This window comes from Streptomyces sp. NPDC059787 (assembly GCF_042732315.1).
Classification (GTDB): Bacteria; Actinomycetota; Actinomycetes; order Streptomycetales; family Streptomycetaceae; genus Streptomyces; species Streptomyces atrovirens.
Map to the genome: position 1 here is coordinate 1 of NZ_JBHWHX010000010.1, position 43057 is coordinate 43057.

Genomic DNA, 43057 nt, shown 5'->3' on the forward strand with positions numbered 1-43057 from the left:
GGACCGGCCCCCGCGGTGCGTTGTACGAGGCGGGCCGTCGGGAACGGCGTTATCGTCGCCGGGTGACGAGTCATCCCGGTGACAGCGACGACGGCTCCGCGGCGGAGCCGGAGCCGCTGGTGTGCGCCCGCTGCGGCATCCGCGCCGAGGGGCCGCGGCCGACCTGGACCTTCTCCGTGGAGAACGGCGCCCGCCGCCACTACTGCGAGGCGTGCTCCCGCGACAACCTGCGGGCGATCGAGGGCCGCCTGGACTCGCAGTGGTGGTAGCGGCCGGCGCGCGGAGCGCCCGCCGCGTCCGTCATGCCCGGGCGGCCGGTTCCTCCGCCGCCGGTTCCTCCGGGACGAAACCCGGCAGCCACTCCTCCAGTTCCTCCCGCAACCGCACCGTCGCGCCCAGCTGACAGAGCACGCCGATCGTGCTCAGGGTCACCCGGTGGATCAACAGGTAGGCCGGAGGAAGGTTGAGCTGCTTGGCCAGCTGGGAGGCGGGAGAGCGGGGGTCGGCTATCCGGGCCGCCTGGCTCCGCATCCAGCCGCGGGTGAAGGTGAACTCGTCGGCCGCGGCCGGCTCGATGATCGGCAGAAGGTAGTCGAGGACGGTGTCGGGGTCCAGCTCGATCGACTCCTTGACGAAGCCCTCGGCGCAGAGCATCTCGTAGACGGCCTCCGCCTCTCCGTCCAGCGTCATCCGCAGGGCCTCGCCGATGGGCTCGGGCAGCCCGCCCGGGAGCCGGTCGACGGTGCCGAAGTCCAGCACGCCCAGGCGCCAGTCGTCCTCGCCCAGCGGCCCGCCGGGCAGCAGGCGGAAGTTTCCGGGATGCGGGTCGGCGTGCAGCAGACCGGTGCGGGCGGGACCGGAGAACAGGAAGCGGGCCAGGAGCTGACCGGCCCGGTCGCGCTGTGCCTCCGTGCCGTCCGAGATGATCTCCGACAGCGGTATGCCGTCCATCCACTCGGTGATCAGCACCTGCTCGCACTGGTGGACCACATCCGGCACGACGACGTCGGGGTCGTCCGTGAACTCCTCGGCGTGGGCCCGCTGGGCCTGGGCCTCGAGGCCGTAGTCCAGCTCTTCGGAGACCCGGTCCTTGAGCTCCGTGATCAGCGGCTTGACGTCCATGCCGGGGATGAGCGGACCCAGCAGACGGGCGAAGCGGCTCAGCTGGTTCAGATCGGACAGCAGGGCCTCGCCGGCGCCCGGGTACTGCACCTTGACCGCCACCTCGCGGCCGTCGTGCCACACCGCCCGGTGCACCTGGCCGATCGAGGCCGCGGCGGACGGCTTGTCCTCGAACTCCAGGAACAGCTCCTGCCAGCCTTCGCCCAGCCGCTCCGCCAGCACCGAGTGGACGGTACGGGTGGGCATCGGCGGGGCTGCCTCCTGCAGCTTGGTCAGCGCGGCCCGGTAGGGACCGGCGACCTCCTCCGGCAGGGCCGACTCGAAGACAGACAGGGCCTGGCCGAACTTCATCGCGCCGCCCTTGAGCTCGCCGAGCACCTTGAAGAGCTGCTCGGCGGTGCGCTGCTGGAGCTCGCGGCCGACAAGCTCCGCGGACTCGCCCACGATCCGCTTGCCGAGTCCCCAGGTAGCCCGCCCGGCGAAGCCGAGCGGGAGTGCGGCCAGTTTGGCGGTCCGGGTGACCGCTTTCCGGGGAAGATCAGACATGCGCCCTCCAAGTCCCTGCCGGCCGCTTCGCGTCCGCCTTGCGGCGCCACTCCTCCGACGGCCCGTGCACGGCCATTGTCTCGTGCGACCCCCCGTCCCCGGGGGTGTGTTCTCCCTTACCTTTTTCCGGACCTTTGCGTACGGCTCCGCACGGACAGGCCGGGTGCGGCCGGACCGGACGCGCATGCCAGCGCAGAGCGGGGAGGGAGACCTCCCAGCGTGCGCCGGCGCTGGACGGAACCCGGCCGTCCAGGAAGGCGAGCGCGTGGGAGGCCGCCAGCCCGGCCACCGTCGTGGCCAGCGTCAGGTCGCAGGCGCCCACCCGGCGCTGCCGCCCGGAGCGCCACTGGGCGGCCAGACGCGACCAGGCCGGGTCCCGGTCGGTGCGGCCCTGCTGGAGACAGCCCGCACAGCTTGTCTCGCCGGGCAGGACCAGCGGACCGACCACACCGGTCCCTTCCACCACACCGGCGTAGAGATGGGGTGTGCCCGAGGACACGAGGGTTTCGGCGGCCGCCGGATCGGGCGCGTGCACGGCGACGTCGTCCCGTGGGGCGAGGACTACCAGGCCGAAACCGGGGTCGCCCCCTTCGAGAGGAGACCGGGCGGTCCGGCGCGGCGGGCGGTCCGGGGCGGCCCGGCGCACCGCCCGGCGGGCCGCCTCGTCCCTGCGGTCGCCGACGGCCTCGGCGGGCAGCCCGCCGGGCGCGACGTCCCATGGCTCGACCTGCCCGACGTCGCGCACGTCGACCTCGCCCACTCCGGCCCCCGACAGCAGCGCCGCGAGGGCGGCGCCCACCCGGCCCGCGCCTCTCACCTGCACCCGCGTACTGCGGCGCGCCGCCAGCCGGCGCAGCGGATCGCCCGGTTCGGAGGTGGTCAGGGCGAGGGACGCCAGGTCCGGACGGAGCCGGTCGAGGACCTCCGGTTTCTCCCGCAGGGTCTCGGCGGCCGGCCCGCCGCCCCGCGAGTCGTCCAGCAGCCCGGCCCGCGACAGCCGGCGTACCAGCCGGTCGACATGACCCTCGGGCAGATCCATGCGCCGTGCCTCCTCCCGCAGGAGCTCCAGCCCCCGGGTGCCGTTGAGCAGGTCGAGGAAGCTGCCCGTGGCCGTGTCCACCGGGCCCAGCGTCAACGCGTGTGCCGGCGTCATCCCGAACTGCACGGTGTTGAGATCGCGCCATCCGCGCCGCAGCGCGGGCTTGACCATCGGATGCATGATAGACCCCCGTATGTCCCGGATCATCCCCGTTGGGCGGTCGAGTCCTTCACGGCTCGTCCGACGCATGCCAGCATGCCGGGACGGGCCGAAGGCCGCCGAAAGTTGTCCACAGGCGGCGGGATTCATCGTACAAATCCGGCGCCCGGTGGGGGGATCGCCGTGGAACCGTCCCGGAGCCAAGACTTCCCCGTGTGCAGCGGGTACCGTCGGGGCGTGCCCGCCGACCCACTGCACCGCGCCGGAAAGTCACAGCGCAGCACGACGAGCCAGCCGACGAACGGCTCACGGGCGAGCGCGATCGAGGTCCGCAGGAGCACCCGCCGCCGCAGAACGGTCTCCGCGTACCGCGAGGGCGATCGCACCGTCGTGCTCATCCCCGCCCGGATGTCCGAGGCGGAGGAGCAGCGCTGGGTGACCGTCATGCTCGACAAGCTGGCCGCACAGGAGAGCAGGCGGACACTCGGGGACGCGGAGCTGACCGAGCGCGCCCGGCGGCTGTCCGAGCAGTACTTCGGCGGGCGGGCCCGGCCCGACTCGGTGCGCTGGGTCACCAACCAGAACACGCGCTGGGGCTCGTGCACCCCGTCCGAGGGAAGCATCCGGCTGTCGCACCGGCTGCAGGGCATGCCCGAGTACGTCGTCGACTACGTCCTCTGCCATGAGCTTGCGCATCTGCTGGTGCCCGGGCACGGTCCGCGTTTCTGGCGGCTGCTGGAGGCGTATCCGAAGACCGAGCGGGCCCGTGGCTACCTCGAAGGGGTGGTCGCGGCCGAGCGGCTGCCGCATGTACCGGGTGCGCGCGATGTGTGAGCACCGCCCGAGGTGAGCGCACCGTAGGCCTGTGCGCGCGTTGTGTACCGGGTCTGTACCGACTTCATCCGGTGTCGGAGTTTGCCGTTAGCCTGGCGCGACGCACTCACATTCGGGATGGGGGACGGTCGTACGTATGGCCAGGGAATTCCAACGCGGCCACAAGGCCAGGATCAGTGACCTCACGGCGGGGACGGATCTGTACGTAGGCGTGCAGATCTCCGGCCCGGGGCTGACCTTCGACATCAGCTGCTTCGGCCTCGACGCCGACGAACGGCTCTCCGACGACCGTTACTTCATCTTCTACAACCAGCCGAAGTCCCCCGAGGAGTCCGTTCAGCTCCTGGGCGCCCAGGCGGGCGACACCGAGTCGTTCCGCGTGACGCTGGACCGGATCCCGCAGCAGATCAGAAAGCTGTCCTTCACGGCGACCCTCGACGGCGCCGGGCAGATGTCGCAGGTCGGTCCCGGGTACATCCGTATCGTCGCGGGCGGCGAGGAAGTGGCCCGGTACCCGTTCAGCGGCTCGGAGTTCTCCACCGAGCGGGCCGTGATGCTGGGTGACTTCTACTTCAAGGACGTCTGGCGGTTCGCCGCCGTCGGACAGGGCTTCGACGGCGGGCTCGACGCGCTGCTGCGGAACTTCGGCGGCGAGGTGGCCGAGGACGAGCCGGCCGCCCCCCAGCAGCAGCCGGGGACCGACGGAGCCGCGCCCGGTTTCGCCCCGCCCGCCCAGGCCGCCGCGCCGCCCGCGTTCGGCGTCCCCGGCGGCGCCGCGCCCGCCCCCGTCCCGGCCCCCGCGCCTGCTCCGGCCCCCGCGCCCCAGCCCGCCGCACAGGGCTTCGCGCCGCCGCCGGCCCCCGCGCCCTCCGCACCGCCGGTGCACACCGCGCCGACCATCGTCGCCCCCCTGCACACCCCGTCCGGCGGCTCCCCGGTGCCGCCCCCGGCCCCGGCGCCGGCACCCTACGGCCAGCCGGGCCAGCCGCCGCCGTACGGCCAGCCCGCCCCGCCGCCCCAGGGCTACGGACAGCCGCAGGCACCGCAGGCCCCCGCCCCGCCGCCCGGCTACGGACAGCCCACGCCCCCTCCGGGCTACGGCCAGCAGCCCCCGCCCGGACCACCGCCGGGTCAGCAGGCCCCGTACGGGGCTCCCCAGGCCGCTCCCCAGGGCGCACCGCAGAGCCCCGGCGTGCTCGGCGCGCTCCAGCAGTTCAAGGAGACGCCCACCGGCCAGCGCTGGACGCAGCAGAACAAGAAGCTCGTCCGCGCGGACCTCGGCATCGGCGGGCAGCCCGTGCTCGCCCGGCAGGGCAGCATGGTGCTCTACCAGGGCAAGGTCGACTTCAGCTACAAGGGCGCCGGCTTCTCCGGCCGCATCGTCGGCAACGCCACCGGCCAGGAGATGCAGCTGATGCGCTGCACCGGCCAGGGACAGGTGTTCTTCGCCGAGAACTCCACGATGCTGCACCCGATCGAGCTCCAGGGCGACGCCGTCTGCGTCTCCGCCGAGAACGTCCTCGCCTTCGACGAGAGCCTGCAGTACGAGGTCCGCCGCATCGAGGGGCACGGCATCCCCGGCGGCGCGCTGTTCACGATGCAGTTCCAGGGGACCGGCACCATCGTCGTCAAGACCCACGGCACGCCCGTGGTGCTGCCGGTCACGCCCACCACGTTCGCCGACTGCAACGCCGTGGTCGCCTGGTCGGCCGCCTCCCAGGTGGTCGTCTCCAGCCAGGTGCGGATGCGCCGCAACTCCTACCCAGGCGACACCGGGGAGAGCGTGAACCTCCAGTTCAGGGGCGCTCCCGGCAACTTCATCGTCGTCCAGCCGTACGAGATCTAAAGGGAGCCCGTCATGAACCAGCCACTCGCGGGCTACGCCCCCGCCCCCGTCACCGCCCGCATGGAGAACCACGGCAACCACATGGCGAAGATCGCCATGCAGACCGGGAACGACCTCCTCGCGCGTGTCGGGTCGATGGTCGCCTACGAAGGGTTCGTCCAGTACGAGCCCAACCCGCCCGCCGTGCGCCAGATCGCCAAGGACTGGCTCACCGGCGAGGGCGCGCCGCTGATGAAGTGCTCCGGCGACGGCCTGCTCTACCTCGCCGACTACGGCGCCAACGTCGTCGTGATCAACCTCAACGGCGACGGCATCTCCGTCAACGCCACCAACCTGCTCGCCTTCGACGCCCATCTCACCTGGGGCGTGGAGCGGGTCAAGGGCCTGGCGAAGTTCGCCGGACAGGGCCTGTGGAACACCAGGATCTCCGGGCAGGGCTGGGTCGCGCTGACCTCGCGCGGCAAACCGATCGTCGTGGACTGCGGTGGCGGCGACGACGAGACGTACGTCGACCCGGACGCCCTCGTCGCCTGGTCCCCGAACCTCAAGGTGAAGGGCAAGCGCAGCTTCCGGGCCCAGTCGCTGATCGGCCGCGGCAGCGGAGAGGCCTACCAGATGGCCTTCTCCGGTCAGGGCATCGTCGTCGTCCAGCCCAGTGAGGACAGCACCGACCGTCTCCGGGTCCGGGGCTGAGGGGGAGCAACCACACCATGCAGAGCCCGCTTTTCGCCTTCAACGACCAGCAGACCCAGGAGCGCTGGAGCCTGCAGAACCAGCAGATGCTCCGCGTCGCCCTGGAGGGCCACGACGACATCCTCGCCCGCAAGGGCACCATGGTCGCCTACCAGGGACTCGTCGAGTTCGACGCCGAGTTCCAGAGCAACAGCGCGTCACGCGCGCGTGCGCAGACCGGTGAGGGACTCGATCTGATGCGCTGCCACGGGCAGGGCACGGTCTACCTCGCCAACCTCGCCCAGCGCATCCACGTCATGGAGGTGGACCACGACGGGCTGACGGTCGACAGCAGCTATGTGCTCGCGATGGACTCCTCGCTGCACCACGAGGTGATCGCCGTCGACAGCCTGTACGGCATCTCCGGCTCCGGGAAGTACCAGCTCAACATCACCGGCAACGGCAGGGTCGCCCTGATGACCTCGGGCATGCCGCTGCTGATGCAGGTGACGCCGGACAAGTACGTCAACTGCGACGCCGACGCGATCGTCGCCTGGTCCACGTCCCTGCGCGTGCAGATGCAGGCCCAGACCCACTCCTCCGGGGTGTGGCGGCGCCGTGGCAGCACCGGTGAGGGCTGGGAGCTCAGCTTCATGGGCAGCGGCTTCGCGCTCGTCCAGCCCAGCGAACTGCTGCCGCCGCAGAACGCCCAGATCGGCTCGGGCATCGCCGCCCAGTACGGCGTGGGACAGCAGGGGGTCCGCGGCCAGAACCAGGGCAACGCCTGGAGCTGAACGCACCGGTAAGGGGCGGCCGCAAAGGCGGCCGCCCCTTACCCCTGTGTCAGACGCCCAGTCTCGTCCGGGTCGCTTCCACCAAACGGGTGACCGAGGTGTCGGCCACGTCCGCCACCTCGTCGTACGGGAACCAGCGCAGGTCGAGGGATTCGTCGCTGATCGCCTCGACGGCTCCGGACGGAGCCAGCGCCGCGTACTGGACGTCCAGATGCCAGGCACACGGTGTGTGATGACGGTCCAGACGCACGGGGCCACCGGGGACCAGGGTCAGTCCCGCGATGCCGGACTCCTCCGTCGCCTCCCGCAGGGCCGCCGCCGCGAGCGAGACGTCACCCGGCTCGCAGTGCCCGCCCATCTGGAGCCACATCCGCAGCTTCCGGTGCAGGGTCAGCAGCACCCGGCCCCGCTCGGGATCGATCACCAGGCCGCTCGCCGTAATGTGACCGTCCGCACAGGCCTTCCACATGCCGTCCGGATGCACCGCGAGATGGTCCAGATAGGTCTGGCGCAGTCCGGGCTGGTCCTCGTACCCCTTGAGCACGAGGACCGCGTCGTCGTGGAGGCTCACTCGGCGTCGTCGCCCTTGTTCTTGCCCTCGTCCTCGTCCTTCTTCTTGAGGTCGGGCTTCCCGCCGGCGGCCTCGCCGAGCATCTTGTCCAGCTCGGAGAAGTCGATCTGCTCGCGGTGCACGAAACCGTCCGGATCGTCCAGGTCGGTCGCCGTCGGCAGCATGTCCGGGTGCGCCCACAGGGCGTCCCGGCCGTCGACCCCGCGCGCGTCGGTGAGCGAGGCCCACAGGCGCGAGGCGTCGCGCAGCCGGCGCGGGCGCAGCTCCAGACCGATCAGCGTGGCGAACGTCTGCTCCGCCGGGCCACCCGAGGCGCGGCGGCGGCGCAGCGTCTCGCGCAGCGCGTCGGCCGACGACAGCCGCGGCTTGGCCGCGGCGTGCACCACGGCGTCCACCCAGCCTTCGACGAGGGCCAGAGCCGTCTCCAGACGGGCCAGGGCGGCCTTCTGCTCCGGCGTGTCCTCCGGCTGGAACATGCCCTGCTGGAGGGCCTCCTGCAGCTGCTCGGGGTTCTGCGGGTCGAACTGGCCGACGACGTCCTCGAGCTTGCCGGTGTCGACCTTGATCCCGCGCGCATAGCCGTCCACGGCACCGAACAGGTGCGAGCGCAGCCACGGGACGTGCGCGAACAGGCGCTGGTGGGCGGCCTCGCGCAGGGCGAGATACAGCCGCACCTCCTCCTGGGGGACGCCCAGGTCCTTGCCGAACGTCTCGATGTTCAGCGGCAGCAGCGCGGCCCGGCCGGCCGGGCCCAGCGGCAGGCCGATGTCGGACGAGCCGACGACCTCACCGGCGAGCACGCCGACGGCCTGCCCGATCTGCGTGCCGAACATGGCGCCGCCCATGGAGCGCATCATGCCGATCAGCGGGCCGGCCATGGCCTGCATCTCCTCCGGCAGCACATCGCCCATCGCGTTCCCGACGCGCTCGGCCACCGGGTCGACCAGCTCCCGCCACGCCGGAAGGGTGGCCTCCACCCACTCCGCGCGGCTCCAGGCCACGGCGGAGTTGGCGCCCGACGGCAGGGAGGTCGCGTCGTCCAGCCACAGGTCGGCCAGACGGACCGCCTCCTCCACGGCCCTGCGGTCGGCGGGCCCGACGCTCGCGTCCTTCGAGCCCTCCGCGGTGCCCTGCGAGACGGTCTGCCGGGCGATCTGCTTGGCCATGTCCCAGTTCACCGGCCCGCCCTCGTAGGAGAGCATCTGGCCGAGCTGCTGGAACGCCGCGCCCAGGTCGGTGGGGTTCAGTGACCCGAACATCGCGGCGAACGGATTGTCCGCGCCAGGGCCGCCAAAGCCTCCGGCTCCGGGCATGCCGAAGCCGAACGGGTTGGCCGGGCCCTGACCACCACCGCTCTGCGGGTCCTTCTTCTTGCCCTCGTCGCCGTCGTCCGGCTCCTCCGGCGGAAGGCCGAATCCGAATGGGGTGTCACTCACGGGTTTCCTCGGCTGGTAGGGCCACCGGTTCTTTCCGGCGGCACGGCTGCCCGACAACACCACCCAGCGTAGACACCTGAAGCGGTTCGGGCCTCGGTGCTTCGCCGACAGAAGGCCTGCGGCAGGATGGATGCCACCTGGTACGTACGCGTCGCTTGCGCCCGTACTGAAGACAACCGCTGGAGACGCCCGGTGAGTTCCCCAGATCCACAGGTTCGCGCAGCGCGAAACAAGTCAACCGGTCCCGCGGCGCGCGGCCCCGTCGTCGCGGTCACCGGTGCCGCGTCCGGCATCGGCGCGCTGCTCACCGCGCGGCTCGCCGCCTCGGAGGAGATCAAGCAGGTCATCGCCATCGACGAGCGGCGCGGTGAGTGCGCCGAGGCGCGCTGGCACATCCTGGACGTACGGGACCCGGCCATCGCGGACAAGCTGCGCGGGGCCGACGCGGTGGTCCATCTCGCGCTCGACCTCGATCTGGAGACCGATGCCGCAGCCCGGACGGCCTACAACGTGCGGGGCACGCAGACGGTGCTGACGGCCGCCGCGGCCGCCGGGGTGCACCGCGTGGTGCTGTGCACGTCGACGATGGTCTACGGGGCGCTGCCGGACAACGAGCTGCCGCTGTCCGAGGACGCGGAGCTGCGGGCCACGGCGGAGGCCACGGGGGTCGGTGACCTCCTGGAGATCGAGCGGCTCGCGCGCCGGGCGCCCAGGGCGCACCCGGGGCTCAATGTCACGGTCGTGCGCCCCGCTGTGCTGGTGGGAGGCACCGACACCGCGCTGACCAGGTACTTCGAGTCGCCCAGGCTGCTCGTGGTGGCCGGGTCGCGGCCCGCGTGGCAGTTCTGCCACGTCCAGGATCTGTGCAGCGCCCTGGAGTACGCCGTCCTGGAGAAGGTCGACGGTGAGCTGGCCGTCGGCTGCGACGGGTGGCTGGAGCAGGAGGAGGTCGAGGAGCTCAGCGGGATCCGGCGGATGGAGCTGCCGTCGGCGGTCGCGCTCGGCGCGGCGGCCCGGCTGCACCGGATCGGGCTCACCCCGTCACCGGCCGGGGACCTGGCCTACACGATGTACCCCTGGGTGGTGAGCGGGAGCCGGCTGCACGACGCCGGGTGGCGGCCCGCGCACACCAACGAGGAGGTGCTCGCGGAGCTGCTGGAGGAGGTGTCCGGCAGGCACACGGTCGCCGGCCGGCGACTGGGGCGCAAGGACGCGACGGCGGCGGGCGCCGCGGGAGCGACGGTGGCCCTGCTGGGCGCGGCCGCGGTGGTACGGCGGGCACGCAAGGCCCGGCGCCGGATCTGACGCGCCTGCTGCAGGAAGCCGGCTCCTGCGGAAGCTCCGAACGGGCACGCGCGCGTGCCGGGTGATGACACTGTTCCGCGTTGTCGCCGGGGTGGGGCACGATGGAGACATGGCATCCACGCACGATCACCCGGGTGAGCAGGCCGCACAGGACCCGATCAAGCTGATCTCGATCCGCGACACGCCGCTGTCCGTGGACGAGGTCCTCCACGCGGTCGGGGACGACGCGGCCGGCGGGACGGCGCTGTTCGTCGGGACCGTGCGCAACCACGACGAGGGCGCCGACGTCGACGAGCTCGGCTATTCGTGCCACCCCAGCGCCGAGGACGAGATGCGGCGGATCGCCGAGAAGGTCGCCGCCGAGTACCCCGTCCGGGCGCTGGCCGCCGTGCACCGGGTGGGGGACCTCCGGGTCGGGGACCTCGCCGTGGTCGTCGGCGTGTCGTGCCCGCACCGGGGGGAGGCCTTCGATGCCTGCCGGAAGCTGATCGACGACCTCAAGCACGAGGTGCCCATCTGGAAGCACCAGCGGTTCTCGGACGGGACCGAGGAATGGGTCGGCGCGTAGCGCCGTCGTTGAGGGGTGGGGGTCGGGCGACGGGACCGAGGAATGGGTCGGCGCGTAGCGCCGTCGTTGAGGGGTGGGGGTCGGGCGACGGGAGGGCGGGTGGGCGCTTGCTGAGGCGCCCATGACAGGCCCCCGGACCTCCGGTTGCGTAACCCCACCCCTGGCGTGAGCGTTGTCACTGCGGATGGTTAATCTGCTGATCAGTCAGTGTTGCGGACACTCATGGGGTTGGGAGGTCGGCATGGCGGCGCTCGCCTGGTTGCTGATTCCGCTGGTGGCCGCGATCGGAGCGGGACTGTGGGGCAGTTGGGCCAATCGCACCCGCAAGGTGCGGAGCGACGGCCCCGAACTCATCGGTTACGCCCGGTTCCGCGAGGCCATGGAAAGGCCGCGCTCGGGTAGCTGAAGGTCAAAGAGCAGCAGGTCACGGCGTACGAAGCGAGCAGGGCCGCCCGTCCGGGCGGCCCTGACGGTGCGCTGACAGGCCTGTCCCGTACTGTCGAGGCATGCCACGCCGCACCGCGACGATGCTCGCCTCCACCCTGATGCTGATCGCGCTCCTGTGCGCGGGAGTGTTCATCCCCGTGCCCTACTCGGAGATGTCCCCGGGGCCGACGGTGAACACGCTGGGCGAGCACGACGGTGAGCCGGTGCTGCAGATCTCCGGGCGCAAGACCTATCCGACGGACGGTCACCTCAACATGACCACGGTGCGGGTCACCAGCGCCGACTACCGGATGAACCTCGTCGAGGCCGTCTACGGATGGCTCGCGCACGACAACAAGGTCGTCCCGCACGAGACCCTCTACCCCGACGGCAAGACGGAGGAGGAGTCCACCCAGGAGAACGCCGAGGAGTTCAGCCAGTCCCAGGAGAGCGCCAAGGTCGCGGCCCTGAAGGAGCTCGACGTTTCGGTGAAGTCCTGGGTGATCGTCTCCACGGTGGTCAAGGGGTCCCCGTCCGAGGGCAAGCTGCACGCGGGCGACGTGATCAAGAGCGTCGACGGCGAGGCGGTGAAGGAGCCGACCGACGTCGCCGAGCGGGTGACCGAGCACAAGCCGGGTGAGGACGTCGTCTTCACCATCGTGCCCGCCAAGGAGCAGGCCGCCGCCGAGAAGGAGAACCGGACGGCGACGAAGACCGAGAAGGTGACGATCACCACCACGGCCTCCGAGGACGGCGGCGAGAAGCGCGCCGTCGTCGGGATCTCCGCCGGGACCGACCACACCTTCCCGTTCAGCATCGACATCAAGCTCGCCGACGTCGGCGGGCCGAGCGCGGGCCTGATGTTCGCGCTCGGCATCTACGACAAGCTCACGCCGGGCAGCCTGACCGGCGGCGAGTTCGTCGCCGGCACCGGCACCATCGACGACGACGGCAAGGTGGGGCCGATCGGCGGGATCGAGATGAAGACGGTCGGCGCGCGCAACAAGGGCGCCGAGTACTTCCTCACACCCGCCGACAACTGCGCGTCCGCCGCCAGGGACACCCCCGAGGGCCTCACCCTGGTGAAGGTCGACACCATCGACGACGCCCTGGGCGCCCTGGGGGACATCCGCTCCGGCGACACCGCGGACCTGCCGAAGTGCACGGCCTCCTGACCGGCCCCGCTACTCCTCGAACGTCGCCGTCAGCGCCTGGGCCAGGCCCGGCACCAGCTCGGAGCCGGTGAGGACCTCCGTGGCGGAGTCCTTCTCACGCAGTCGCAGGGCCGACTCGCGGGTCCCGTCGCGCAGCACCGCGACCGTCATCCGGACCTCCTGACGCTCCGGGTGCCTCGCCACCCACTTCGTCAGCGCGGCCTCGTCCAGGTCCTTGGGAACCTGGGCCTCGGCCGACGGCGGCAGCATCAGCCGCTCCACGGTCAGGGCACAGCCGGTCACCGCGTCGGGCCAGGCGATGGTGCCCAGGAACTCGTCGAGCGGCTTGCCCGTTGGAATCTCGTCCTGCTCGATCGGGGTGAGAGCGGTTGTCTCCTGTTCGTCGCCCAGACCGAGCCGGTCCGCGAGCGAGGGCTGTTCGGCCCGCAGCCGGGCGGTGTCGACGAGGGCGAACAGGCGGGCGGGCTGGTCCCAGCCGAGGCCGGAGACGTACTCGTCGATCTCGAGCACGGCCCGGGTGAGCGGGTTGGCCGCCATGGGTGTGTTGGACATGGTCACAATCCTCTCTCGTTCCTGGCCGGAATCGGGAACCGAGTAAAGCGTGAGTAAGTTGCATAGGTGTGGGCCTGCGATCACGGGGGACCACACACGGTCCGTGAAGACGCGGGCCTGACGAATCAACAGCGAACTTCGAGGTGCCTACCTTGGCTTTCCAGATGCCGGACCGCGGCGGAGGCCCGACGGGGCCACGGATCAGAGTGGGCCGCCCGTCCCGGCGGGTTCGGACCCTGCTCATGACACTGGGCGTCCTGGCCGTCCTCGGCATGGTGTTCACCATGTTCGCGGGCTTCTGGACCGACTGGCTGTGGTATCGCTCGGTCAACTACTCGTCGGTGTTCACGACGACCCTGTGGACCAAGATCGGGCTGTTCTTCGTCTTCGGTCTGCTGATGGCCCTCGCGGTCGGCTTCAACATCTGGCTGGCACACCGCATGCGGCCGCCGCTGAGCGCCATGTCGATGGAGCAGCAGAACCTCGACCGGTACCGGATGGGCATCGCCCCGTACAAGAAGTGGCTGCTGCTCGGCATCACCGCGCTGGTGGGCCTGATCGCCGGCGCCTCGGCGTCGAGCCAGTGGCGGACCTGGCTGATGTGGGTCAACGGCGTGTCCTTCGGCCAGAAGGACCCGCAGTTCAAGCTCGACGTCTCCTTCTACGCCTTCGACCTGCCCTGGTACCGGTTCCTGCTCGGCTTCGGCTTCGCCGCCACGATCCTGGCGCTGATCGCCGCCGCGCTCACCCACTACCTGTACGGCGGGCTGCGCATCACCAGCCCGGGCGCGCGCGCCACGGCCGCGGCCACCGGACACCTGTCGGTGCTCCTCGGTGTCTTCGTCGCCCTGAAGGCGGTCGCCTACTGGCTCGACCGGTACGGACTGGCGGTGAAGTCCAGCGACTTCAAGGCCACCGACAGCTGGACGGGCCTCAGGTACGTCGACGCCAACGCCTATCTGCCGGCCAAGACGATCCTGTTCTGCATCGCCGTGATCTGCGCGCTGCTGTTCTTCGCCACCCTGTGGCGGCGCACCTGGCAGCTGCCCGTGATCGGCTTCGGCCTGATGGTGTTGTCGGCGATCCTCATCGGCGGCCTGTACCCGGCGATCGTGCAGAAGTTCCAGGTCCAGCCGAACGAGCAGGCCAAGGAAGCGCCGTACGTCGAGAAGAACCTCAAGGCCACGCGTGAGGCCTACGGCATCGACGACTCCAAGGTCACCGACTACCCGGGCACGAGCCAGACCGAGGACAAGACCCAGCTGCGGGACGACGTCACCGACACGGCGAGCATCCGGATCATGGACCCGAACATCGTCTCGCCGACGTTCCAGCAGCTCCAGCAGATCAGGAACTACTACGCGTTCCCGACCAACCTGGACGTCGACCGGTATCCCATCGGCGGCAAGGAGCAGGACACGGTCATCGGTCTGCGCGAGCTGAACCTGGACGGCATCCCCAAGCGGAACTGGATCAACGACCACTTCCGCTACACCCACGGATACGGTGTCGTCGCGGCCGAGGGCACCAGCGTGGACTCCGGTGGCCGTCCGAACTTCATCGAGTCCGACCTGCCGTCCCAGGGTGAACTCCCGGAGTACGAGCAGCGCGTCTACTACGGCGAGCGCACCACCACGTACTCGATCGTCGGCGGTCCCCAGAAGGAGATCGACTACTCCGACGACAGCGGTGAGAAGACGTACAGCTACAAGGACGACAGCGGGGTCAACCTCGAGAACCCGATCAACCGGGCCGCCTACGCGGTCGCGTTCAGCGAGCCGCAGATCCTGTACTCCGGGGCGATCGGCGAGGGATCGCGGATCCTGTACAACCGCACGCCCAAGGAGCGCGTCGAGGCGATCGCCCCGTGGCTGACCATCGACGGCGACGCCTACCCGGCGGTCGTGGACGGCCGTATCCAGTGGATCGTCGACGCCTACACCACCACCAACGGCTATCCGTACGCGTCGCGGACGACCCTCGGCGACACCACGGCCGACTCGCTGACCGCCACCAACGACCAGCGCGCGGTGGTGGCCCAGCAGAACCAGGTCAACTACATCCGCAACTCGGTGAAGGCGACCGTCGACGCGTACAGCGGCGAGGTCAAGCTCTACCAGTGGGACACCCAGGACCCCGTCCTGAAGACCTGGATGAAGGCCTTCCCGGACACGGTGCAGCCGAAGACCGAGATCTCCAGCGCGCTGATGGCTCATCTGCGGTACCCGCAGGACCTGTTCAAGGTGCAGCGCGAACTGCTGACCCGCTACCACGTGAAGGACGCCACCACGTTCCTCTCGGGCAGCGAGGTGTGGGAAGTACCGGACGACCCGACCAACAAGACGGGCGACGCGGTGCCTCCGTACTACCTGAGCATGAGGATGCCCGACCAGCAGGAGCAGACCTTCTCGCTCACCACGACGTTCACACCGAACGGTCGTGACAACCTCAGTGCCTTCATGGCGGTGAACGCCGATCCTGGCACCGAGGACTACGGCAAGATCAGAGTGCTGAAACTGCCGACCAGCACCACGGTCTCCGGACCCAAACAGGTCCAGAGCCAGTTCAACTCCGAACAGGACATCGCCGAGTCGATCAGGCTGCTGAGAGGCGGCGACTCCGAGGTCGAGTACGGCAACCTGCTGACCGTCCCGCTCGACGGAGGACTGCTCTATGTGGAGCCGGTCTACGTACGCGGTGGTGGACTGAAGTACCCGCTGCTGCGGAAGGTGCTGGTGACCTACGGAGGCCAGACCGCCTTCGAGGACACCCTCGACGAGGCTCTCGCCAAGGTCTTCGGAGGTGAGGGCACGACCACCGAGCCACCACCGGGTGAGGACGAGGGGACCGGCGAGGAGGAGGGCACGACGCCACCGCCGACGTCCGACAACCCCACGGTCCAGGAGGCGCTGAACGACGCCCAGAAGGCCTTCGAGGCCGGCCAGGAAGCCCTGAAGAAGAACGACTGGGAGGCCTACGGCAAGGCGCAGAAGGACCTGGAGGACGCGCTGCGCAGGGCCGAGGAGGCCCAGTCGGCCGAAGGGGGCGGTGGCGCCGGCGGCGGGGACAGCAGTCCCAGTCCCGACCCGAGTCCGAGCAGTTAGCGAGCAGGCTGGTCAAACGCCCGTCCCGCGCCGTGCTACGGTTGCAACGCAACGGCGCGGGGTGGAGCAGCTCGGTAGCTCGCTGGGCTCATAACCCAGAGGTCGCAGGTTCAAATCCTGTCCCCGCTACTCACGTCGCGAAGTCGGCGACATCAAAGGCCCGGATTCCTTGAGGAATCCGGGCCTTTGCGATGGGCGAACGCATGTGCCTGGGCGGGTGACGGCCGTGCCGCCGACGGGAGTTGGCCGATCTGTGTTTGACTTGTCTCTCTGTGGGCATGTCGACAAAACGCTGTAGTGACCTCAATGGCTGCGGTATACCAGGTGTACCCAGGTTGCAGGTGGTGCGACGATGGATGTTATGGGGGACAAGGCAACTCTGTTCGGGACAGGGCGTTTTGTGAAGTCCTCCTCTCAGGAGGAACCCCGGGACGAGACGGGGGAGGCCGCCGACGAGGCGGCCGAGGAGCTGCGTCAGCGGCTCGCCGCCGAGGCCGGCGACGTCGAGGCGATGAGCGTCCTCGGCGCCATGCTGCTGCGCCGCGGTGATCTCGACGGGGCCGAACCCCATCTGCGTGCCGCCACCACCGCGGGCGACCGTGCCGCCGCCAACAACCTGGGTGTCCTGCTGCACCAGCGGGGCTACGCCGACGAGGCCGCCGGCTGGTGGCGGATCGCCGCCGTGGCCGGCTCCACCGCGGCGGCCCACGCGCTCGGCCGTCACCACCGGGAGCGCGGGGACGAACCCGCCGCCGAGTACTGGCTGCGCCAGTCCGCGGAGCAGGGCCACACCCTCGGCGCGTACGCCCTCGCCGACCTGCTGGAACACCGCGGGGACACGGCCCGGGCCGAGCGCTGGATGCGGGCCGCCGCCGAGCGTGGGCACCGGGAAGGGGCGTACCGGCTGGCCCGCGCGCTGGACCGCAGGGCCGCGCGGGAGAGCGACGACGACGCTGCCGCGCTGGTGCGGGAGGCCGAGCAGTGGTACCGGCAGGCCGCCGCGCGGGGACACCGCCGGGCCGCGCTGCACCTCGGGGCGATCCTGGAGCGGCGCGGCGATCTCAAGGAGGCCGGCCGCTGGTACCTGACCTCCGCCAAGGACGGCGAGACCCGGGCCGCCTGCGCGCTCGGCTTCCTGCTGCGCGACGCCGGGGACACCGAGAACGCCGCCGTGTGGTGGCTGCGGGCCGCGCAGGACGGCGACGGAAACGCCGCGAACGCGCTGGGCGCGCTGCACGCGGAGCGGGGCGAGACCCAGACCGCCGAGCGCTGGTACCGGGCCGCGATGGACGCCGGTGACATCAACGGCGCGTACAACCTCGGGCTGCTCTGCGCCGACCAGGGCCGGACCGCCCCTGCCGAGCAGTGGTACCGCAGGGCCGCGTACGCCGGTCACCGCGAGGCGGCGAACGCGCTGGCGATCCTGCTGCTGCGGGCCGGGGACGAGACCGGTGCGGAGCCGTGGTTCTCCAAGGCTGCGGAGACCGGCAGCGTGGACGCCGCCTTCAACCTCGGCATCCTGCACGCGGGCCGGGGCGAGGAGCGGTCCGCGCTGCGCTGGTACGAGCGGGCGGCGGCCGCCGGGCACATGGAGGCGGCGCTCCAGGTCGGGATGGCGCGGCTGCGGGAGGGCGAGGAGGGCGAGGCGGAGCGGTTCCTGCGGTGTGCGGCGGGCGGGGGGAGCGCGGAGGCGGCGTACCGGCTGGCGACGGTGCTGGATGCCCGTAGGCCGCCGGAGCCGGCGCACGAGCTGGGGGAGCCGGTGAACCGGCGCAGTGAGTGCGAGGAGTGGTACGAGCGGGCGGCCTCGCAGGGGCATCGGCGGGCGCAGGTGCGGGTCGGGATGCTCGCGGCGGCGCGGGGGGATGTCGTCGAGGCGGCGCGGTGGTACCGGGAGGCGGCGGAGGCCGGGTCGCGGAACGGGGCGTTCAATCTGGGGTTGCTGCTGGCTCGTGAGGGGAGCGAGCCGGAGGCGGTCGTGTGGTGGACCCGGGCGGCCGATGCGGGGCACGGGCGGGCGGCGCTGCGGCTTGCGCTGGTCTGTGCACGGCGGGGGGAGCTCGCGGAGGGGCAGCGGTGGGCGGAGCGGGCGGCTGCGCTGGGGCCTCCGGCGGTTACGGAGCGGGCGGCGCGGCTGCGGGACGCGTTGCGCGAGGAGCTGTCCGCGTGAGGCAGTGCTGGACCGAGCGGGGGTGGGTTCCGCGGCCCGGCGTTTGCGGGGTGCCGCTGCGCCCACCCGTGCCGCCCCAGCGGCACGATTGCCGGCAGTTGCGCGCGGTGGGGTGGTGGCCGTCTCAGCGGCACGATTGCCGGCAGTTGCGCGCGGTGGGGTGGTGGCCGTCTCAGCGGCACGATTGCCGGCAGTTGCGCGCGGTGGGGTGGGGGCCGTCTCAGCGGCACGACTGCCCGCAGCTGCGCGCGGTGGGGTGGTGCGGCTGTCCGTTGTGGCGTGCGGGAACGGATTTGCTTCTGTCGGATGTCTTGACGTAGTGTTTCATTCATCGACGCGGGGTGGAGCAGCTCGGTAGCTCGCTGGGCTCATAACCCAGAGGTCGCAGGTTCAAATCCTGTCCCCGCTACTGAAGGCCGAGGGCCGGAATCCGACAGGGTTCCGGCCCTCGGCTTTTAGCCCCGGCATCCATCGGATGCCGGGGCTTTCGTTCAAGCGTGTGTGTGCCGCCTACGCCGCCGCGCAGTTCGGGCAGACTCCGCGGTACGTCACCTCGACGTCGGAGACCGTGAAGCCGAAGCGCTCCGTGTCGGGGAGGTCGGCCAGCGGGTTGCCGGTCGGGTGGACGTCGCGGATCGCGCCGCACTGCGCGCACACCAGGTGGTGGTGCGGGCGGTGCGCGTTGGGGTCGTACCGCTTGGCCCGCTTGTCCGTGGCCACCTCCAGCACCTCACCGAGCGAGACCAGCTCGCCCAGGGTGTTGTAGACGGTCGCCCGGGAGATCTCGGGCAGCTTGGCGACAGCCCTGGAGTGCACCTCGTCGGCCGTCAGGTGGACGTGTTCGCCGTCGAGGACCTCGGCCACGACACGGCGCTGCGCGGTCATCCGCCATCCACGTCCACGGAGCCGTTCCAAAAGGTCACTCATAGGCACCAGCCTAACAGCAGGGGGACAGGAATCCCGAACGGGTGTGACTTTGGAGCCTCACTTGACTTAGACATTGTCCATTGTAGGATCGGGATCGGATTTGGCCAAGGCACAGGTTGGTCAGTGATGACGCAGGAGGCGCACGTGACGCAGGGACCGCTTACTACGGAGGCCGGTGCTCCGGTTGCCGACAACCAGAACAGCGAGACCGCGGGCGTCGGTGGCCCGGTCCTCGTGCAGGACCAGCTCCTCCTGGAGAAGCTGGCCCACTTCAACCGTGAGCGCATCCCGGAGCGTGTGGTGCACGCCCGCGGCGCCGGCGCCTACGGCACCTTCACGGTGACCGCCGACGTCACGCAGTACACGCGGGCCGCGTTCCTCTCCGAGGTCGGCAAGGAGACGGAGACCTTCCTCCGCTTCTCGACGGTGGCCGGCAACCTGGGCGCCGCGGACGCCGTGCGCGACCCGCGCGGTTTCGCGCTGAAGTTCTACACCGAGGAGGGCAACTACGACCTCGTCGGCAACAACACCCCGGTGTTCTTCATCCGGGACGCGATCAAGTTCCCCGACTTCATCCACACCCAGAAGCGCGACCCGTACACCGGCTCGCAGGAGGCGGACAACGTCTTCGACTTCTGGGGTCTGTCGCCCGAGTCCACGCACCAGGTGACCTGGCTGTTCGGTGACCGCGGCATCCCGGCGTCGTACCGCCACATGGACGGCTTCGGCTCGCACACCTACCAGTGGAACAACGAGGCCGGCGAGGCCTTCTGGGTGAAGTACCACTTCAAGACGGACCAGGGCATCAAGAACCTGACCGCCGAGGAGGCCGAGATCCTCGCGGGCAAGGACCCCGACTCCCACCAGCGGGACCTGCGCGAGGCCATCGAGCGCGGCGAGTTCCCGTCCTGGACCGTCTACGTCCAGGTGATGCCGGTGGCCGAGGCGGCCACGTACCGCTTCAACCCGTTCGACCTGACCAAGGTCTGGCCGCACGCGGACTACCCGCTGATCGAGTTCGGCAAGCTGGAGCTCAACCGCAACCCGCAGAACATCTTCGCCGAGGTCGAGCAGTCCATCTTCAGCCCCGCCCACTTCGTGCCGGGCATCGGTCCCTCCCCGGACAAGATGCTCCAGGGCCGCCTCTTCGGGTACGGCGACGCCCACCGCTACCGCGTCGGCATCAACGCCGACCACCTGCCGGTGAACCGCCCGCACGCCACCGAGGCGCGCACCAACTCCCGTGACGGCTACCTGTACGACGGCCGCCACGGGGGCGCGAAGAACTACGAGCCGAACAGCTTCGGCGGCCCGGCCCAGACGGGCCGTTCGCCGTGGCAGCCCATCGCGGTCACCGGTGTCACCGGCGAGACGGTCACGCCCGTCCACGCCGAGGACAACGACTTCGTCCAGGCGGGCAACCTGTACCGGCTGATGACGGAGGAGGAGAAGGAGCGCCTGGTGAACAACCTGGCGAACGCCATCTCCGGGGTCACGCGCGACGACATCGCCGAGCGCGCGATCAACAACTTCCGTCAGGCGGACGAGGACTTCGGCAAGCGGCTGGAGGCCGCGGTCCAGGCCCTGCGCGGCTGATTCCAGCGCTGGACCGCTTGTCGGAACCCGGGCCGGACCCCCTCGCGGGGTCCGGCCCGTTCCGCATGTCACTACGCCGGTACCCGCTGGGCCGGCTGCCGCTGAGGTGCCCAGCAGCGGATGATGTCGCGGACCGAGACGATGCCGGCCGGCCCGCCCCGGTCGAGGACGATCAGATGGCGGAAACCGCCGTGGGCCATGGCGGTGGCGGCCTCCTCCAGGGTCCAGGACGGGGCGGCGAACACGACGTCGGTGGTGGTGTGGGCGTGGGCGCGCTCGCTGTCGGGGTCCTGGCCGAGCCCGACGGAGTTGAGGACGTCCCGTTCGGTGAGGATGCCGATGCCGGTGCCGTCGGGATCGAGGACCACGGCCGCGCCCACCCGGCGGGCGGACATCAGGGCGGCGGCCTGGCGCAGGGTGTGGGCGGGGCCGATGGTGAGGACCACGGTGCTCATGGCGTCACGGACGAGCATGGATGGAGCCACCTCCTACCGGAAAACGCGAGGTCGCGGGCGTAGGAGCCCGTTCGTTCGCGATTTCACAAGTTCACAAGTGGGGGAGCTCTCAGAGTGACAGGCAAAGCGGGGGTCAACAAGGGGGCGCGTGCGGCCGATCGGGGGCGCGCACGCTCACCCCGTGCCGCTCAGTAACGCTGGTTGAGATACCCCAGCAACTCGTCGTGCAGCAGCCCGTTCGACGCGGCCGCGTTGCCGCTGTGCGGTCCCGGACGGCCGTCGAGCCCGGTGAAACTGCCGCCCGCCTCCGTGACCACGATCGCGTTGGCCGCCATGTCCCACAGTGACAGCTCCGGCTCGGCGCACAGGTCCACCGATCCCTCGGCGACCATCATGTACGGCCAGAAGTCGCCGTACGCGCGCGTGCGCCACACCTCGCGGGTCAGATCGAGGAAGCCGTCCAGACGCCCCTGCTCCTCCCAGCCGCTGAGCGAGGAGTACGCGAAGGAGGCGTCGGAGAGCCGGGAGACGCGGGAGACGTGCAGCCGGGAGGCCGACGACAGACTGCGGCCGGCGAAGGCGCCGTGCCCCTGCGCGGCCCACCAGCGACGGCCGAGGGCGGGGGCGGAGACGACCCCGACGACCGGCTGGAAGCCTCCCTCGCCGGCCTCCATCAGGGAGATCAGCGTGGCCCACACGGGCACCCCGCGCACGTAGTTCTTGGTGCCGTCGATCGGGTCGATCACCCAGCGCCGGGGCCCCGTGCCCTCCACCCCGTACTCCTCGCCCAGGACCGCGTCCCTCGGGCGGGCGCGCTTGAGGTGGCCGCGGATGAGTTCCTCGGCGGCCTTGTCCGCCTCACTCACCGGCGTCATGTCCGGTTTGGTCTCCACCTTGAGGTCGAGAGCCTTGAACCGTTCCATCGTCGCGGCGTCGGCGGCGTCCGCCAGGACATGGGCGAGACGCAGGTCGTCGAGGTAGTCGGGCATGCAACGAACGGTATCTGCCGAGATCGGTGCGGGGCCACCGGGGGCGGGTCCCGCGAACCCTTGACAGTGCCCGACGGCGCGTCAAATCTAACCGCAGGGTCGGCCGCTCGCCCCGAGGGAGGCGAAGATGCCTGCAGCGCGGGAATCTCTGCTGGACGCCGCTTACACGGCACTGGCGCGTCGCCCGTGGTCCGCGGTGCGGATGGTGGACGTGGCCGCCGCGGCCGGGGTCTCCCGCCAGACGCTGTACAACGAGTTCGGCAGCAAGGACGGCCTCGCCCGGGCCCTCGTCCGCAGGGAGGCCGACGGCTACCTCGCAGGCGTCGACCGCGCCCTCACCGGCCACTCGGACCCGCGCGACCGGCTGACCGCGACCGCCGAGTGGACCACCGCCAGCGCCCGTGAGAACACCCTGGTCCGCGCCATGCTCACCGGCTGCTGGGGCGAACGCCTGCCCGCCCCGGGCCTCCCGGCCGTGACGTCCGGGTCCGCCGTGCCCGCGCAGCGCCGCGCCGACGGCCCGCTGCCCTCACCCACCGACTTCGTCGCCCTCGTCCGCGACCGTGCCGTCGCCGTCCTGGCCGGCCCCGGCATCCCCCGGTCCGACACCGCCGACCTGGCCCGCTCCTGCGAGCTGGTGGTCCGCCTCGCCCTGTCCTGCGTCACCGCGCCCCCGGCCGACACCGGCGTCGCCGACCTGGTGCGCGGCGCCCTGCACCGGCCCCCGGCGGTGCCGTAGCGGGGCTCAGTGCGCGGACCCCGACAACTGCAGTCCGATCACACCGACGATCACGAACGTGATCGACACGATCTTCAGCGTCGACACCAGGTCCCCGAGGAACACCATCCCGTAGACGGCCGTCCCCGCCGCGCCGATGCCCGTCCACACCGCGTACGCGGGCCCCACGTCCAGCTTCTTCAGCGCCAGGGTCAGCAGCCCGAAGCTGCCCAGCGCGAACGCGCAGAACGCGATGGTCGGCCACAGCCGGGTGAAGCCGTGCGACAGCTTCAGACACACGGCGAAGCCGGTCTCGAGCAACCCGGCCACTATGACCAGCAGCCACGCCATGTGTCGTCCTCCCGCATTCCCCACGTACAGTGACCGCTTCGTCAGGTTCGACAGGTTCGGGTCCGGCTCGGTGCGATTATGCACTTACCGCCCGGCGGCCACGACAAACAACGCGGAGGTCAGTCGCCCTCCGTGCGCTCCCGCGTCGCCAGCAGCCGCCGCAGCGAGTACAGCCGCGCCGGATCCGCGTGCCCCTCGGCCACCCACGCGTCCAGCGCGCAGTCCGGCTCGTCGTGACTGCACGCGCGCGGACAGCCCTCCGTGCCCGGCTCGAGATCGGGGAAGGCGTGGATCACCCGGGACGGGTCGACATGGGCGAGCCCGAAGGACCGCACCCCCGGCGTGTCGATCACCCAGCCCCCGGCGCCCGACAGCGGCAGCGCCAGCGCGGACGTCGTCGTGTGCCGCCCCCGCCCGGTCACCGCGTTGACATGTCCGGTCGTACGCCGTCGCTCCTCGGGTACCAGCGCGTTGACCAGCGTCGTCTTGCCGACCCCGGAATGCCCCACGAACGCGGTGATCCGGCCGTCCAGCTGCTCCCGCACCCGGTCCGCCGCCTCGCCGCTCTCCAGTTCCGCGCGGCTGGTCACGACGTACGGGATGTCGAGGTCGCCGTACAGCTCCAGCAGCTTGTCCGGCGGCGCGAGGTCCGACTTGGTCAGCACCAGCAGCGGCTCCAGGCCGCCGTCGTACGCCGCGACCAGACAGCGGTCGATCAGCCGCGGACGGGGTTCGGGGTCGGCGAGGGCGGTGACGACGGCGAGCTGGTCGGCGTTGGCGACGACGATCCGCTCGTAGGGGTCGTCGTCGTCCGCGGTACGGCGCAGCACCGACGCGCGCTCCTCGATCCGTACGATCCGTGCGAGTGTGTCCTTCTTCCCGGACAGGTCGCCGACGAGCGCCACCCGGTCACCGACCACCGCCGCCTTGCGGCCCAGCTCACGGGCCTTCATCGCCAGTACGACCCGGTCCTCGACGAGGCAGGTCAGCCGGCCCCGGTCGACGGTCAGGACCAGGCCAGGGGCCGCGTCCTCGTGCTTGGGCCGGATGTGGGTGCGCGGCCGGTTGCCCTTGCGGTTGGGGCGGGAGCGGATGTCGTCCTCGTCGGTGTGCTTGCCGTAGCGGCGCATGGTGAACCCCTACGCCCCGAGCATCCCGGTCCACAGTTCGGGGAAGTCCGGCAGGGTCTTCGCCGTGGTGGCCACGTTCTCGATCTGCACGCCCTCGACCGCGAGGCCGATGATCGCGCCGGCGGTGGCCATGCGGTGGTCCTCGTAGGTGTGGAAGACGCCGCCGTGCAGCCGGCGCGGGCGGATGTGCAGACCGTCGGCGGTCTCGGTGACGTCGCCGCCGAGCTCGTTGATCTCCTTGGTCAGCGCGGCCAGCCGGTCCGTCTCGTGCAGCCGGAGGTGGGCCACGCCCCGCAGGGTCGACGGGGAGTCCGCGAGCGCCGCCACGGCCGCGATGCCGGGCGTCAGCTCGCCGACCTCGCCGAGGTCCACGTCGATGCCGTGGACCGACCCGGAGCCGGTGAACACCAGCCCGAACTCGGTCAGCTCGCAGGAACCGCCCATCTCGGTGAAGATCTCCCGCAGCCGGTCACCGGGCTGGGTGGTGCGGGCGGGCCAGTCCGGGATCACGACCTTGCCGCCGGTCACCAGCGCCGCCGCCAGGAACGGCTGGGCGTTGGACAGGTCCGGCTCGACGGTCAGGTCCCGGCCCAGCAGGGCGCCCGGCGTGACCCGCCAGACGTTCGGCTCGCCGCCCGACTCGGGGGTGTCCACCTGAGCACCCACCGCGCGGAGCATGTCGACGGTCATCCGGATGTGCGGCAGGGACGGCAGCGTCGCCCCGGTGTGGCGGACCTCCACGCCCTGGTTGAAGCGCGGCGCGGACAGCAGCAGGGCGCTGACGAACTGGGAGGACGACGACGCGTCGACCTCCACGGTGCCGCCGTCCAGGGCGCCGCCGCCGTGCACGGTCATCGGCAGCGCGCCGCGGTCCTCGTCGTCGATCCGGGCGCCCAGGTGGCGCAGTGCGTCGATGACGCCGTTCAGGGGACGCTCGTACGAGCGGGGGTCGCCGTCGAAGCGGACGGGGCCGTCGGCGAGGGTGGCGACCGGGGGCAGGAACCGCATCACCGTGCCGGCGTTGCCGACGTCGACGGTGGCCGGGCCGCGCAGGCCCGTGGGGAGCACCCGCCAGGCCTCACCGGTGCCGTCCGGGCCGACGCCTTCCTCGATCTCCACGCCCATCGCGCGCAGGGCGCCGGCCATCAGCAGGGTGTCGCGGGAACGCAGCGGGCGGCGCAGCCAGCCCGGCTCGGAGGCGAGGGCGGCGAGGAGGAGGGCACGGTTGGTGACCGACTTGGACCCGGGCACGTGGACCGTCGCGTCGACGGCTCCGCTCGCGTGCGGGGCGGGCCAGAGGGCGGTGTGCGCGGGGTTTTGGGCCATGGGGCCCACTTTATAAGGAGGGCCGGGGGCAGGCCGTCTTTCGGGTGCGGCTGCGTGGGGGCTTGTCGCGCCCACGGGGCGGAGCCGCATGTCGGTACGGCCCCGCGCCCCCAAGGGGTGGCTGCCGGCAGCCCCACTGCGCGGCGGAGCCGCGTACTGACACAGCCCCGCAGACGAGCACACCGTGCTTCCCTGCCCTACAGCCCCAAGAGCCACCTGCCGCCGCCCAGCAGTGCGCACAGGGAGACCGCGTGGAACAGGAACAGCCACAGGCCCGCCGGGACGTGGGTCAGGCGGGAGAGCTGGTCCGCGTCCGAGTCGGGTGCGCCGCCGTGGGAGCGTTTGGCCTGGAGTTCGAAGGCCGGGCGTACTCCGCCGAGGAGGAGGAACCAGACCACGGCGTACGCGAACGCCGCCTGCACCTGGGGGCCGGTCAGCCAGGACACCAGGACGAACGTGCCGCCCGTGACCAGCACCGACATCGCCCCGTACGCGTTGCGGATCATCACCAGCATCGCCAGCAGCAGCACCGTGGCCAGCCACAGCAGCAGCGTGATGCGGCCCGCGCCGAGCAGCGCGGCGCCGCCCAGGCCCAGCAGCGGGGGAGCGGTGTAGCCGGCGGCGGCCGTGAGGATCATGCCGATGCCGTGCGGTTTTCCGCGGCTGACGGTCAGGCCGCTGGTGTCCGAGTGCAGACGTATCCCCGTCAGCGTGCGACCGGTGAGCAGCGCCACCAGCCCGTGCCCGCCCTCGTGGGCGATCGTGACGGCGTTCCGGGACAGCCGCCACAGCCCCTGCGGTACGACGACGGCGGCCGCGGCGACCAGCGTGGCGACGACCACCCACACATCCGGATCGGGCTGGGTGCCGGAGACCTCGTCCCAGAGGGAGGCGAGTGAGGCGGACGCGGTACTGACCATGCTTTCCATCTGTTTCCGATCGCTCCCTCTGCGCGTGGAGTCTGGCAGTGTTGCACGTATGTGCGGACGGTATGCAGCGAGTCGCAGGCCCGAGGATCTCGCGGGAATCTTTGAAATCGACAAGTGGGAGCCGGAGGAGACCCTGGAGCCCGACTACAACGTGGCGCCGACCAAGGAGGTCTACGCCGTCCTCGACCGTGCCCTGAAGGACGTGGCGGACCCGCACCCGGTTCGGCAGCTCCGGAAGCTGAAGTGGGGCCTGGTGCCCTCCTGGTCCAAGACGCCCGAGGGCGCCGCCCGGATGATCAACGCCCGCGCGGAGACCGTCCACGAGAAGCCGTCCTACCGCCGTGCCTTCTCCTCCCGGCGCTGCATCCTGCCCGCCGACGGTTACTACGAGTGGGTCACCGGCAAGCAGGAGCGGGACCTGGAGGTCGAGGGGAAGAAGAAGCGGCCCCGCAAGCAGCCCTACTTCGTGACGCCGGCCGACGGCTCGGTGTTCGCCATGGCCGGGCTGTACGAGTTCTGGCGGGACAAGACGCTGCCGGACGACCACCCCCGGGCCTGGTGGGTGACGTGCTCCGTCATCACCACCGAGGCGGAGAGCAGCCCGCTCGCGGTGTCACCGGCGGACGGCCCGCACACCCTCGCCGAGATCCACCCGCGGATGCCGCTGATGCTCACGCCGGACCGCTGGGACGCCTGGCTCGACCCCGCCCGCACCGACGCCGGCGAACTGCGCGAGCTGCTCGCCCCGCCGCCCTCCGGTCTGATGCGCGCCTACCCGGTCCCCACGGCCGTCAGCAACGTCCGCAACAACGGACCGGAGCTGCTGGAAGAGCTGGCCGCGCCGGAAGAAGGCACACTCTTCTGACGTGACCCCCGACACGACGGACGCGACGGACGCGACACACACGACCGAGACCGTGGAGACGGACGCCGGCACCGCCCGCATCACCTGGCATCGTGCACCTGACCGCGCCCGCCTCGTCCTCGCGGTGAGCCACGGCGCCGGCGGCGGCATCGAGGCCCGGGACCTGAGGGCGCTCGCCGCCGGGCTGCCCGCACACGGTGTGACCGTCGCCCTGGTCGAACAGCCCTGGCGGGTGGCCGGCAAGAAGGTGGCCCCCGCGCCGAAGACCCTCGACACCGGCTGGCGCGGCATCTGGCCCGCGCTGGCGAAGCCGGGCCTGCCGGTGATCTCGGGCGGGCGCAGCGCCGGCGCCCGCGTCGCCTGCCGCACCGCCACGGAGCTCGGCGCCCACGCCGTACTCGCCCTGAGCTTCCCCCTGCATCCGCCGGGCAGGCCCGAGAAGTCCCGCGCCGAGGAACTGCTCGGCACGGGGGTGCCCACGCTCGTCGTCCAGGGCGGCAACGACCCGTTCGGCAGGCCCGTGGAGTTCCCCGGGTACGGGAGGGGCCGCGCGACGGGGGTCCCCCCGGGCGTTCGGCCCTGGGGGAGCGTCGGCGCGAGGGCGGTGGTGGGGGACGGGTGGGCGTACGAACTGGTCGAGGTACCCCACGGCGATCACGGCTTCGCCGTGCCCAAGCGGGCGGACCTCACGCAGGAGGAGGCCGTGACGGTGGTCACGGACGCGGTCGTCAGGTGGACCGGCACACTCGGGTGAGGCCCGGGAATGCCCGGACGGCTCCCGCTGTTGGGACGGACGTACATGCCGGTCAACGGCATCGCCGTCGTAGGAGAGGAAGTCCGCCGCATGGGTTCGACCTTCTGCCCGCCCGTCTCCCGCCACCGCCCCGTGGACGGGCTGCGCCCGGCAGAGTCTGCTTCGAGCCGCAGCAGCAGCCGCCCCGACCTGGACTGGACGGTGCTGCACGCGGCCAGGACCGCCCCTATTCGGGCGGCGGGTGGACCGGATCGTCGTCTATCCTCCGATTCGGGTGAGACCGCCTTCGGTCTCACGACAACTCTGGAGGAGGTGGGTCCGGTTCCCGGTACCGACGCAGGGACCGAACACGGCCAGGCGGAGCAGCCCGAGGGCCAGGGCAGTACGGGCGCGGAGTCGACCGCGGAGCGCAGCGCGCGCTTCGAGCGGGACGCGCTCGAGTTCCTCGACCAGATGTACTCGGCCGCCCTGCGCATGACGCGCAACCCGGCCGACGCGGAGGACCTGGTGCAGGAGACGTACGCCAAGGCGTACGCGTCCTTCCACCAGTTCCGTGAGGGCACCAACCTCAAGGCGTGGCTGTACCGGATCCTCACCAACACCTTCATCAACTCGTACCGCAAGAAGCAGCGCGAACCCCAGCGCAGCGCGGCCGAGGAGATCGAGGACTGGCAGCTCGCGCGCGCCGAGTCGCACATGTCCACGGGTCTGCGCTCCGCGGAGTCGCAGGCGCTGGACCACCTGCCCGACTCGGACGTCAAGGAAGCGCTCCAGGCGATCCCGGAGGAGTTCCGCATCGCGGTGTATCTCGCCGATGTGGAGGGCTTTGCCTACAAGGAGATCGCGGACATCATGGGGACACCCATCGGTACGGTGATGTCCCGGCTGCACCGTGGCCGCCGCCAGCTGCGCGGCATGCTGGAGGACTACGCGCGTGAGCGCGGACTGGTCCCGGCCGGCGCCGGAGAGTCGAACGAAGCGAAAGGCTCGGGGTCATGAGCTGCGGAGAGCCGCACGAGACGGATTGCAGCGAAATCCTCGATCATCTCTACGAGTTCCTCGACCGTGAGATGCCGGATTCCGACTGTGTGAAGTTCGAGCACCACTTCGAGGAATGCTCGCCGTGCCTGGAGAAGTACGGGCTCGAGCAGGCGGTGAAGAAGCTGGTCAAGCGCTGCTGCGGACAGGACGACGTGCCGGGCGACCTGCGCTCCAAAGTCATGGGCCGGCTCGACCTGATCCGCTCCGGCCAGGCCGTCCCCGACCAGGACATCACGGCCTCGCAGACCGCACCGCAGGAGTCCTGACACTCCGCGGTTCCCCGGCCCCTGTGTCACTCGAACGTGCTAATCCGCGGGTTATCGGCCCGTGGAGGCGCCCCCCGCCGTCCTAGGCTCCTGAGCCTGGCAGGTCGGGTGTCGACGGGCACGGTCGGGGAGGGGCACATGGAGGCGTTACCGGCACGGGTCCGCGCGTATGTCGCCTGTGTCACCGTGCTGGGCCTGCTCTGTCCGCTGTCGCTGGTTCCCTCCGTCCCGGTGTCCCCGTCGGGCGGTGCCCGCTTCTCCTGGTGGGCGGTCGCCCTGCTCGCCACGCTGTACGCGGGCTGCGAGCGCCTCACCCGGTCGCGTCCGGTCGCCGCCCCGCACCCGGGCGGAACCTTTCACCCCGTCCTGCTCGCCGGGGCCTTCCTGCTGCCACCGCCCGTCGCGGCGCTGGTCGCACTCCTCGGGGCGCTGCTGCTCCCCGTGGAACAACGCCCGTACCTGGCGCGCAGGCTCTGGCGGACCGGCAGGCTGGTGCTCGCCGTGTGGGCCGCGAGCCGGGTCCATCTGGCGGTCGGCGGCCGCGACGCGGTGGCGGACTGCGACGTCCCGGCCGCGCTCGGCACGGCCGGGGTCGCGGTGCTGGTGTTCTGCCTGGTGCTCACCCTGCTGGACGGCGGCATTCCGGCGTCGGCGCCCGGTGTGCTCCCGCGCGGGAGGCGGATCCCGGCGCCGGCCGCCTGGTGGCGGCTGTTCCTCGGGTCGCTGGCCCCGATCACCGTGCACGGCCTCGCCGGACTCATGATGGCGCTGCTGTGGCGCAGCCCCTACGGTCCTGTGGCCGCGCTGCTGGTGCTGCTGCCGATGGGCGTCTCGTGGTGGGCGTTCGCCCAGTACCACCGGGAGCGGGCCGCCCATCAGGCGACGATCCGCGCCCTCGTCCAGGCCGTCGACATCAAGGACGGCTACACGCGCGGGCACAGCGAACGCGTCGGACGGGCGTCCATGATGATCGCGCGGGAACTCGGCATGGACGACGAGCGCGTCGAGGTGCTCCGCTTCGCGGGCATCCTGCACGACGTCGGCAAGCTCGGCGTGCCCACCCGGCTGCTCACCAAGAACGGCCCGCTGACCCCCGAGGAGCGCCGGGTGATCGAACTGCACCCCGAGTACGGGCACGAGATGGTGCGGGGGATCTCCTTCCTCGGCGAGGCCCGCGCGGCGGTGCTGCACCACCACGAACGGCTGGACGGCACCGGCTACCCCTACGGACTGGCGGGCGGTCAGATCCCGGAGTCCGCGCGGGTGGTCGCCGTCGCCGACGCCTTCGACGCGATGACCTCCACCCGCTCCTACAGCAGGGCACGACCCGTGCCCGTGGCGCTGGAGGAACTCAGGCGGTGCGCGGGCGCCCACTTCGACCCACGGATGGTGGCCGCGCTGGTCCAGGCGATCGGCCGGTCCGGCTGGCACCCGGCAGTAACCGCCGACGAAGCACGACCCGCCCCCGACGACCCCCGGCCCACCGCCGGTACCCCCGGACCCGCTACGGGCGATATCCGATCGGCCGCCGATGGCACGCGGTTCGTCTCCGGTGACACGCGGCTGATCGCCGATGCTTTCCGGCCTGCCACGGGCGATATCCGATCGGCCCCCGACGGCACTCGGTCCGCCGACGGTGGCCTGCCGTCCGCCCTCGATGGCACTCGGTCCGCCGACGGTGGCCTGCCGTCCGCCCTCGATGGCACTCGGTCCGCCGACGGTGGCCCGCCGTCCGCCCTCGACGGCACTCGGTCCGCCGACGGTGGCCTGCCGTCCGCCCTCGACGGCACTCGGTCCGCCGACGGTGGCCTGCCGTCCGCCCTCGATGGCACTCGGTCCGCCGACGGTGGCCTGCCGTCCGCCCCCGATGGCACTCGGTCCGCCACCGGTGGCATACGGCCCGCGGCCGTTCCCGGGCCCGCCGGCCGGCCCGGGGCGCGCCGATGAGGCCCCGGCTCCACACCGTCGTGCACCTGTGCGCCGCCGTCCTCGCCGCCGGTTCCCTGGGCAGCACGCTCTACGACGGCGTCGAGGACCGCGGTACGGCCCTCGCCTTCGGAGTGCTCATCGCCGTCGGCGAGCTCACCCGGCGCAACGGGACGCGGATCAGGGAGGCCGCGCCGCTCGCCGCCGCGGGTTCGCTGTCGTACGCGCTGCTCGGCGAGACCGCGGGCCTGCCCACCCACCACGGCGCCGCCCAGGTCGTCACCGTGGTGCTCGCCGCCTCCCTGCTCGGCAGCGTGCCGCACGTCGGGCGCGGTGAAGGACCCGCCCTCGACCCGTCGGCCCGCAGGGTGCTGACCGTCGGGTTCGCCGCCGTGTGCTTCCAGCCGCTGTACAACCGGGGCACCTTCGACGGCTGGGGCGGCCCCGCCCACGCGCTGCTCCTGCTCGCCCTGCTCTCCCTCACCGCGCTGTGCGACGCCGTGCTCGCCGCCGCGCTGGCCCACTCCCGCACCGGATGGCCCTTCCTGCCGACGCTGCGCGACGAACTGCGGGCCGTACCCGGCATCGGGGCCGCCGTCATCGCCACGGGCGCGGTGATGGCGCTCGGGGTCGCGGTCGTGGGGCTGTGGGCGCTGCCCGTCTTCTCCGTGCCCCTGCTGCTCGCACAGCTTTCCTACCGGCGGTACGCCGCCGTGCGCGCCACCTACCGGCAGACCATCACCTCCCTCGCGCGGGCCACCGAGATCGCCGGATGCACCCCGGCCGGGCATGCCCGCCGGGTCGCCGCGCTCAGCCGTGCGGTGGGCCGGGACCTCGGGCTGACCGAACCCGAACTGACCGTGCTGGAGTACGCCGCCCTGATGCACGACATCGGCCAGCTCAGCCTCGTCGACCCGGTCCCCGACGGCGCCACCGCCGTCCTGCCGGTCACCGAACAGCGGCGGATCGCGCTGCTCGGCGGCGCCGTGGTGCGCCAGACCGGGGTGGACCCGCGTGTGGCCGCGATCGTCGAGCGCCAGGCCGACCCGCACCGGGAACAGCCGCTCGCCGCACGTATCGTCCGGGTGGTCAACGCGTACGAGGAGAAGTCCCGGGAAGGAGGGCCCGGCGGGCCGCTGACCGCGCTGGAGGAACTGCGCCTGGGAACCGCCGGGGAGTACGCGCCGGAGGTGGTCGAAGCACTGGCCCGGGTGCTGTCACGGAACACGGAGGGGACGCGTGAACACCAGGGCCGAGCGTGGCGAGGGCCACGAACAGGACTGTCTGACCCCGGCCGAGGCTGGGTAACCCATGGGTAATGAGCGCCCTCGCGGCCGTACGTGGTTGGATGCGAAGAAGAGGGTGTCCGGGGGCGCGGACAGGTACGGCCAGCCCACCGACGGAACTGGCAGGCGGGAATCGTGAGGATCTTCGGCAAGGGACGGCACCGGCCCTCCGCCTCCTGGCGGCAGGCCACGGACCGTGCGTTCACGCTCATCGGCGACGGCCGGTACGAGGACGCGGGAGCGCTGCTGACCCGCGCCGCCGACCTGGAGCCCTGGTTGTCGGAGTCCTGGTTCAACCTCGCGCTGCTGCACAAGTTCCGGCACGACTGGGAGCAGGCGCGGTCGGCCGGTCTGCGGGCCGTGGCGCTGCTCGACCGCGACACGGGCGCTCCCGACTGGTGGAACGTCGGCATCGCCGCCACCGCCCTGCAGGACTGGCCGCTGGCCCGGCGGGCCTGGCAGGCCTACGGACTCAAGGTGCCCGGCCCGGCCACCGACTCCGGCGAGCCCCTCGGCATGGAGCTGGGCAGCGCGGCCGTACGGCTGTCCCCCGAGGGGGAGGCGGAGGTGGTGTGGGGCCGGCGCCTGGACCCCGCCCGGATCGAGGTGCTGTCCATTCCGCTGCCGTCCTCCGGGCGCCGCTGGGGTGAGGTCGTCCTGCACGACGGCGTGCCGCACGGGGAGCGGAGCACCGTCGCCGGGCACACGTACCCGGTGTTCGACGAGATCGAGTTGTGGGCGCCCTCGCCGGTGCCGACCTGGGTGGTGCTGCTGGAGGCCGCGACCGAGGCCGACCGGGACGCGCTGGAGCAGCTGGCCTCCGACGCCGGGTTCGCGGCCGAGGACTGGTCCTCCTCCGTACGGCTGCTGTGCCGGATGTGCTCGGAGTCCCGGATGCCGTCGGACGAGGGGGAGGGCGAGCACCTGGATCCGCACGATCACAGTGAGCCGGGGCATCCGGGGCCGCTGGGGCATCGGACGGACGGGCAGTTGTGGGTGCCGGAGAGGGAGTGTGGCGTGGCCGCCCCTGCCTCTCTTGTCCGGGGGTTGCTCGACGGGTGGGTCGCGGACAGTCCGGACTCGCGGGACTGGCGGGATCTTGAAGAGGTCTGCTGAGGTCGTTGACCGCGTGCGGTCCGTTGTGGTTGATCGCGCCCACGCGGCGGAGCCGCGTACCGACACGGTCCCGCGCCCCTGAAGGGGGGCTTCACCGTACCCTTGTCAGATCACAACCCCGGTTTTACTCAGGAAGGCGTACGTCGGTCATGGCTCAGCAGGACACCGATCAGCAGCACGCGGGCGTGCTCCCCGTCGACGGCGAGGGATACGTCATCGACACGGAGGACTGCGAGGAGCGCGAGACGGCGTGGCGGGAGCGCGGTACCTCGCGCCCGATCACCGTGGTCGGCAACCCGGTGCTGCACCAGGAGTGCAAGGACGTCACGGACTTCGGCGACGAGTTCCAGCAACTGGTCGCCGACATGTTCGCCAGCCAGCGCACCGCCGAGGGCGTGGGCCTGGCCGCCAACCAGATCGGCGTGGACAAGAAGGTCTTCGTCTACGACTGCCCGGACGACGAGGGCGTGCGGCACGTCGGCGTGATCTGCAACCCCAGGCTGGTCGAACTGCCCGCCGAGCAGCGCCGGCTGGACGACAGCAACGAGGGCTGCCTGTCGGTGCCCACGGCGTACATGCCGCTGGCCCGCCCCGACTACGCCGAAGTGACCGGCCAGGACGAGAAGGGCAACGCCGTCCGGGTACGCGGCACCGGCTACTTCGCACGGTGTTTGCAGCACGAGACCGACCACCTCTACGGCTACCTCTACATCGACCGGCTGTCCAAGCGCGAACGCAAGGACGCGCTGCGGCAGATGGCCGAGAACGAGCCGCGTTACCCCGTGGTGGCCAACGACTGACCGGCCCACGGGGCCCCTCCCTCTCCTCACGAACGGCGTCCGATCGAGCACCTTTTCGATCGGGCGCCGTTCGTTCGTGCGACCTCCGTAGTGGTGAAAGAAGCAAATCCGTTCCCAGAACGGTCAGTTGTGGTGCTGAATGGAGGTGCGGGGATACGCACGGCGTGCGCCCGGCTCGGGGGCGGGCGCACGCCGACTGGCGGCAGAGAGGGGATTGTTCGTGCATGCTTTGTCACACGGCACCACATCGACACCGACCACCATCGCAGTTCCACCGGCGCTGTCTCTTCCGGTGATCGAGGCGGTGTTTCCCCGGCAACTCCACCCGTATTGGCCCCGACTTCAACAGGCGACCAGGGCGTGGCTGCTCGAAAAGCGGCTCATGCCGGCGGACAAGGTGGAGGAATATGCCGACGGCCTGTGCTACACCGATCTCATGGCGGGCTACTACATAGGCGCCCCCGACGACGTCCTGCAGGCGATAGCGGACTACAGCGCGTGGTTCTTCGTCTGGGACGACCGGCACGACCGCGACATCGTGCACGGCCGTCCCGCCGCCTGGCTGCGGCTGAAGGACCGGCTGCACAGGGCCCTCGACAGCCCCGGTGACCACCTGGACCACGAGGATCCGGTGGTGGCGGGACTCGCGGACAGCGTGGAGCGGCTGTACGCGTTCCTGCCGGGCGGCTGGAGCGACCGGTTCGCCCGGCACTTCCACGAGGTGATCGAGGCGTACGACCGGGAGTTCCACAACCGTACGGAGGGGATCGTCCCCACCGTCGAGGAATATCTGGAACTGCGCCGGCTCACCTTCGCGCACTGGATCTGGACCGATCTCCTGGAACCGAGCGCGGGCAGTGAACTGCCGGACGGGATACGAAAGCACCCCGCCTACCGGAAGGCGGCACTGCTCAGTCAGGAATTCGCCGCCTGGTACAACGACCTCTGTTCCCTGCCGAAGGAAATAGCGGGCAGTGAGGTGCACAATCTCGGCATCAGTCTTATCACCCACGAGGGACTCACGCTCGAAGAGGCAATCGCGGACTTGAGGCACCGCGTCGAGGAATGCATCAGCGAATTCCAGGACGCCGAACGGGACGCCCTGCGCTTCGCGGACGCCCTCGACGACGGCACGGTGGGAGGAAAGGAAACAAGCGCCGCCGTACGTGCCTGCGTCGGCAATATGCGGAACTGGTTCAGTTCCGTCTACTGGTTCCACCACGAGTCCGGCCGGTACCGGGTCGACAGCTGGGACGACCGGTCCACACCCCCGTACGTCGACAACGAAACGGCAGGTGAGTCATGACCGTCGAGTCGGTGAACCCCGAAACGGCCGGGGAGGCCGGACTGCGTGAGCCTCCGGTGGCCGGCGGAGGCGTCCCCGTCCTGGGCCACGGCTGGAAACTGGCGCGCGATCCGCTGTCCTTCATGTCCCGGCTGCGCGACCACGGCGACGTCGTGCGCCTCAAGCTCGGACCGAAGACGGTGTACGCCGTCACCACCCCCGCCCTCACCGGGGCGGTGGCGCTGAGCCCCGACTACATCATCGCCGGACCGCTCTGGGAGTCCCTGGAGGACCTGCTCGGCAAGGAGGGCGTCGCCACCGCCAACGGCCCGCTGCACCGGCGCCAGCGCCGCACCATCCAGCCCGCGTTCAGGCTCGACGCCATCCCCGCGTACGGGCCGATCATGGCGGAGGAGGCGTACGCGCTCGTGGAGCGCTGGCGCCGCGGCGAGCCGCTGGACGTCACGGCGGAGTCCTTCCGCGCGGCCGTCCGGGTCGCCGCCCGCTGCCTGATGCGCGGCAGCTACATGGACGCCCGGGCGGAGCGCATCTGCGCCGATCTCACCACGCTGTTCAGCGGGATGTACCAGCGCATGGTGGTACCGCTCGGACCGCTTTACAAGGTGCCGCTGCCCGCCAACCGGGAATTCAACCGCGCGCTGGCCGATTTGCATGTCCTGGTCGACGAGATCGTCGCCGACCGACGGGCAAGCGGTCAAAAACCGAACGATTTGCTGACGGCTTTGCTGGAGGCGAAGGAAGAGAATGGCGAGCCCATAGGGGAACAGGAGATTCACGACCAGGTCATCGCCATACTCACCCCCGGCAGCGAAACCGTCGGAGCCACGATCATGTCGCTCCTCCTGGTTCTCACCGAGCACCCGGAACTCGGCGACAAGATCAGCGACGAGGTGAAATCCGTCGTAGGTGACCGTCCGGTCGCATTCGAGGACGTCCGGAAGCTGACCTACACCGCGAATGTCGTCACCGAGACCCTGCGACTGTATCCGGCCGTCTGGATATTGACGCGCCGCGCGGTGACCGACACGGAACTCGGCGGATACCGCATTCCCGAGGGCGCGGACCTCATCTACAGTCCGTACGCGATCCAGCGCGACCGGCGGTCGTACGGGCGGCACGAGGAGTTCGACCCCGACCGCTGGCTCCCGGAGCGGGCGGGGGACGTGCCCAAGTACGCGATGAGTCCGTTCAGCGTGGGCAACCGCAAGTGCCCCAGCGACCACTTCTCGATGGCCGAGCTCACGCTCATCACCGCGGTGGTCGCCTCCGCCTACCGCTTCGACCACGCGCCCGGCTCCGACGCCAGGCCCCGGATCGGCATCACGCTCCGGCCGCGCCGGCTGATGCTGCGGGCGATACCCCGCTGACCCGCGCGGCGCGCGTTCAGGCGGCCTGAGGGCCCCTGAACGTGCGCCGGTAGGCCTGGGGCGTCGTACCGACGGCGCGGACGAAGTGGTGGCGCAGCGCCGCCGCGTTGCCGAAGCCGGTACGGCCCGCGATCGCGTCCACCGTCTCGTCCGTCGCCTCCAGCAGGCGCTGCGCCAGCAGCACCCGCTGGCGCAGGATCCAGCGGTAGGGCGTGGTGCCGGTCTCCTGCTGGAAGCGGCGGGCGAAGGTGCGCGGCGACATGTGGGCGCGGGCGGCGAGCTGCTCGACGGTGGTCTCCTCGTCGAGGTGCCGCTCCATCCACACCAATACCTCGGAGACGGTGTCGCCCCCGGACCGCGGCAGCGGGCGCTCGATGTACTGGGCCTGCCCGCCGTCGCGGTGCGGGGGCACCACCATGCGCCGGGCGATCCTGTTGGCGACGTCCGTGCCCTGCTCCTTGCGCACCAGGTGCAGACAGGCGTCGATGCCGGCGGCGGTGCCCGCGGAGGTGATCACCGGGTCCTCGTCGACGTAGAGCACATCCGGCTCGACCGTCAGATGGGGATACTTCCTGGTCAGCGCCTCCGCGTGCTTCCAGTGGGCGGCGGCACGCCGGCCGTCGAGGAGTCCGGCGGCGGCGAGCACGAACACCCCGGAGCAGACGCTGAGCACCCGCGCGCCCCGGTCCACCCCGCTGCGCAGGGCGTCCAGCAGCTCGGGAGGGAACTCCCGGGACACATAGGAGGAACCGGCGGGCACGGCGATGAGGTCCGCCGTCTCCAGACGCTCCAGACCGTGCTCGACCTGGAGGGAGAAGCTCGTGTTGGTGCGCACCGCCGGGCCGTCGGCCGAGGCGACGGCGAAGTCGTAGACCGGCAGGCCGTCGTCGCTGCGGTCGACGCCGAAGACCTCGCAGACGACACCGAGTTCGAAGGGGTTCACACCGTCGAGGAGGACGGCGGCCACGTTCTGGAGCATGGCTCCAGTGTGCCGCGTCCTTGGCAGTAAATCGAGGGTGTACGGCAGTCCTGCCACTGCCGGTAAGGAGCATCGAGCGGGACAGTGGTGTCCATGGATACGACGCGGATACAAGCACTGACCTCGATGGCGGCCGTCCTCGGCCTGTTCGTCCTCATGACCCTGCCCGCGCTGATCGGCATCGCGCGCGAGCGGCGGACCGACCGGCAGATCGAGCGGGCCGAGGCCGCCCGTGCCGCCGCCGGGCGCCGTGAGGTGCCGGTGGCCTCACGCCCGGCGACGGGTGCCGCCCCGCACCGCACCGCACGAGCGGCGTGACGGCGGGGCGGCACCCGGGTGCACGGTTGTCTAGAAGTCCTCGTCCAGGTCGACCGTGCCCTCCACGGCGACCTGGTACGCGGACGGCCGCCGCTCGAAGAAGTTCGTCAGCTCCTGGACCCCCTGCAACTCCATGAAGGAGAACGGGTTCTCCGAGCCGTACACCGGCGCGAAGCCCAGCCGGACCAGCCGCTGGTCGGCGACGCACTCCAGGTACTGCCGCATCGACTCGGTGTTCATGCCCGGCAGCCCGTCCCCGCACAGGTCGCGCGCGAACTGCAGCTCCGCCTCGACCGCCTCGCGCAGCATGTCGGTGACCTGCCGGCCGAGCTGCTCGTCGAACAGCTCCGGCTCCTCCTTGCGCACGGTGTCGACCACGTCGAAGGCGAAGGACATGTGCATCGTCTCGTCCCGGAACACCCAGTTGGTGCCGGTCGCCAGCCCGTGCAGCAGACCCCGGCCGCGGAACCAGTAGACGTAGGCGAAGGCCCCGTAGAAGAACAGGCCCTCGATGCACGCGGCGAAGCAGATGAGGTTCAGCAGGAAGCGGCGGCGGTCGGCCTGAGTCTCCAGCCGGTCGATCCGCTCCACCGAGTCCATCCACTTGAAGCAGAACTCCGCCTTCTCCCGGATGGACGGGATGTTCTCCACGGCCGCGAAGGCCGCCGCCCGGTCGTCCGGGTCGGGCAGATAGGTGTCGAGGAGCGTCAGATAGAACTGGACGTGCACCGCCTCCTCGAAGAGCTGCCGCGACAGGTACAGCCGCGCCTCCGGGGAGTTGATGTGCTTGTAGAGCGTCAGCACCAGGTTGTTCGCCACGATCGAGTCGCCCGTCGCGAAGAACGCGACCAGCCGTCCGATCAGGTGCTGTTCCTCCGGGCTGAGCTTCGCCAGGTCGGCGACGTCCGAGTGGAGGTCGACCTCCTCCACGTGCCAGGTGTTCTTGATGGCGTCCCGGTAGCGCTCGTAGAAGTCGGGGTAGCGCATGGGGCGGAGAGTCAGCTCGAAGCCGGGGTCGAGCAGGTTCTTGGCGGTCATCACTGGCAGGCCTCGCAGGACTCGGGGTTTTCCAGGGAGCAGGCGACGGCCTCGGGGTCGGCCGCCTGCGGGACGGGAGCGGTGGCGCGCGCCGCGCGGGCGATCCGGGTCGCCGGACGGGAGCGCAGGTAGTACGTGGTCTTCAGGCCCTGCTTCCAGGCGTACGCGTACATCGAGGAGAGCTTGCCGATGGTGGGCGTCTCCAGGAACAGGTTCAGCGACTGCGCCTGGTCCAGGAACGGGGTGCGGGCGGCGGCCATGTCGATCAGGCCGCGCTGCGGGATCTCCCACGCCGTGCGGTACAGCCGCCGCACGTCCTCGGGGATCCACGCGAAGTCCTGCACGGAGCCGTTGGCTTCGCGCAGTGCCTCACGGGTCCGCGCGTCCCACACGCCGAGCCGCTTCAGGTCGTCCACCAGGTACGAGTTGACCTGGAGGAACTCCCCGGACAGCGTCTCGCGCTTGAACAGGTTGGAGACCTGCGGCTCGATGCACTCGTACACGCCCGCGATCGACGCGATGGTGGCGGTGGGCGCGATCGCCAGGAGCAGCGAGTTGCGCATCCCGGTGGCCGCGATCCGCGTCCGCAGTGCCGCCCAGCGTTCCGGCCAGGAGAGCTCGGCGTCGTAGTGGTCGGGGTGCAGCACGCCCCGGGCGGTACGGGTCTTCTCCCACGCCGGGAGCGGGCCGCTGCGCTCGGCGAGGTCGGCGGAGGTCTCGTACGCGGCGAGCATGATCCGCTCGGCGATCCTCGTGGACAGCGCCTTCGCCTCGGGGGAGTCGAAGGACAGCCGCAGCTTGAAGAAGACGTCCTGGAGGCCCATGGCGCCGAGACCGACGGGACGCCACCTGGCGTTGGAGCGGCCCGCCTGCTCGGTCGGATAGAAGTTGATGTCGACGACCCGGTCGAGGAACGTCACAGCGGTGCGCACCGTCTCGTCGAGGCGCTCCCAGTCGATGTCCCCCCGGTCCACGAAGGCGCCGAGGTTGACCGATCCCAGGTTGCAGACCGCCGTCTCCCCGTCGTCGGTGACCTCCAGGATCTCCGTGCAGAGGTTCGAGGAGTGGATGACGTGGCCCGGCTCGGCGGTCTGGTTCGCCGTCCGGTTGGCCGCGTCCTTGAAGGTCATCCAGCCGTTGCCGGTCTGCGCGAGGGTGCGCATCATGCGGCCGTACAGCTCGCGGGCCGGGAGGGTCTTCCTCGCCAGGCCCTTCGCCTCGGCGGCCCGGTACGCCGCGTCGAACTCCTCGCCCCACAGGTCGACCAGTCCGGGCACGTCCGCCGGGGAGAACAGCGACCAGGGCGCGTCGGCGTTCACCCGGCGCATGAACTCGTCCGGCACCCAGTGCGCGAGGTTCAGATTGTGCGTACGGCGGGCGTCCTCGCCGGTGTTGTCGCGCAGCTCCAGGAACTCCTCGATGTCGGAGTGCCAGGTCTCCAGGTAGACCGCCGCCGCGCCCTTGCGCCGGCCGCCCTGGTTCACGGCGGCGACCGAGGCGTCCAGCGTCTTCAGGAACGGGACGATGCCGTTGGAGTGCCCGTTGGTGCCGCGGATCAGCGAACCCCGGGCGCGGATGCGGGAGTAGGACAGGCCGATGCCGCCGGCGTGCTTCGAGAGGCGGGCGACCTGGTGGTAGCGGTCGTAGATGGAGTCCAGCTCGTCCTTGGGGGAGTCGAGGAGGTAGCAGGACGACATCTGCGGGTGGCGCGTGCCGGAGTTGAACAGCGTGGGGGAGGAGGGCAGGTAGTCCAGGCGGCTCATCAGCCCGTACAGCGCGGCGACCTCGTCCACGGAGCGGGCGCTGTCGTCCTCGGCGAGTCCGGTGGCGACCCGCAGCAGGAAGTGCTGGGGCGTCTCGACGACCTTGCGGGTGACCGGGTGCCGCAGCAGGTAGCGGCTGTGCAGGGTGCGCAGGCCGAAGTAGCCGAAGCGGTCGTCGGCCCCGGTGTCGACCAGCGCGTCCAGGCGGGCGGCGTGCAGCCGGACGAACGCGGCGGTCCGGTCGGCGATCAGGCCCTCACGGTGCCCGGTCGCGACGGACCCGGTGAACGAGGTGACGCCCTGCGAGGCGGCCTCGGCGCGGATGCCGATGGTCAGCAGCCGGGCGGCGAGCCGGGAGTAGGCCGGGTCCTCGGAGATGAGCCCGGCCGCCGCCTCGGTGGCCAGCTCCCGCAGCTCCGCCTCGTCGGCGGAAGCGGACCGGCCGCGCAGCGCGGCGGCGGCGACCCGGCCGGGGTCGGCGTCGGGCAGGTCGGCGGTCAGCTCGGTCAGGGTCCGCAGCAGCGCGGCACCGGGGCCGCCGCTCTCCTCGGGCACGTCGATCGCTGAAGCCGGATCGGCTGGCGCGATGGTCACGTGGGGCTCTCCCTCGCTCGGCACGGGGGCCTCGAAGAGCGCAGGGGGCAGTACACGAGCGCACGCGGCGTCGCGTCCACCGGCCCATTCCGCGAGGCCCGGACGTCAGGGCACCCGGACCGGACGGCCGGGCGCACTGTCGGCAGGTCCTCGGACTGACGCCCGTGCACACGCGTACGCGGGCATGGGTACACCGTTGCGGGACAGTTCCGGATTCACACCGGATTCCCCTGCGACGACAGCGAGCATGAGCATACATCTTGTGTCGGGTGCCGCCAGCAACCCCATATCTTGTGTCGCGCTGGTTTCAGAGCGTCAACTCATAGGTGAGGAGCATGATGTCGTCCAGCTCCGGCAGCGGGTTCCAGTCGCGTTCCGGGGTGCGGGTGAAACCGAGCCGTTCGTAGACGCGGTGGGCGGCACGCATGGTGCGCTGGGTCGACAGCACGACCCGTCCGCACCCCTCGACGGCCCGCGCCCGGTCCACGCAGGCGCGCACCAGGGCCTCCCCGGCACCCCGTCCCCGGCCCGCGCGGGCGACAGCCAGCATCCGGATCTCCGCCTCGCCCGGCCCCGCTATGTCGGCCATCGGACCGGGGCCCGGCACGAAGGTCACCCCGCCCAGCACCGACCCGTTCGCCACGGCGACCAGCACCTCGGCGGCGGCCGCCCGCTTCCCCACGTTCCGCAGCTCACCGAGGTACGCGTCGCTCTCCCCGAAGTCGAGCAGCCCGTCCAGCAGATAGGCCTGCGCGGTGATCTCACCGAGTTCCGCGTGCTCGCCGGGTTCCACCGGCCGGATGACGATGTCCATGAGGGGAGTGTGCCGGACGGGTACGACGACGGGCCCCCGGTGTTATACGGCGGCCCGGCGTCGGACGGGACAGGGGTCAGTGGG

At 71.1% G+C, this 43057-nt stretch carries 39 protein-coding genes, 2 tRNA genes, 1 pseudogene and 1 riboswitch; of the genes and pseudogenes, 26 read left to right on the forward strand and 16 right to left on the reverse strand.

Annotation, left to right across the window (positions count from 1 at the left end; all coding sequences use genetic code 11):
• Positions 1 to 62 precede the first annotated feature (62 nt).
• The gene (locus tag ACFV5H_RS11635; RefSeq protein WP_385058097.1) at positions 63 to 269 is read left to right on the forward strand and encodes a hypothetical protein; all 207 of its coding nucleotides are present in this window, start codon (positions 63 to 65) and stop codon (positions 267 to 269) included.
• 31 nt (positions 270 to 300) lie between these two features.
• Here the strand turns inward: ACFV5H_RS11635 and ACFV5H_RS11640 are convergent, their stop codons facing one another.
• Entirely contained in the window at positions 301 to 1668 is a 1368-nt protein-coding gene (locus tag ACFV5H_RS11640) for an ABC1 kinase family protein (protein ID WP_385194281.1), read from the reverse strand.
• The gene (locus ACFV5H_RS11645) at positions 1661 to 2887 is read right to left on the reverse strand and encodes a TOMM precursor leader peptide-binding protein (RefSeq protein WP_385194283.1); all 1227 of its coding nucleotides are present in this window, start codon (positions 2885 to 2887) and stop codon (positions 1661 to 1663) included. The genes ACFV5H_RS11640 and ACFV5H_RS11645 overlap by 8 nt, the downstream gene beginning before the upstream one ends.
• A gap of 216 nt (positions 2888 to 3103) precedes the next feature.
• Here ACFV5H_RS11645 and ACFV5H_RS11650 point away from each other — a divergent pair, with 216 nt between their 5' ends.
• The 4 genes from ACFV5H_RS11650 (at position 3104) to ACFV5H_RS11665 (ending at position 7012) form a co-directional block, all read left to right on the forward strand.
• A complete protein-coding gene (locus tag ACFV5H_RS11650) occupies positions 3104 to 3700 on the forward strand; it encodes a M48 family metallopeptidase (RefSeq protein ID WP_385194286.1) in 597 nt (198 codons plus the stop codon).
• Positions 3701 to 3836: 136 nt separating this feature from the next.
• Positions 3837 to 5546: a TerD family protein gene (locus ACFV5H_RS11655; protein ID WP_385194289.1), complete on the forward strand. Its 1710-nt coding sequence runs from the start codon at positions 3837 to 3839 to the stop codon at positions 5544 to 5546.
• Positions 5547 to 5558: 12 nt separating this feature from the next.
• Entirely contained in the window at positions 5559 to 6239 is a 681-nt protein-coding gene (locus ACFV5H_RS11660; RefSeq protein ID WP_085572876.1) for an AIM24 family protein, read from the forward strand.
• 17 nt (positions 6240 to 6256) lie between these two features.
• Positions 6257 to 7012, forward strand: a complete 756-nt coding sequence (locus ACFV5H_RS11665; protein ID WP_385194292.1) for an AIM24 family protein — start codon at positions 6257 to 6259, stop codon at positions 7010 to 7012.
• 49 nt (positions 7013 to 7061) lie between these two features.
• Here the strand turns inward: ACFV5H_RS11665 and ACFV5H_RS11670 are convergent, their stop codons facing one another.
• Together ACFV5H_RS11670 and ACFV5H_RS11675 are read right to left on the reverse strand one after the other, a co-directional pair.
• Positions 7062 to 7583, reverse strand: coding sequence for an NUDIX hydrolase (locus ACFV5H_RS11670; protein WP_385194295.1), 522 nt, complete (start codon positions 7581 to 7583; stop codon positions 7062 to 7064).
• Complete coding sequence (locus ACFV5H_RS11675; protein WP_385194298.1) at positions 7580 to 9019, reverse strand: zinc-dependent metalloprotease; 1440 nt, start codon at positions 9017 to 9019, stop codon at positions 7580 to 7582. Before ACFV5H_RS11675 ends, ACFV5H_RS11670 begins: the two co-directional genes overlap by 4 nt.
• Before the next feature lie 192 nt (positions 9020 to 9211).
• Here ACFV5H_RS11675 and ACFV5H_RS11680 point away from each other — a divergent pair, with 192 nt between their 5' ends.
• The 4 genes from ACFV5H_RS11680 to ACFV5H_RS11695 all read left to right on the forward strand — a co-directional run bounded on the left by ACFV5H_RS11680 (position 9212) and on the right by ACFV5H_RS11695 (position 12493).
• Entirely contained in the window at positions 9212 to 10324 is a 1113-nt protein-coding gene (locus tag ACFV5H_RS11680) for an SDR family oxidoreductase (RefSeq protein ID WP_385194301.1), read from the forward strand.
• Positions 10325 to 10433: 109 nt separating this feature from the next.
• On the forward strand, positions 10434 to 10892 hold the full coding sequence (locus ACFV5H_RS11685) for a molybdenum cofactor biosynthesis protein MoaE (protein WP_385058110.1): 459 nt from the start codon (positions 10434 to 10436) through the stop codon (positions 10890 to 10892).
• Positions 10893 to 11133: 241 nt separating this feature from the next.
• The gene (locus ACFV5H_RS11690) at positions 11134 to 11298 is read left to right on the forward strand and encodes a hypothetical protein (protein ID WP_359981495.1); all 165 of its coding nucleotides are present in this window, start codon (positions 11134 to 11136) and stop codon (positions 11296 to 11298) included.
• Between the two features lie 100 nt (positions 11299 to 11398).
• Entirely contained in the window at positions 11399 to 12493 is a 1095-nt protein-coding gene (locus ACFV5H_RS11695; RefSeq protein ID WP_385058112.1) for a PDZ domain-containing protein, read from the forward strand.
• 9 nt (positions 12494 to 12502) lie between these two features.
• Here the strand turns inward: ACFV5H_RS11695 and ACFV5H_RS11700 are convergent, their stop codons facing one another.
• Entirely contained in the window at positions 12503 to 13045 is a 543-nt protein-coding gene (locus tag ACFV5H_RS11700; RefSeq protein WP_385058113.1) for a PPA1309 family protein, read from the reverse strand.
• Positions 13046 to 13209: 164 nt separating this feature from the next.
• Here ACFV5H_RS11700 and ACFV5H_RS11705 point away from each other — a divergent pair, with 164 nt between their 5' ends.
• The 4 genes from ACFV5H_RS11705 (at position 13210) to ACFV5H_RS11720 (ending at position 18728) form a co-directional block, all read left to right on the forward strand.
• A complete protein-coding gene (locus tag ACFV5H_RS11705; RefSeq protein ID WP_385058117.1) occupies positions 13210 to 16149 on the forward strand; it encodes a UPF0182 family protein in 2940 nt (979 codons plus the stop codon).
• A gap of 55 nt (positions 16150 to 16204) precedes the next feature.
• A tRNA-Met gene (locus tag ACFV5H_RS11710) sits at positions 16205 to 16278 on the forward strand.
• Positions 16279 to 16501: 223 nt separating this feature from the next.
• Positions 16502 to 18319 carry a tetratricopeptide repeat protein gene (locus tag ACFV5H_RS11715; protein ID WP_385058115.1) on the forward strand — a complete coding sequence of 606 codons (1818 nt, stop codon included), beginning with the start codon at positions 16502 to 16504 and terminating at the stop codon, positions 18317 to 18319.
• A gap of 335 nt (positions 18320 to 18654) precedes the next feature.
• Positions 18655 to 18728: transfer RNA gene (locus ACFV5H_RS11720), tRNA-Met, on the forward strand.
• A gap of 101 nt (positions 18729 to 18829) precedes the next feature.
• On the opposite strand, the gene ACFV5H_RS11725 is transcribed toward ACFV5H_RS11720, so the two are convergent.
• Positions 18830 to 19246, reverse strand: coding sequence for a Fur family transcriptional regulator (locus ACFV5H_RS11725; protein ID WP_073932377.1), 417 nt, complete (start codon positions 19244 to 19246; stop codon positions 18830 to 18832).
• Positions 19247 to 19390: 144 nt separating this feature from the next.
• Between ACFV5H_RS11725 and ACFV5H_RS11730 the strand changes: the two genes are divergently transcribed.
• On the forward strand, positions 19391 to 20842 hold the full coding sequence (locus ACFV5H_RS11730) for a catalase (RefSeq protein WP_385051830.1): 1452 nt from the start codon (positions 19391 to 19393) through the stop codon (positions 20840 to 20842).
• A gap of 71 nt (positions 20843 to 20913) precedes the next feature.
• Here the strand turns inward: ACFV5H_RS11730 and ACFV5H_RS11735 are convergent, their stop codons facing one another.
• Both ACFV5H_RS11735 and hisN read right to left on the reverse strand, forming a co-directional pair.
• On the reverse strand, positions 20914 to 21315 hold the full coding sequence (locus ACFV5H_RS11735) for a cyclic nucleotide-binding/CBS domain-containing protein (protein WP_385051833.1): 402 nt from the start codon (positions 21313 to 21315) through the stop codon (positions 20914 to 20916).
• A gap of 170 nt (positions 21316 to 21485) precedes the next feature.
• Positions 21486 to 22286 carry a histidinol-phosphatase gene (gene hisN / locus ACFV5H_RS11740; protein ID WP_385051836.1) on the reverse strand — a complete coding sequence of 267 codons (801 nt, stop codon included), beginning with the start codon at positions 22284 to 22286 and terminating at the stop codon, positions 21486 to 21488.
• A 127-nt stretch (positions 22287 to 22413) separates the two neighbouring features.
• Here hisN and ACFV5H_RS11745 point away from each other — a divergent pair, with 127 nt between their 5' ends.
• Complete coding sequence (locus tag ACFV5H_RS11745; protein WP_385194304.1) at positions 22414 to 23025, forward strand: TetR/AcrR family transcriptional regulator; 612 nt, start codon at positions 22414 to 22416, stop codon at positions 23023 to 23025.
• 6 nt (positions 23026 to 23031) lie between these two features.
• On the opposite strand, the gene ACFV5H_RS11750 is transcribed toward ACFV5H_RS11745, so the two are convergent.
• The 4 genes from ACFV5H_RS11750 to ACFV5H_RS11765 all read right to left on the reverse strand — a co-directional run bounded on the left by ACFV5H_RS11750 (position 23032) and on the right by ACFV5H_RS11765 (position 26731).
• Positions 23032 to 23355, reverse strand: coding sequence for a multidrug efflux SMR transporter (locus tag ACFV5H_RS11750; protein ID WP_030835143.1), 324 nt, complete (start codon positions 23353 to 23355; stop codon positions 23032 to 23034).
• Between the two features lie 119 nt (positions 23356 to 23474).
• Positions 23475 to 24485, reverse strand: coding sequence for a ribosome small subunit-dependent GTPase A (rsgA, locus tag ACFV5H_RS11755; RefSeq protein ID WP_385051842.1), 1011 nt, complete (start codon positions 24483 to 24485; stop codon positions 23475 to 23477).
• Positions 24486 to 24494: 9 nt separating this feature from the next.
• Complete coding sequence (gene aroA / locus ACFV5H_RS11760) at positions 24495 to 25811, reverse strand: 3-phosphoshikimate 1-carboxyvinyltransferase (RefSeq protein WP_385051845.1); 1317 nt, start codon at positions 25809 to 25811, stop codon at positions 24495 to 24497.
• A gap of 197 nt (positions 25812 to 26008) precedes the next feature.
• Positions 26009 to 26731 (reverse strand): M50 family metallopeptidase, encoded by a 723-nt coding sequence (locus tag ACFV5H_RS11765; protein WP_385051848.1) that lies wholly within the window; start codon positions 26729 to 26731, stop codon positions 26009 to 26011.
• A 58-nt stretch (positions 26732 to 26789) separates the two neighbouring features.
• Here ACFV5H_RS11765 and ACFV5H_RS11770 point away from each other — a divergent pair, with 58 nt between their 5' ends.
• The 10 genes and pseudogenes from ACFV5H_RS11770 (at position 26790) to ACFV5H_RS11815 (ending at position 37467) form a co-directional block, all read left to right on the forward strand.
• On the forward strand, positions 26790 to 27605 hold the full coding sequence (locus ACFV5H_RS11770; RefSeq protein WP_385051851.1) for an SOS response-associated peptidase: 816 nt from the start codon (positions 26790 to 26792) through the stop codon (positions 27603 to 27605).
• A 1-nt stretch (position 27606) separates the two neighbouring features.
• On the forward strand, positions 27607 to 28359 hold the full coding sequence (locus ACFV5H_RS11775) for an alpha/beta family hydrolase (protein WP_385051853.1): 753 nt from the start codon (positions 27607 to 27609) through the stop codon (positions 28357 to 28359).
• A gap of 312 nt (positions 28360 to 28671) precedes the next feature.
• The gene (gene sigR / locus ACFV5H_RS11780; RefSeq protein ID WP_037937802.1) at positions 28672 to 29358 is read left to right on the forward strand and encodes an RNA polymerase sigma factor SigR; all 687 of its coding nucleotides are present in this window, start codon (positions 28672 to 28674) and stop codon (positions 29356 to 29358) included.
• Positions 29355 to 29666 (forward strand): mycothiol system anti-sigma-R factor, encoded by a 312-nt coding sequence (gene rsrA / locus ACFV5H_RS11785; RefSeq protein WP_385051856.1) that lies wholly within the window; start codon positions 29355 to 29357, stop codon positions 29664 to 29666. Before sigR ends, rsrA begins: the two co-directional genes overlap by 4 nt.
• Positions 29667 to 29804: 138 nt before the next feature.
• Positions 29805 to 31166, forward strand: a pseudogene (locus ACFV5H_RS11790) (HD-GYP domain-containing protein); the annotation flags it as partial.
• Positions 31167 to 31609: 443 nt separating this feature from the next.
• Positions 31610 to 32911 (forward strand): HD-GYP domain-containing protein, encoded by a 1302-nt coding sequence (locus ACFV5H_RS11795; RefSeq protein ID WP_385194306.1) that lies wholly within the window; start codon positions 31610 to 31612, stop codon positions 32909 to 32911.
• A 102-nt stretch (positions 32912 to 33013) separates the two neighbouring features.
• Positions 33014 to 33994 (forward strand): tetratricopeptide repeat protein, encoded by a 981-nt coding sequence (locus tag ACFV5H_RS11800; RefSeq protein WP_385194309.1) that lies wholly within the window; start codon positions 33014 to 33016, stop codon positions 33992 to 33994.
• A gap of 149 nt (positions 33995 to 34143) precedes the next feature.
• Positions 34144 to 34794: a peptide deformylase gene (gene def, locus ACFV5H_RS11805; protein WP_385051862.1), complete on the forward strand. Its 651-nt coding sequence runs from the start codon at positions 34144 to 34146 to the stop codon at positions 34792 to 34794.
• Positions 34795 to 35014: 220 nt separating this feature from the next.
• Positions 35015 to 36100, forward strand: coding sequence for an epi-isozizaene synthase (gene cyc1 / locus ACFV5H_RS11810; protein ID WP_385051866.1), 1086 nt, complete (start codon positions 35015 to 35017; stop codon positions 36098 to 36100).
• Positions 36097 to 37467 (forward strand): cytochrome P450, encoded by a 1371-nt coding sequence (locus ACFV5H_RS11815; RefSeq protein WP_385194311.1) that lies wholly within the window; start codon positions 36097 to 36099, stop codon positions 37465 to 37467. Before cyc1 ends, ACFV5H_RS11815 begins: the two co-directional genes overlap by 4 nt.
• Before the next feature lie 16 nt (positions 37468 to 37483).
• On the opposite strand, the gene ACFV5H_RS11820 is transcribed toward ACFV5H_RS11815, so the two are convergent.
• Positions 37484 to 38446, reverse strand: coding sequence for a GlxA family transcriptional regulator (locus tag ACFV5H_RS11820; protein WP_385051871.1), 963 nt, complete (start codon positions 38444 to 38446; stop codon positions 37484 to 37486).
• 93 nt (positions 38447 to 38539) lie between these two features.
• On the opposite strand from ACFV5H_RS11820, the gene ACFV5H_RS11825 reads away from it, so the two are divergent.
• Positions 38540 to 38764, forward strand: coding sequence for a hypothetical protein (locus ACFV5H_RS11825; RefSeq protein ID WP_385194313.1), 225 nt, complete (start codon positions 38540 to 38542; stop codon positions 38762 to 38764).
• Positions 38765 to 38794: 30 nt separating this feature from the next.
• Here the strand turns inward: ACFV5H_RS11825 and ACFV5H_RS11830 are convergent, their stop codons facing one another.
• The 3 genes from ACFV5H_RS11830 to ACFV5H_RS11840 all read right to left on the reverse strand — a co-directional run bounded on the left by ACFV5H_RS11830 (position 38795) and on the right by ACFV5H_RS11840 (position 42973).
• Entirely contained in the window at positions 38795 to 39802 is a 1008-nt protein-coding gene (locus ACFV5H_RS11830; protein WP_385051876.1) for a ribonucleotide-diphosphate reductase subunit beta, read from the reverse strand.
• Positions 39802 to 42159 carry a ribonucleoside-diphosphate reductase subunit alpha gene (locus ACFV5H_RS11835; protein WP_385194316.1) on the reverse strand — a complete coding sequence of 786 codons (2358 nt, stop codon included), beginning with the start codon at positions 42157 to 42159 and terminating at the stop codon, positions 39802 to 39804. The genes ACFV5H_RS11830 and ACFV5H_RS11835 overlap by 1 nt, the downstream gene beginning before the upstream one ends.
• Positions 42160 to 42282: 123 nt before the next feature.
• Positions 42283 to 42451: riboswitch (cobalamin riboswitch) on the reverse strand.
• A gap of 15 nt (positions 42452 to 42466) precedes the next feature.
• The gene (locus ACFV5H_RS11840) at positions 42467 to 42973 is read right to left on the reverse strand and encodes a GNAT family N-acetyltransferase (protein ID WP_385051883.1); all 507 of its coding nucleotides are present in this window, start codon (positions 42971 to 42973) and stop codon (positions 42467 to 42469) included.
• Between the last annotated feature and the right edge of the window lie 84 nt (positions 42974 to 43057).

Excerpts from the sequence above, each read along its gene's own strand:
- ACFV5H_RS11825 (WP_385194313.1), top strand. The coding sequence starts at position 38,540 with ATGGATACGACGCGGATACAAGCACTGACCTCGATGGCGGCCGTCCTC.
- ACFV5H_RS11750 (WP_030835143.1), bottom strand. The coding sequence starts at position 23,355 with ATGGCGTGGCTGCTGGTCATAGTGGCCGGGTTGCTCGAGACCGGCTTC.
- aroA (WP_385051845.1), bottom strand. The coding sequence starts at position 25,811 with ATGGCCCAAAACCCCGCGCACACCGCCCTCTGGCCCGCCCCGCACGCG.
- ACFV5H_RS11820 (WP_385051871.1), bottom strand. The coding sequence starts at position 38,446 with ATGCTCCAGAACGTGGCCGCCGTCCTCCTCGACGGTGTGAACCCCTTC.
- hisN (WP_385051836.1), bottom strand. The coding sequence starts at position 22,286 with ATGCCCGACTACCTCGACGACCTGCGTCTCGCCCATGTCCTGGCGGAC.
- ACFV5H_RS11840 (WP_385051883.1), bottom strand. The coding sequence starts at position 42,973 with ATGGACATCGTCATCCGGCCGGTGGAACCCGGCGAGCACGCGGAACTC.
- ACFV5H_RS11640 (WP_385194281.1), bottom strand. The coding sequence starts at position 1,668 with ATGTCTGATCTTCCCCGGAAAGCGGTCACCCGGACCGCCAAACTGGCC.
- ACFV5H_RS11765 (WP_385051848.1), bottom strand. The coding sequence starts at position 26,731 with ATGGTCAGTACCGCGTCCGCCTCACTCGCCTCCCTCTGGGACGAGGTC.
- ACFV5H_RS11770 (WP_385051851.1), top strand. The coding sequence starts at position 26,790 with ATGTGCGGACGGTATGCAGCGAGTCGCAGGCCCGAGGATCTCGCGGGA.
- ACFV5H_RS11700 (WP_385058113.1), bottom strand. The coding sequence starts at position 13,045 with ATGTCCAACACACCCATGGCGGCCAACCCGCTCACCCGGGCCGTGCTC.
- ACFV5H_RS11695 (WP_385058112.1), top strand. The coding sequence starts at position 11,399 with ATGCCACGCCGCACCGCGACGATGCTCGCCTCCACCCTGATGCTGATC.
- ACFV5H_RS11655 (WP_385194289.1), top strand. The coding sequence starts at position 3,837 with ATGGCCAGGGAATTCCAACGCGGCCACAAGGCCAGGATCAGTGACCTC.
- ACFV5H_RS11685 (WP_385058110.1), top strand. The coding sequence starts at position 10,434 with ATGGCATCCACGCACGATCACCCGGGTGAGCAGGCCGCACAGGACCCG.
- ACFV5H_RS11795 (WP_385194306.1), top strand. The coding sequence starts at position 31,610 with ATGAGGCCCCGGCTCCACACCGTCGTGCACCTGTGCGCCGCCGTCCTC.
- rsgA (WP_385051842.1), bottom strand. The coding sequence starts at position 24,485 with ATGCGCCGCTACGGCAAGCACACCGACGAGGACGACATCCGCTCCCGC.
- ACFV5H_RS11735 (WP_385051833.1), bottom strand. The coding sequence starts at position 21,315 with ATGCTCGTCCGTGACGCCATGAGCACCGTGGTCCTCACCATCGGCCCC.
- ACFV5H_RS11660 (WP_085572876.1), top strand. The coding sequence starts at position 5,559 with ATGAACCAGCCACTCGCGGGCTACGCCCCCGCCCCCGTCACCGCCCGC.
- ACFV5H_RS11705 (WP_385058117.1), top strand. The coding sequence starts at position 13,210 with ATGCCGGACCGCGGCGGAGGCCCGACGGGGCCACGGATCAGAGTGGGC.
- ACFV5H_RS11745 (WP_385194304.1), top strand. The coding sequence starts at position 22,414 with ATGCCTGCAGCGCGGGAATCTCTGCTGGACGCCGCTTACACGGCACTG.
- ACFV5H_RS11715 (WP_385058115.1), top strand. The coding sequence starts at position 16,502 with ATGGATGTTATGGGGGACAAGGCAACTCTGTTCGGGACAGGGCGTTTT.
- ACFV5H_RS11665 (WP_385194292.1), top strand. The coding sequence starts at position 6,257 with ATGCAGAGCCCGCTTTTCGCCTTCAACGACCAGCAGACCCAGGAGCGC.
- ACFV5H_RS11815 (WP_385194311.1), top strand. The coding sequence starts at position 36,097 with ATGACCGTCGAGTCGGTGAACCCCGAAACGGCCGGGGAGGCCGGACTG.
- def (WP_385051862.1), top strand. The coding sequence starts at position 34,144 with ATGGCTCAGCAGGACACCGATCAGCAGCACGCGGGCGTGCTCCCCGTC.
- ACFV5H_RS11830 (WP_385051876.1), bottom strand. The coding sequence starts at position 39,802 with ATGACCGCCAAGAACCTGCTCGACCCCGGCTTCGAGCTGACTCTCCGC.
- ACFV5H_RS11645 (WP_385194283.1), bottom strand. The coding sequence starts at position 2,887 with ATGCATCCGATGGTCAAGCCCGCGCTGCGGCGCGGATGGCGCGATCTC.
- ACFV5H_RS11725 (WP_073932377.1), bottom strand. The coding sequence starts at position 19,246 with ATGAGTGACCTTTTGGAACGGCTCCGTGGACGTGGATGGCGGATGACC.
- rsrA (WP_385051856.1), top strand. The coding sequence starts at position 29,355 with ATGAGCTGCGGAGAGCCGCACGAGACGGATTGCAGCGAAATCCTCGAT.
- ACFV5H_RS11690 (WP_359981495.1), top strand. The coding sequence starts at position 11,134 with ATGGCGGCGCTCGCCTGGTTGCTGATTCCGCTGGTGGCCGCGATCGGA.